General features: G+C 67.7%; 53 protein-coding genes and 1 pseudogene (2 of these 54 only partly in view). 25 read left to right on the top strand and 29 right to left on the bottom strand.

Going from position 1 to position 56,800, the window contains the following annotated elements:
• On the top strand, window positions 1-830 hold the 3' portion of the coding sequence (locus tag ACWDXS_RS14770; RefSeq protein WP_449965846.1) for a hypothetical protein. The gene continues 130 nt to the left of window position 1, outside the view; the window shows 830 of its 960 coding nt (coding positions 131-960); the start codon falls outside the window, past its left edge; the stop codon is at window positions 828-830.
• Window positions 831-854: 24 nt separating this feature from the next.
• Here the strand turns inward: ACWDXS_RS14770 and ACWDXS_RS14775 are convergent, their stop codons facing one another.
• On the bottom strand, window positions 855-1,127 hold the full coding sequence (locus ACWDXS_RS14775; protein ID WP_378995318.1) for a helix-turn-helix domain-containing protein: 273 nt from the start codon (window positions 1,125-1,127) through the stop codon (window positions 855-857).
• Window positions 1,128-1,253: 126 nt separating this feature from the next.
• Window positions 1,254-2,885 carry an ABC-F family ATP-binding cassette domain-containing protein gene (locus ACWDXS_RS14780; protein WP_449965849.1) on the bottom strand — a complete coding sequence of 544 codons (1,632 nt, stop codon included), beginning with the start codon at window positions 2,883-2,885 and terminating at the stop codon, window positions 1,254-1,256.
• 123 nt (window positions 2,886-3,008) lie between these two features.
• Here ACWDXS_RS14780 and ACWDXS_RS14785 point away from each other — a divergent pair, with 123 nt between their 5' ends.
• A complete protein-coding gene (locus ACWDXS_RS14785; RefSeq protein WP_449965852.1) occupies window positions 3,009-3,773 on the top strand; it encodes an SDR family oxidoreductase in 765 nt (254 codons plus the stop codon).
• 66 nt (window positions 3,774-3,839) lie between these two features.
• Here the strand turns inward: ACWDXS_RS14785 and ACWDXS_RS14790 are convergent, their stop codons facing one another.
• A complete protein-coding gene (locus tag ACWDXS_RS14790; RefSeq protein WP_449965855.1) occupies window positions 3,840-6,227 on the bottom strand; it encodes an MMPL family transporter in 2,388 nt (795 codons plus the stop codon).
• Window positions 6,228-6,434: 207 nt separating this feature from the next.
• The gene (locus ACWDXS_RS14795) at window positions 6,435-7,502 is read right to left on the bottom strand and encodes a lycopene cyclase family protein (protein ID WP_449965858.1); all 1,068 of its coding nucleotides are present in this window, start codon (window positions 7,500-7,502) and stop codon (window positions 6,435-6,437) included.
• Window positions 7,503-7,611: 109 nt separating this feature from the next.
• Here ACWDXS_RS14795 and ku point away from each other — a divergent pair, with 109 nt between their 5' ends.
• Window positions 7,612-8,514, top strand: coding sequence for a non-homologous end joining protein Ku (gene ku / locus ACWDXS_RS14800; protein ID WP_449965861.1), 903 nt, complete (start codon window positions 7,612-7,614; stop codon window positions 8,512-8,514).
• A gap of 15 nt (window positions 8,515-8,529) precedes the next feature.
• On the top strand, window positions 8,530-9,066 hold the full coding sequence (locus ACWDXS_RS14805) for a GNAT family N-acetyltransferase (protein ID WP_378627132.1): 537 nt from the start codon (window positions 8,530-8,532) through the stop codon (window positions 9,064-9,066).
• Between the two features lie 184 nt (window positions 9,067-9,250).
• Here ACWDXS_RS14805 and ACWDXS_RS14810 read toward each other — a convergent pair whose 3' ends face one another.
• Window positions 9,251-10,117 carry a MetQ/NlpA family ABC transporter substrate-binding protein gene (locus ACWDXS_RS14810; protein ID WP_387443010.1) on the bottom strand — a complete coding sequence of 289 codons (867 nt, stop codon included), beginning with the start codon at window positions 10,115-10,117 and terminating at the stop codon, window positions 9,251-9,253.
• Window positions 10,118-10,248: 131 nt separating this feature from the next.
• Here ACWDXS_RS14810 and ACWDXS_RS14815 point away from each other — a divergent pair, with 131 nt between their 5' ends.
• The 3 genes from ACWDXS_RS14815 to ACWDXS_RS14825 are packed head-to-tail and all read left to right on the top strand — an operon-like array spanning window position 10,249 to window position 12,793.
• Complete coding sequence (locus ACWDXS_RS14815) at window positions 10,249-11,121, top strand: MetQ/NlpA family ABC transporter substrate-binding protein (protein ID WP_379315017.1); 873 nt, start codon at window positions 10,249-10,251, stop codon at window positions 11,119-11,121.
• On the top strand, window positions 11,118-12,131 hold the full coding sequence (locus ACWDXS_RS14820; protein ID WP_379315018.1) for a methionine ABC transporter ATP-binding protein: 1,014 nt from the start codon (window positions 11,118-11,120) through the stop codon (window positions 12,129-12,131). The genes ACWDXS_RS14815 and ACWDXS_RS14820 overlap by 4 nt, the downstream gene beginning before the upstream one ends.
• Window positions 12,131-12,793, top strand: coding sequence for a methionine ABC transporter permease (locus tag ACWDXS_RS14825; protein ID WP_378995337.1), 663 nt, complete (start codon window positions 12,131-12,133; stop codon window positions 12,791-12,793). Before ACWDXS_RS14820 ends, ACWDXS_RS14825 begins: the two co-directional genes overlap by 1 nt.
• Window positions 12,794-12,847: 54 nt before the next feature.
• Here ACWDXS_RS14825 and ACWDXS_RS14830 read toward each other — a convergent pair whose 3' ends face one another.
• The 3 genes from ACWDXS_RS14830 to ACWDXS_RS14840 form a co-directional block, all read right to left on the bottom strand.
• The gene (locus ACWDXS_RS14830) at window positions 12,848-13,348 is read right to left on the bottom strand and encodes a DUF4189 domain-containing protein (RefSeq protein WP_387443006.1); all 501 of its coding nucleotides are present in this window, start codon (window positions 13,346-13,348) and stop codon (window positions 12,848-12,850) included.
• Between the two features lie 242 nt (window positions 13,349-13,590).
• Entirely contained in the window at window positions 13,591-14,145 is a 555-nt protein-coding gene (locus tag ACWDXS_RS14835; RefSeq protein WP_449965869.1) for an NADAR family protein, read from the bottom strand.
• 162 nt (window positions 14,146-14,307) lie between these two features.
• The gene (locus ACWDXS_RS14840) at window positions 14,308-15,594 is read right to left on the bottom strand and encodes a PucR family transcriptional regulator (RefSeq protein ID WP_378989115.1); all 1,287 of its coding nucleotides are present in this window, start codon (window positions 15,592-15,594) and stop codon (window positions 14,308-14,310) included.
• 159 nt (window positions 15,595-15,753) lie between these two features.
• Here ACWDXS_RS14840 and ACWDXS_RS14845 point away from each other — a divergent pair, with 159 nt between their 5' ends.
• Complete coding sequence (locus ACWDXS_RS14845) at window positions 15,754-16,377, top strand: TetR/AcrR family transcriptional regulator (protein WP_387443000.1); 624 nt, start codon at window positions 15,754-15,756, stop codon at window positions 16,375-16,377.
• Between the two features lie 61 nt (window positions 16,378-16,438).
• Here ACWDXS_RS14845 and ACWDXS_RS14850 read toward each other — a convergent pair whose 3' ends face one another.
• The 9 genes from ACWDXS_RS14850 to ACWDXS_RS14890 all read right to left on the bottom strand — a co-directional run bounded on the left by ACWDXS_RS14850 (window position 16,439) and on the right by ACWDXS_RS14890 (window position 24,035).
• A complete protein-coding gene (locus tag ACWDXS_RS14850) occupies window positions 16,439-16,867 on the bottom strand; it encodes a DUF4189 domain-containing protein (protein WP_449965873.1) in 429 nt (142 codons plus the stop codon).
• Window positions 16,868-17,082: 215 nt separating this feature from the next.
• A complete protein-coding gene (locus ACWDXS_RS14855; RefSeq protein ID WP_378989112.1) occupies window positions 17,083-17,514 on the bottom strand; it encodes a DUF4189 domain-containing protein in 432 nt (143 codons plus the stop codon).
• A 170-nt stretch (window positions 17,515-17,684) separates the two neighbouring features.
• Complete coding sequence (locus tag ACWDXS_RS14860) at window positions 17,685-18,092, bottom strand: metal-sulfur cluster assembly factor (protein ID WP_378989111.1); 408 nt, start codon at window positions 18,090-18,092, stop codon at window positions 17,685-17,687.
• Complete coding sequence (gene sufU / locus ACWDXS_RS14865) at window positions 18,089-18,571, bottom strand: Fe-S cluster assembly sulfur transfer protein SufU (protein ID WP_056810385.1); 483 nt, start codon at window positions 18,569-18,571, stop codon at window positions 18,089-18,091. Before sufU ends, ACWDXS_RS14860 begins: the two co-directional genes overlap by 4 nt.
• Window positions 18,572-18,574: 3 nt before the next feature.
• Window positions 18,575-19,828: a cysteine desulfurase gene (locus ACWDXS_RS14870; protein ID WP_378627113.1), complete on the bottom strand. Its 1,254-nt coding sequence runs from the start codon at window positions 19,826-19,828 to the stop codon at window positions 18,575-18,577.
• 1 nt (window position 19,829) lies between these two features.
• Window positions 19,830-20,597, bottom strand: a complete 768-nt coding sequence (gene sufC / locus ACWDXS_RS14875; protein ID WP_067452582.1) for a Fe-S cluster assembly ATPase SufC — start codon at window positions 20,595-20,597, stop codon at window positions 19,830-19,832.
• Between the two features lie 32 nt (window positions 20,598-20,629).
• Window positions 20,630-21,808, bottom strand: a complete 1,179-nt coding sequence (gene sufD, locus ACWDXS_RS14880) for a Fe-S cluster assembly protein SufD (RefSeq protein ID WP_378989110.1) — start codon at window positions 21,806-21,808, stop codon at window positions 20,630-20,632.
• Window positions 21,808-23,244 (bottom strand): Fe-S cluster assembly protein SufB, encoded by a 1,437-nt coding sequence (gene sufB, locus ACWDXS_RS14885; RefSeq protein ID WP_378989109.1) that lies wholly within the window; start codon window positions 23,242-23,244, stop codon window positions 21,808-21,810. Before sufB ends, sufD begins: the two co-directional genes overlap by 1 nt.
• Entirely contained in the window at window positions 23,241-24,035 is a 795-nt protein-coding gene (locus ACWDXS_RS14890; RefSeq protein WP_378989108.1) for a helix-turn-helix transcriptional regulator, read from the bottom strand. The genes sufB and ACWDXS_RS14890 overlap by 4 nt, the downstream gene beginning before the upstream one ends.
• Window positions 24,036-24,381: 346 nt before the next feature.
• On the opposite strand from ACWDXS_RS14890, the gene ACWDXS_RS14895 reads away from it, so the two are divergent.
• From ACWDXS_RS14895 to ACWDXS_RS14915, 5 genes are all read left to right on the top strand, one after another.
• Window positions 24,382-25,311 carry a rhomboid family intramembrane serine protease gene (locus tag ACWDXS_RS14895; protein WP_378989107.1) on the top strand — a complete coding sequence of 310 codons (930 nt, stop codon included), beginning with the start codon at window positions 24,382-24,384 and terminating at the stop codon, window positions 25,309-25,311.
• Between the two features lie 79 nt (window positions 25,312-25,390).
• Window positions 25,391-27,109: a polyprenol phosphomannose-dependent alpha 1,6 mannosyltransferase MptB gene (gene mptB, locus ACWDXS_RS14900; RefSeq protein WP_378989106.1), complete on the top strand. Its 1,719-nt coding sequence runs from the start codon at window positions 25,391-25,393 to the stop codon at window positions 27,107-27,109.
• 112 nt (window positions 27,110-27,221) lie between these two features.
• Window positions 27,222-28,115 carry an ABC transporter ATP-binding protein gene (locus tag ACWDXS_RS14905; RefSeq protein ID WP_449965884.1) on the top strand — a complete coding sequence of 298 codons (894 nt, stop codon included), beginning with the start codon at window positions 27,222-27,224 and terminating at the stop codon, window positions 28,113-28,115.
• Window positions 28,112-28,894 (top strand): ABC transporter permease, encoded by a 783-nt coding sequence (locus tag ACWDXS_RS14910; protein WP_379313225.1) that lies wholly within the window; start codon window positions 28,112-28,114, stop codon window positions 28,892-28,894. The genes ACWDXS_RS14905 and ACWDXS_RS14910 overlap by 4 nt, the downstream gene beginning before the upstream one ends.
• Before the next feature lie 68 nt (window positions 28,895-28,962).
• Window positions 28,963-29,934 carry a COX15/CtaA family protein gene (locus ACWDXS_RS14915; protein WP_378989103.1) on the top strand — a complete coding sequence of 324 codons (972 nt, stop codon included), beginning with the start codon at window positions 28,963-28,965 and terminating at the stop codon, window positions 29,932-29,934.
• 94 nt (window positions 29,935-30,028) lie between these two features.
• Here ACWDXS_RS14915 and ACWDXS_RS14920 read toward each other — a convergent pair whose 3' ends face one another.
• Window positions 30,029-30,394, bottom strand: a complete 366-nt coding sequence (locus ACWDXS_RS14920) for a hypothetical protein (protein ID WP_378989102.1) — start codon at window positions 30,392-30,394, stop codon at window positions 30,029-30,031.
• A 76-nt stretch (window positions 30,395-30,470) separates the two neighbouring features.
• On the opposite strand from ACWDXS_RS14920, the gene ACWDXS_RS14925 reads away from it, so the two are divergent.
• Window positions 30,471-31,436 carry a quinone oxidoreductase family protein gene (locus tag ACWDXS_RS14925; protein WP_387442979.1) on the top strand — a complete coding sequence of 322 codons (966 nt, stop codon included), beginning with the start codon at window positions 30,471-30,473 and terminating at the stop codon, window positions 31,434-31,436.
• A gap of 14 nt (window positions 31,437-31,450) precedes the next feature.
• Here the strand turns inward: ACWDXS_RS14925 and ACWDXS_RS14930 are convergent.
• A pseudogene (locus tag ACWDXS_RS14930) lies at window positions 31,451-31,837 on the bottom strand (short-chain dehydrogenase); the annotation flags it as partial.
• Between the two features lie 56 nt (window positions 31,838-31,893).
• On the opposite strand from ACWDXS_RS14930, the gene ACWDXS_RS14935 reads away from it, so the two are divergent.
• Window positions 31,894-32,343, top strand: coding sequence for a TetR/AcrR family transcriptional regulator (locus tag ACWDXS_RS14935; RefSeq protein ID WP_449965889.1), 450 nt, complete (start codon window positions 31,894-31,896; stop codon window positions 32,341-32,343).
• A gap of 9 nt (window positions 32,344-32,352) precedes the next feature.
• Complete coding sequence (locus tag ACWDXS_RS14940; protein WP_378989099.1) at window positions 32,353-33,102, top strand: hypothetical protein; 750 nt, start codon at window positions 32,353-32,355, stop codon at window positions 33,100-33,102.
• Window positions 33,103-33,215: 113 nt separating this feature from the next.
• Here ACWDXS_RS14940 and ACWDXS_RS14945 read toward each other — a convergent pair whose 3' ends face one another.
• Complete coding sequence (locus ACWDXS_RS14945) at window positions 33,216-33,818, bottom strand: TetR/AcrR family transcriptional regulator (protein WP_378656032.1); 603 nt, start codon at window positions 33,816-33,818, stop codon at window positions 33,216-33,218.
• Window positions 33,819-33,913: 95 nt separating this feature from the next.
• On the opposite strand from ACWDXS_RS14945, the gene ACWDXS_RS14950 reads away from it, so the two are divergent.
• The gene (locus tag ACWDXS_RS14950) at window positions 33,914-35,428 is read left to right on the top strand and encodes an FAD-dependent monooxygenase (RefSeq protein WP_449965894.1); all 1,515 of its coding nucleotides are present in this window, start codon (window positions 33,914-33,916) and stop codon (window positions 35,426-35,428) included.
• Window positions 35,429-35,533: 105 nt separating this feature from the next.
• Here the strand turns inward: ACWDXS_RS14950 and ACWDXS_RS14955 are convergent, their stop codons facing one another.
• A complete protein-coding gene (locus tag ACWDXS_RS14955; RefSeq protein WP_378989137.1) occupies window positions 35,534-36,469 on the bottom strand; it encodes a heme o synthase in 936 nt (311 codons plus the stop codon).
• A 502-nt stretch (window positions 36,470-36,971) separates the two neighbouring features.
• Here ACWDXS_RS14955 and tkt point away from each other — a divergent pair.
• Genes tkt through pgl form a run of 5 tightly spaced genes read left to right on the top strand, consistent with a single transcriptional unit; the run spans window position 36,972 to window position 43,510 of the window.
• Window positions 36,972-39,113: a transketolase gene (gene tkt / locus ACWDXS_RS14960; RefSeq protein ID WP_449965897.1), complete on the top strand. Its 2,142-nt coding sequence runs from the start codon at window positions 36,972-36,974 to the stop codon at window positions 39,111-39,113.
• 4 nt (window positions 39,114-39,117) lie between these two features.
• Window positions 39,118-40,251, top strand: coding sequence for a transaldolase (gene tal / locus ACWDXS_RS14965; RefSeq protein ID WP_378627090.1), 1,134 nt, complete (start codon window positions 39,118-39,120; stop codon window positions 40,249-40,251).
• Window positions 40,252-40,255: 4 nt separating this feature from the next.
• A complete protein-coding gene (gene zwf / locus ACWDXS_RS14970) occupies window positions 40,256-41,827 on the top strand; it encodes a glucose-6-phosphate dehydrogenase (protein WP_378989096.1) in 1,572 nt (523 codons plus the stop codon).
• Window positions 41,824-42,732 (top strand): glucose-6-phosphate dehydrogenase assembly protein OpcA, encoded by a 909-nt coding sequence (opcA, locus tag ACWDXS_RS14975; protein ID WP_378989136.1) that lies wholly within the window; start codon window positions 41,824-41,826, stop codon window positions 42,730-42,732. The genes zwf and opcA overlap by 4 nt, the downstream gene beginning before the upstream one ends.
• A complete protein-coding gene (gene pgl / locus ACWDXS_RS14980; protein WP_387442966.1) occupies window positions 42,725-43,510 on the top strand; it encodes a 6-phosphogluconolactonase in 786 nt (261 codons plus the stop codon). The genes opcA and pgl overlap by 8 nt, the downstream gene beginning before the upstream one ends.
• A gap of 67 nt (window positions 43,511-43,577) precedes the next feature.
• Here pgl and ACWDXS_RS14985 read toward each other — a convergent pair whose 3' ends face one another.
• The 4 genes from ACWDXS_RS14985 to ACWDXS_RS15000 form a co-directional block, all read right to left on the bottom strand.
• On the bottom strand, window positions 43,578-45,287 hold the full coding sequence (locus ACWDXS_RS14985; RefSeq protein WP_449965903.1) for an ABC transporter ATP-binding protein: 1,710 nt from the start codon (window positions 45,285-45,287) through the stop codon (window positions 43,578-43,580).
• Window positions 45,284-47,056, bottom strand: coding sequence for an ABC transporter ATP-binding protein (locus tag ACWDXS_RS14990; protein ID WP_449965906.1), 1,773 nt, complete (start codon window positions 47,054-47,056; stop codon window positions 45,284-45,286). The genes ACWDXS_RS14985 and ACWDXS_RS14990 overlap by 4 nt, the downstream gene beginning before the upstream one ends.
• A complete protein-coding gene (locus ACWDXS_RS14995; protein WP_449965909.1) occupies window positions 47,053-48,018 on the bottom strand; it encodes an alpha/beta hydrolase fold domain-containing protein in 966 nt (321 codons plus the stop codon). Before ACWDXS_RS14995 ends, ACWDXS_RS14990 begins: the two co-directional genes overlap by 4 nt.
• Before the next feature lie 171 nt (window positions 48,019-48,189).
• Complete coding sequence (locus tag ACWDXS_RS15000) at window positions 48,190-48,906, bottom strand: hypothetical protein (protein WP_449965912.1); 717 nt, start codon at window positions 48,904-48,906, stop codon at window positions 48,190-48,192.
• Window positions 48,907-49,154: 248 nt separating this feature from the next.
• Here ACWDXS_RS15000 and ACWDXS_RS15005 point away from each other — a divergent pair, with 248 nt between their 5' ends.
• A complete protein-coding gene (locus tag ACWDXS_RS15005; protein WP_449966250.1) occupies window positions 49,155-51,269 on the top strand; it encodes a thiamine pyrophosphate-dependent enzyme in 2,115 nt (704 codons plus the stop codon).
• A gap of 4 nt (window positions 51,270-51,273) precedes the next feature.
• Here ACWDXS_RS15005 and secG read toward each other — a convergent pair whose 3' ends face one another.
• A complete protein-coding gene (gene secG / locus ACWDXS_RS15010) occupies window positions 51,274-51,507 on the bottom strand; it encodes a preprotein translocase subunit SecG (RefSeq protein WP_101468684.1) in 234 nt (77 codons plus the stop codon).
• Window positions 51,508-51,541: 34 nt separating this feature from the next.
• Window positions 51,542-53,137, bottom strand: a complete 1,596-nt coding sequence (locus tag ACWDXS_RS15015) for an MFS transporter (RefSeq protein ID WP_378989090.1) — start codon at window positions 53,135-53,137, stop codon at window positions 51,542-51,544.
• 236 nt (window positions 53,138-53,373) lie between these two features.
• Between ACWDXS_RS15015 and ACWDXS_RS15020 the strand changes: the two genes are divergently transcribed.
• Together ACWDXS_RS15020 and ACWDXS_RS15025 are read left to right on the top strand one after the other, a co-directional pair.
• Window positions 53,374-53,904 carry an MmpS family transport accessory protein gene (locus ACWDXS_RS15020; protein ID WP_449965917.1) on the top strand — a complete coding sequence of 177 codons (531 nt, stop codon included), beginning with the start codon at window positions 53,374-53,376 and terminating at the stop codon, window positions 53,902-53,904.
• A gap of 71 nt (window positions 53,905-53,975) precedes the next feature.
• The gene (locus ACWDXS_RS15025) at window positions 53,976-54,761 is read left to right on the top strand and encodes an META domain-containing protein (RefSeq protein ID WP_449965920.1); all 786 of its coding nucleotides are present in this window, start codon (window positions 53,976-53,978) and stop codon (window positions 54,759-54,761) included.
• A gap of 71 nt (window positions 54,762-54,832) precedes the next feature.
• Here the strand turns inward: ACWDXS_RS15025 and tpiA are convergent, their stop codons facing one another.
• Together tpiA and ACWDXS_RS15035 are read right to left on the bottom strand one after the other, a co-directional pair.
• The gene (gene tpiA / locus ACWDXS_RS15030) at window positions 54,833-55,621 is read right to left on the bottom strand and encodes a triose-phosphate isomerase (protein ID WP_449965923.1); all 789 of its coding nucleotides are present in this window, start codon (window positions 55,619-55,621) and stop codon (window positions 54,833-54,835) included.
• 3 nt (window positions 55,622-55,624) lie between these two features.
• On the bottom strand, window positions 55,625-56,800 hold the 3' portion of the coding sequence (locus ACWDXS_RS15035) for a phosphoglycerate kinase (RefSeq protein WP_378989087.1). It continues 39 nt past the right edge of the window; 1,176 of the gene's 1,215 nt are visible here — the last part of the coding sequence; the start codon falls outside the window, past its right edge — the gene reads right to left on this strand; it ends in the stop codon at window positions 55,625-55,627.

Raw genomic sequence — 56,800 nt, forward strand, 5'->3', positions numbered from 1 at the left:
CTGAGACAGGGAGTTTCCGGCTCGACAAAGCGGGTACCAACCGCGCGATGTCCCATGTCCACGGCCTCGACGACGTCCGCGCGGTGTGGTGGCGCAGGCCGCACCCGTGCCGGGTGCCCACCGGCGTGCGCGCGGCCGACGACGCGTTCCGCCAGGCCGAGTGTGACGGATTCCTGCAGGGCATGCTGTGGTCGATCCCGGCGTACTGGGTCAACGATCCGGCCGCCGAGCGCACCGCGAGCCGCAAGATCGTCCAGCTCGAAACCGCGCAGCGGGCGGGTTTCACGATCCCGGAAACGCTGGTCACCAACGACCCGGACGAGGCGCGCAGTTTCGTCGAATCCCGGTGCGGGCCAGTGGTGTACAAACGCACCGGCACGGGCCGTGGCGAATTCTCGGAGACCAGGATCATCACCAGGCCCGAGCTGAACAAGCTCGAGTCGATCCGGTCGACGCCGACCACGTTCCAGGATTACGTGGAGGCCAGCTGCGATCTTCGGGTCGTCTGGGTCGACGGCGTCGAGTGGAGTGTGCGCATCGACTCCCAGGCGGGAGTCGGGCGCATCGATTCCCGGCTCGACACCTCGGTCGCGTTCGCACCGGATCGGCTACCGGCGTCGGTCAGCAAGTCCCTCGCGACCCTGATGGGCGCGCTCGGACTCAGCTTCGGCGTGGTCGATCTACGCCTCGGCAGCGACGGCGAGTACTACTTCCTCGAGGTGAACCCGCAGGGACAGTTCGCCTACCTCGAGATCAAGACCGGGCTGCCACTGTTCGCCAGCCTGGCCAATCTGCTGGTCCGTGGCGACGGAGCCGTCGCAGGCTGGTAGCGACACCGTCGCGTGGCGCGCGATTCAGTCGGCCGGATTCTTGCGCCGATTGGCGCCGCCGCGCCCACGCAGTTCTACATGTGACTCGACCAGCACATTGTGGATGAAGCCGTACGAGCGGCCGGTGGACCTGGCCAGGGTGCGAATGGACGCGCCCGCCTCGTACTGCTTCTTCAGCTGGGTCTGCAGCCGGTCGCGGGACTTGCCCGTCACCCGGGTGCCCTTACCCAGGGCTGACTTGCCGATCGTCGATTTACCCTTGGCCGACCTAGCGGCCTGTCTGGCACTGTCGCTCATGGCTTCCTCCGAGTCGCCGAGCACTTCTTCCAGGCTAGACACTCCGCACTCGGTGATCAACGAAAACAGTGATCAAACTCACGCGATCCCGGCGAGTTCCGCCACGACACAGCCTTTCACCACGGATCAGGCGAGGTCGATCAGCTCCGCGTACTCCGCGGACCAGTGGTCCTCGGTGCCGTCGGGCAGCAGGATGACCCGCTCCGGGTTGAGCGCCTCGGCCGCGCCAGGGTCGTGCGTCACCAGCACCACAGCACCCGCGTAGGTGCGCAGCGCCTCGAGGACCTGCTCGCGCGAGACCGGGTCGAGGTTGTTGGTCGGCTCGTCGAGCAGCAGCACGTTCGCCGCCGAGGACACCAGCCCGGCCAGGGCCAGACGCGTCTTCTCACCGCCGGACAGCGTGCCCGCCGGCTGGTCGAGCTGCGGACCGGTGAACATGAACGCACCGAGCAGGCTGCGCAGCTCCTGCTCCCCCGCGTCCGGAGAGGCGTGGCGGATGTTCTCCCACACCGAGGCCTGATCGTCGAGGGTGTCGTGCTCCTGGGCGAAGTAGCCGACCTTGAGCCCACGGCCCTGCTCGACGCCGCCCGCGGTCGGCGTCTCGACACCGGCGAGCAGTTTCAGCATGGTCGTCTTACCGGCGCCGTTGAGCCCGAGCACCACCACGCGGCTGCCCTTGTCGACAGCGAAGTTCACGCCGGTGAAGATTTCCAGGGAACCGTAGAGCTTGGTCAGGTCCTTCACCATCAGCGGCGTCTTGCTGCAGGCCGCCGGCTCGGGGAACCGGATGCGGGCGACCTTGTCGCTCACGCGCACGTCGTCGAGCTCGTTGATCAAGCGTTCGGCGCGACGCACCATCTGGTGTGCCGCAGCGGCTTTGGTGGCCTTCGCGCCGAGCTTGGCAGCCTGCTGACGCAGCGCGCCCGCCTTCTTCTCGGCGTTGGCGCGCTCGCGGACGCGGCGCTGCTCGTCGGTGGCACGGGCGTCGAGGTACTTCTTCCAGCCCATGTTGTAGACGTCGGCCTCACCGCGCACGGCGTCGAGGAACCACACCTTGTTGACCACGTCGCCGAGCAGTTCCACGTCGTGGCTGATCACGATCAGGCCGCCGTCGTGGTTCTGCAGGAAACCGCGCAGCCAGGTGATGGAGTCGGCGTCGAGGTGGTTGGTCGGTTCGTCGAGCAGCAGGATGCGGTCGGAGCGCCCGCCCGAGCCGTCGGAGGCGGAGAACAGGATGCGGGCCAGCTCGATGCGGCGGCGCTGACCACCGGAGAGGGTGCGCAGCTGCTGATCGAGGACGCGATCGGGCAGGCCTAGGCTGTTGCAGATGCGGGCCGCCTCGCTCTCGGCGACGTAGCCGCCGAGCGAGGAGAACTGGTCCTCGAGGCGCCCGTACCGGCGAATCGCCTTGTCGCGAGCGGCATCGTCGGCCACCTCGGCCATCTCGACCTGGGCCTTCTCCATGTCGCGCAGCAGCACGTCGAGCCCGCGCGCCGAGAGCACCCGGTCTTTGGCGATCACATCGAGATCGCCTTCCTTCGGGTCCTGCGGCAGATAGCCGATGTCGGTGGAGCGCGTGATCTTTCCGGCGTACGGCTCGCCCTCGCCCGCGAGGATGCGCAGGGTGGTGGTCTTACCCGCACCGTTGCGACCGACCAGTCCGATCCGGTCGCCGGACTGCACCCGCAGCGCCGGCCCAGGAGCCGAGAGCAGGGTACGGACTCCGGCCCGGACCTCCAGGTCGGTCGCCGTGATCACAGAGTTCTCCTCAGAGTAAGACAAACGGGAAGGGCATATCGGCAAGAACCACTTATTTTACCGTCGACGCTTCCGGAAGCCGAACCCGGCGCTGCCCGATGTGAGCGTGGTTACTCTCGTGCCATGACTACCGATCTCCTTGGCCGGACCGCTCTCGTCACCGGAGCCAGTCGCGGCATCGGCCTCGCGACTGCGGCCGAACTGATGCGCCGGGGCGCGAACGTGCTGATCACCGCGCGTAAACCCGAACCACTGGAGGCCGCGGCCACCGAGCTGCGCGCGCTGGGCCACAAGGGTCAGGTGAGCTATCTCGCCGGCAACGCGGGCGATGCCGACGCACGCGCGGAAGCCGTGGCCAGAGCCGTCACCGAGTACGGCTCGCTCGACATCCTGATCAACAACACCGGCATCAACCCCGTCTACGGTCCGCTGATGGACGCCGATCTGGGTGGCGTCAGCAAGATCTTCGATGTGAACGTGGTGGCGTCGCTGGGCTATGTGCAGCAGGCCTACCGCGCGTGGATGGCCGAGCACGGTGGTGCGGTGGTGAACGTGGCCAGCGTCGCGGGCATCCGGTCGTCGGGGGTGATCTCGGCCTACGGCGCGTCGAAGGCGGCGCTGATCCGGCTCACCGAGGAGCTGGCCTGGCAGCTGGGCCCGAAGATCCGCGTCAACGCCGTGGCGCCGGGCGTGGTCAAGACCAAGTTCGCCGATGCGCTGTACTCCGACGACGAGGAGCGTGCCGCGAGCGTGTATCCGCTGAAGCGACTCGGCGAGCCCGAGGACGTGGCCCGGCTGATCGCATTCCTGGTGTCCGACGAGGCAGCGTGGATCACCGGTGACTGTGTGCGGGTCGACGGCGGGTTCCTGTCCACCGGCGGCATCTGAACCCACCACCTCTGAAACTCGCAGGGGCGGGCGGCGGTTCGGCGTGCCCGCCCCTGCGACGTCTCGTCAGTCCGAGGTCTCGCGACTGCCCGTCGAGACCGAAATGCTCTCCTGCGCCCGCGAGTTCTCCCGCGTACCGTCCTCGGCCCGCGCCGGGTCGGCACGCTCGGCCTCAGCTCGGGCCGCCTGCGCCCGCGCCGCCTCCGCCCGCGCGAGTGGATCCACGACGACAACCTCCTCCGACCTGGCGGCGAGCGGATCACGCACCACCACTTCACGTTTCGACCGAGCCGAGCCGCCCTCGTCCAGGCCCCACCGATCGTGGAGTCGACGCAGGAATTCCGGTGCGTACCAGTTCGCGTCGCCCAGCACCTTCATCGCGGCGGGCAGCAGGAACCCGCGCACGAGGGTGGCGTCGACGATCACGGCCAGCGGCAGGCCGATGCCGAAGGACTTCATGAAGGTGATGTCGGAGGCGAGGAAGCCGAGGAACACCAGGGAGATGAGAATCGCCGCGGCGGTGACGATACGTCCGACCCGTTCCAGGCCGAGCGCGACCGCGGTCTCGTTCTTGCCGGTCCGGTCGTACTCCTCCCGGATCCGCGACAGCAGGAACACCTGGTAGTCCATCGCGAGCCCGAAGGCGGCGGCGAACAGCATCACCGGGACGGTTGCCGACAGGTCTCCGGTGACGGTGAAACCGAGGACCCCGGACAGATGGCCGTCCTGGAAGATCCACACCAGCGCACCGAAGGTCGCGGTCAAACTCAGCGCGCTGAGGATCACCGCCAGCACCGGCAGCACCACGCTGCCGGTGAGCGCGAACAGCACGATCAGCATCATGATCACCACGAAGCCGAGCGCCCACGGCAGTGCGTTCTCGATCGCGGCGACCGAGTCGGTATTGGCGGCGGCCACGCCACCGACCAGCAACTCGCTCGGTGTCCGCACCGCGCGCACCTGCTCGACCAGGTGCGCCAGGGCGTCGCTGTCACCGGTGGTCGGCACGATCGACAGGTAGACGGCCTTCTCGACCCGGAACCGCGCGTTGGCCGCGGTGGGTTCGAGGAGCAACCCGCCCTGGGCATAGCTGCCGGTGGCGGTGTCGACGCGGCGGACGTTGTCCAGGTCGGACATGTCACGCGCGATGGTGTCGAGTCCCGCCGCGCTGTAAGCGCTGTCGGGCAGCACGGCGACGAGGGTGTGCTGGTCGCTCTCGCCGAAGTCGCGCGCCACGATCTCGGTGACCTGACGGGAGTTCATCGATGCCGGCAGTGTTCGTTCGTCCGGGAATCCGAGTTTCACGCCGAGGAACGGCGCACCGAGCAGGAGCAGCAGCGCGGTGACGGCGAGTCCGATCGAGATCGGCTTGCGCATCACGGCCGTGGCCAGCTTGTGCCAGGCGCCTTCACCCGGGGCGGGACGCGGCGCGCGCAGGAACCACCAGCCGAGCTGCCCCTTGTCGATGCGGGTACCGATCAGCAGCAACGCGGCGGGCAGCGCGGTGAGCGACACCAGCGCGGCCAGTGCCGCGACGACGATGCCCGCGTAGCCCATCGACCGGATCGCCAGCAGCGGGAAGAACAGCAACCCGGCCAGCGCCACCGCGACGGTGAGCGCGGAGAACGCGACGGTGCGGCCCGCGGTGCGCAGGGTGGTGGCCACCGCGCCCGCCGGCGTGCGGCCCTCGGCCAGTTCGTCGCGGTAGCGGCTGACGATCAGCAGGCTGTAGTCGATGGCCAGACCGAGGCCGAGCAGCGTCGCCACATTGGTCGCGGTGACGGCCAGCGGCGTGAACAGGGTGAGCAACCACAGCGCGCCCATCGTGGTGAGCACGGTGCCGATCGCGACGAGCAGCGGCAGGCTCGCGGCGACCAGGCCGCCGAAGACGAACAGCAGCGCGATCAGGGTGAGCGGGAACGCGATGGCCTCGCCCTTGGCGATATCGGTCTTGCTCTGCTGCACCGTCTCGTGCATGAGCATGGCGAATCCGCCTGCCCTGACCTGCAACGATCCTTGTTTGCCCGTCAGCTCTTCGGAGATGGCGGTGACGCGTTGGTCGATCTCGCGTTCGCTGCCGAGCACACTGGCGACGATCAGACCCTGCTTGCCGTCGACACTGCGCAGCGCGGGCTGGTGGGAGGTCCAGTACGACATCACCTCGGTGACCCCGGCCCGTTCCTGCAGGTTGGCGACCAATGCCGTTGCCGCCGCGGTGGATTCGGGGTCCTCGACCGAGGACTCGGTTTCCACCAGCAGCAGCAGGTTCGGCGGCGCCTGCCCGAACTCGGTGCCCAACACCTCCAGCGCGCGACTGGATTCGCTCCCGGAGTCGGTGTATCCGCCGCCCTCCACCCGCTCGAACAGCGTCGCGCCCAGTGCACCGAGCACCACTGCGAGCACCGCGAAAACGCCGAGCACCCAGCGACTGCGCCGCCTGGTGAATTCGAACACCGGATTGTCCCCTAACTCGTCACACCATCGCGCGAGGCGCATATCGACGTGCGGGGGCTCGGAGTAGTTCCGGCCGTCCCGCCTCGTCGGCCCGATCCTGTTGGCGGGTCGGCGCGTTCGCGTGGCGATCGTAGCAACTTCGTGGCGGCACCGCCGGGCCTCTGGCACACCCTTGTTCGTCCGGTCGGCGACGGGTCTCGGCGTCGGCTACCGACGAGCCGCGCCGACGACCGAGGTCACGACAGTGCGGCGCAGATTCGGCGGAAGATCGGCGAACAGCGCGCGCATCGCGGCGAGAGTGCCACCGAGGTCATCGAGGCCGGACAGATAGCAACGTTGCAGGTGCGCGGGCAAACCGAAGAACGTCTCGAAGAAGACCGGGACCTCGCGCGGCGGCAGAGCCAGCACCGCGCGCAATCCCGCGCGGCGCAAGGCCGCCACGGCCCGCGCGCTGGGCGTCCACACCGTGCCACCCGCGACAACGGTGTCGGCGGCGGCGAGAGCGGCGGCGACGCTGTATCCGGTCGCGGGGTGGGTCAACCCACCGGCCGCACCGAATCTGCCGCGCCCCGGCATGCCGCCCTGGACCGGAAATCGCACCCGTTCAACGGGTTCGGCCCCGGTGAGCGCGATCCCCCGCACCCGCAACCGATGTTCGAGTCGGCGTCGCAACACGTCCGGCGCGAGCGCGGGTCGCCCGGCGAGGCAGGTCTCCTCGAACAGCACGGTGTCGGGGCTCAGCGGTATCGCGTACAGAAACGACGGTGGCTCGTCGGGATCGGCCCCGTTGTCGGCCCGCCAGTCCATGAACAGTGTCGGCTCGAGTCCCGTACGGTCCACGACCACCCCGTAGGCGGTCTGCTCGGCGCGACGCGGCGACCGGGCCAGCCCCCGCGCGTCGACCACCTGCCCGGTACGGGTCAGCCCACCCGCCGTCCGCACCGAGCGTGTGTTCACCTCCACAGCGCGGTCCGCGATCACGGTCGCGCCGTGCAGCGTCAACGACGACTGCAGCGCCGCCGTATCGAACACCTGATAGGTGCGATCGATCCGATGCTCGCGCACCGCCCACGCCGTCGGCTCGTCGATCGCCGCCGCGACCACGCCGGCATCGAGCCACCCGGGCAATTCATCGACCCACGCCGCATAGGTCGGCGTCCATCCCCGATCCGGGCGTGGATCGATCACAGTGACGTCGCGCCCGGCCGCCAGCGCACGATGGGCAACGGCCCGGCCCGCCGGCCCGATCCCGCACACGATCACCTCGATACCCACTCGGCAATTGGATCAGACGCAACGATTTCAAGCACCGCGGGATCACAGGCGGGCACCTGTTCGAGATCGCTTGCTCGCCCCGGCGCGACATTTCGACCATGATGGGTGGATGAGATCGATCTGGAAGGGCTCGATCGCTTTCGGGCTGGTCAATGTCCCGGTCAAGGTCTATACCGCGACCGAGGACCATGACATTCGGTTCCACCAGGTCCACGCCAAGGACGGGGGCCGGATCAAATATGACCGGGTCTGTCAGGTGTGTGGCAAATCTGTGCAGTACTCCGATATCGACAAGGCCTATACCTCGCCGGACGGTGAGCAGGTGGTACTGACCGACGCCGATTTCTCGAAACTGCCCGCGGCGGAGAAACACGAGATTCCCGTGCTGGAATTCGTGCCGTCCGATCAGATCGACCCGGTGCTGTTCGACAAGAGCTATTACCTCGAACCGGATTCCACGACGCCGAAGGCCTATCAGTTGCTGGCGGCGACCCTCGAACGCATCGACAAGACCGCGCTGGTCCATTTCACACTGCGCCAGAAGACCCGGCTGGCCGCCTTGCGCGTGCGTGACGGTGTGCTGGTCCTGCAGACGCTGCTGTGGCCCGACGAAGTGCGGGCGGTCGAATTCCCGTCGCTCGACGACGCACCCGCCCCGCGCCCGCAAGAACTGAAGATGGCCGAAACCCTCGTCGAATCGATGTCAGGAGATTTCGACCCGTCCGAATACACCGACGAATACCAGATCGAATTGCAGAAGCTGCTCGACGAGGCGATCGCCAGCGGCACCGGCAAGGTCGAGCCCGCCGCCGAGACAGCGCCCGCCGAACAGGCGGATGCCGAAGTCGTGGATCTGGTCGCCGCGCTGCAACGCAGTCTCGAGACCAGCGGGCGCCGCGAAGCCGCCCCGGAGAAGAAACCCGCGAAAAAGGCCGCCAAGAAAGCCGCACCGCGCAAAGCCGCCGCGAGCAAATCCACCGCGTCCAAGACCGCTGCCCGCAAAGGCGCGTAGGGCACACTGGCGGCTATGGACACCGCCATCGCTGTCGTGCCGATGGGTTTGGGACACCTGCGTCAAGTCCTCGACCTCGGCCATCAGGTTTTCGACACCACCATCAAGCCGTACACGTCGTGGTCGCTCACGGCCGTCGCCGAGCACCTCGACAGCCCCGACAACGCCTGCTGGGTGGCCCTGGATTCCGACCGGGTGGTCGGGTTCGTCCTCGGGTCGATGGAGTTCGAGCATCGCGACGACTGGGCGTATCTGGAATGGATCGCGGTAGCCCCCGATATGCAGGGCCACGGGATCGCGCGGCGGCTGGTGAACGTGTGCTCGGAGGCGTTGTTCGCCCGCGGCGCCCGCCATATCGTCACCGATGTCGAGGACCGCAACAGCGCCTCGGCCGCGCTGATGACCAGCAGCGGATTCGTGCCCGCCGCGACCGTCACCCTGCTGGTGCGGCCCAACCCCGCTGCCCCCGACGACGACGCCGCCCTGCCGCCGATCACCAAACGTGATCTCGTCCGCCGCGGCAGACTGTCGGTCGAGCACCCGCTGCGCTGACCCGCTGCCGGAGCACCTCGAGCGCATCAACCCTGGTCGGGCCTGTTCTCGGCGGGCGGCTCCTACGCCGCGAGACGAGCACGACGGCGCCGAGCTGACTGTGATGGCCGATATGTGGTCGCCCGCGTGCACCGTGATCCGCACCCCTGCACCTGGAGACCACCGTGCCGGGGGGTGTTCGCGACTACTTGCGGAACTTCGTTTCCAGCTCGCGCAGCGTGGCTTGCAGATCGGCGGCGTCGTTGGTCTTGAAGATTCCCGCGTAGCCCGTCTCCGCCTGGACCGCGGCCACCACCTCCGGATCATGGTAGAGCTGCGCGAGTTTCAGGTAGGTGGGGTTGTCCTTGTCGGCCGCCCGCGCGGCGAAGACGTTGATGTACTGCTTCAACTCCGGACGTTCCGGGTCGTCGGTGTAGATGACCTGCTGCTGGGTCAGGCCGGCGGGCCCGGCGAACGTGTCGTCGACGAACGCCGCGTCGACGCTGTCCAACGACTGCGCGGTGAGCGTCGGATCGATCGTGGTGAGCCGCACCTTCGAAGCGCCGGTGTCGACGTCGTCGATCGTGGAGTCCCAACTCGCGCCACCCTTCAGCACGATCAACCCCGCCGCCGACAGCCCGAGCAGGGGGCGGACCTGCTGCGCCGGATTGTTGCTGAGCGTGATCTGCCCACCCCGCGGGATCTCGGCGACCGAGGTGTGCTTCGTGGAGTACAGGGTGAGCGGGAAGATCTCGGTCGCGCCGATCGGCACGATCGTGTCGTTGCTGGCCACGTTGTAGTTGGCCAGGTACCGCACGTGCTGGAATTTGTTGAGGTCGACCTGTTTCTGCGCCAGCGCCGGATTGGGCTGCTTGTAGTCGGTGAAGTTCACGTACTCGACGGTGATGCCCTGCTCGGCCGCCTTGCGTTTGTACACCTCCCAGTGCGGTTGTGCGATGTCGTTCACACCGATTCGCACCACGCCGTCCGGGTGGTCTTGCCCACAGCTCACCGCCCCTGTTGCCAGCGCGACCAGGACCGGAATCGCCAGCAGACGGCGCAGGATTCGCATTGTCCGCAAGTTAGACGGGCGTCCCAGTGTTTGCGAGGATTTCGCTCATGGCAAGTCAAACCGTTGTCGGCGGGTAGTGCCGACAGCTTGGATGGCCGAGTTCATCTTCTGCTAGCAATTCGGGAGTACAAGTGAAATTCCGTCGGACACTGGCGATCCCAGTGCTGATAGCAACCGCGGCCCTCACCCTGACCGCGTGCGGTTCCGATGACGACGCGTCGGGCACGGTTGTGCGGATCGGCACCACCGACAAGGACAAGGCTTTCGAGGTCTTCGAACAGAAGGCCAAGGAGCAGGGCATCACGCTGAAGGTCACCAACTTCTCCGATTACAAGCAGCCGAATACGGCGCTGTCGCAGAAACAGATCGACCTCAATCTGTTCCAGCATCTGCAGTTCCTCGGCCAATACAACGTGGCGAGCTCGGACACGCTCACCCCGATCGGCTCGACGTATATTGTCCCGCTGGGCCTTTACTCGAAGAAGCACAAGGCTCTCGCCGATATCCCGGCCGGTGGTGAGATCGCGATCCCCAACGATCCGACCAACCAGGCGCGTGCACTATTCGTGCTCCAGGCCGCCGGCTTGCTGAAGATCACCGGTACCTCGGTCCAGCCGACGCCCGCCGACATCGACAAGGCCGCGTCCAAGGTGCGGGTGACTCCCGTCGATGCCGCCCAGACCGCGTTGTCGCTGCCCTCGGTCGACGGCTCGGTGATCAACAACACCTTCCTCGACCGGTCGGGCGTCGACCCGAAATCGGCGCTGTACAAGGATGATCCGAAGAATCCGGCCGCCGAGCCGTACATCAATGTGATCGTCAGCCGCGCCGAGGACAAGACGAATCCGACGTATCTGAAGCTGGTCGAGATCTGGAAGGACCCGGCCGTGGCCACCGCGCATGCCGAAACCACCAAGGGCACCGCGGTCGCGGTGAACCGTCCTGGCGCCGAGCTCGAGCAGATCCTGGACCGGGTGCAGCAGGGCATCCGCACGGCCAAGTGAGTGCCGGCCCAGCCGCCGTCGAATTCCGTTCCGTCACGAAGATTTTCGGCAGCGGCGACGCTCGGCACACCGCACTAGACGGTATCGACCTGCGGATCGAACCGGGTGAGATCTTCGGCGTCATCGGCTACTCCGGAGCGGGCAAGTCCACGCTGGTCCGGCTGATCAACGCGCTCGACAAGCCGACTTCGGGCACCGTCACGATTTCCGGCACCCCGATCACCGGGGTGCCGGAGTCGGCGGTGCGCAGGCTGCGTCGCGATATCGGCATGGTGTTCCAGCAGTTCAACCTGTTCCGATCCCGCACCGCCGCGGGCAATATCGAGTACCCACTAAAAGTGGCGGGCTGGAAACGGGCCGAACGCAAGGCCCGCGTGGCCGAACTGCTCGACTTCGTCGGGCTCACCGACAAGGCGCGCGCCTACCCCGATCAGCTCTCGGGCGGGCAGAAGCAGCGGGTCGGGATCGCCAGGGCATTGGCGACCTCGCCCTCGCTGTTGCTCGCCGACGAGGCCACCTCCGCGCTGGACCCGGAGACCACGGGCGAGGTGCTGCGATTGCTGAAGAAGATCAATGCCGAACTCGGGGTGACCATCGTCGTGATCACCCACGAGATGGATGTGATCCGCGCGGTCGCCGACCGGGTCGCGGTGCTCGCCGAGGGCCGGATCGTCGAATTGGCCTCCACCTTCGATGTTTTCGCCGCGCCGCAGGCCGCGCCGACACGGTCGTTCGTGGCGACCGTGCTGCACAACCGGCCCGACGCGACCGAGCTGGATCGGTTGCGCGAGCTCCACGGCGGCCGGTTGGTCACCGTCGACATCGACGACCACAGCGGTCTGGGGGCGGCGCTGGCCGCCGCTACCGCCGCCGACGTGCGCTTCGAGATCGTCTACGGCGGGGTGAGCACGTTGCAGGACAAGACATTCGGCAGTGTCACCCTGGCGCTGCACGGGCCCGATGCCGCGCTGGATCGCGTTGTCGCCGACCTGGAACGGAAGGCGGGCTGATGGAGACCAACTGGGAGAAGCTGCGGCCCACGCTGTTCGAGGCGATCGGGACCACCGTCTATCTGGTCGGCGTGACGTTCGTCGTCGCGGGGCTGATCGGGCTGGTACTCGGGACCGCGCTGTACACGACCCGCAGGGGTGGCCTGCTGGCGAACGGGCCGATCTACTTCGTGCTGAATGTGATCGTCAATGTGGTGCGCCCTATTCCGTTCATCATCCTGCTGGCCGCGCTCGGCCCGGTCACGCTGGAGGTGGTGGGCACCACGATCGGCTCCGAGGCGGCGTTGTTCGTGATGATCGTCGCGGCCTCGTTCGGGATCGCGCGGATCGTGGAACAGAACCTGGTGACGGTCGACCCGGGTGTGATCGAGGCCGCGCGTGCGGTCGGTGCGGGACCGCTGCGGATCATTCTCACGCTGATCGTTCCGGAAGCGTTGGGGCCGTTGATTCTCGGCTACACCTTCGTGGTGATCTCGATCGTCGATATCTCGGCGATGGCGGGCACCGTCGGCGGTGGCGGGCTCGGTGATTTCGCCATTGTCTACGGGTATCAGCAATTCCAGTGGCAGGTCACCATCGTGGCGGTGCTGATCATCATCGCCGGTGTACAGGGAGTGCAGTTCTTCGGCAATTGGCTGGCCAGGAAAGTACTGCGCCGCTGAATCCAGCAGGGGTACGAACCTATTCGGTCCGTGCCCCTGCTGCTTCGCGTTTCGCTACACGTTCGCCGTGCACGCGGACAGGATGACACTCGCCGCACGCGGCGACGCCGAACCCGGATCCGGGAACGGGGCCGCGCTGATGCCGAGCACGTCCACCGCGGAGCGCTCGGCCGCGTCCAGGGAGTGATCCCACGACCAGCCGAAGCGGTAGTCCGCGCCTTGGGCCACCGCGCCGCACGCATTGCGGAATTCGACGACGACCTGGCAGTCGCGCACGCCGCACTCATCGAGCGCGGCCTGGCTCGCCGCAGCCCAGCTGCCGTAGTTCACCGCCGAGGCCACCACGGCGCGACCCGACGACAACGCCAGCGCCCCGTACAGGTCACCCGACGCGGTCTCGAATCCACCGTCGCGCGATACCGCCGTGTACCCCGGAGCCTCGGCGATCGCCACACCACTCTCCCCCGCGGCCGCGGGCCCGGCGTTCACCACGGTGAACGCCGCCACCGCGGACAGCGCGGCCACACCAAGGGCATATTTGCCCACAACAGACATCAGAGATTCTCCCCGTCGAAATACCGACTCCGTGCCTCGAAGCCGAACCAATCATGAACGGCGGCCGACTTCCCCGGAAATAGCTTTCCGGCATCGCCACGACACCGTTCAGCGAACCTGTCATAGCGCCGAGATATTTCCGGCCACAACAGTTCTCGCTTGTCGAAACGCCCGATTCCTCCCGAACCGTTCGTCTGCCACAGACTAACAACGCCCACCGACAAGTAGCGATGGACCGCTATCTACCGGCGAACCAACTCGTCCCGCGCCCGCATCAACGCGAACCCGAGCAGATTGAGTCCCTTCCACCGCACGGGATCCAGCGCACCCGAATCATCGGCGGCCATCCCGATCCCCCAGATCCGGTCCACCGGGCTGGCTTCGACGAGCACCCGCGCACCGGTACCGACCAGATATTCCCGCAGCGCGTCATCCTGCCCGAACTTGGCCACGCTCCCGGCGACCACAATGTCGAATCGCGTTCGCTCCCAGATGTCTTCGTCGAAGTCACGGATCTGCCTGCCGAGTTTCTTCGCCTGGCTCGGATGGCCGACCTCGAGGATCTTCGCCGCGGTAGCCGCGTCCTCGAACAGCATCGCCTTGCGCCACATCATGTAGTGCTCGGCACTGGCGAATTCCACACCGTCGACAACGAATGTCGCCGGCCACCACTGGCTCAGGCTGCTCGAGCCGATCGTCCCGTCGCGACGTGGGCTGTGCCCCCAGAACGCCAGGTACTTCGGCGACGCGCCCTGCTCGATCGCTCGACACAACTGCTCTACCGACTCGGCGGTCATCACCCCTCCTAGTTTTGGTCTATATAACCATAGAACGAAACCAGGTTCACTGTATTTCTCGATGCGCCGTCCGGTGTTCGCTTGGCGGAGTGCGGGATCGGCGTTCGAAAGCCCCGGCATCGCGACAACTCAGGGTCGCGGCGCCGGGGACGGAGGTGGGGTTCAGGCCGAGCGGATGCCGTCCAGGTCGGAGTAGGGATGGGGAGCGGGGCGCCGGGGAATTCGGGCTTCGGTGACGGTGGAGTGGGGGGCGGGGCCGGTGTGGAAGCTGCGGGCGATCATCGAGGAACGCAGTTGCCACAGGCCCGAGGACTGGGCCGGGTCGAGGCCGGTGAGTTGAGCTACCCGGCGCAGGCGGTAGTCGACGGTGTTGGTGTGGATGTGCAGCAGCCGGGCGGTGCGCTGGCGGTTCATGTTGTTGGCGATGTGCACGCGCAGGGTTTCGTAGAGCTCAGGGTGGTTGTCGAGGGGGGCGAGGAGTTCACCGAGCCGGGCGCGACCGGGGCCGGGTCGGGTGAGCTGGTACTCCAGGGCCAGGTCGCCGAAGCGGTAGAGGCCGGGGGCGCTGTCGAGACGCTCCACCATGTCCAGGAGTTCGTGGGCGCGCTGGGCCGCATCGGGGATCTCCTCCGTGGCCGCGGGCACCAGAGCCGCGGTGATGTCGACATGCGCGGCCCGCGACAGCGCTTCGACCAGTGCGTCGAGCTGCTCGCCGACCAGCAGATCGGCGGGGATCAGCAGCGTGCCGCCGTCGACCGACAGCAGCGACAGCACCTGCTCACCGCACCGATGCGCCAACGCCGTTTGCACCCTGCGCAGCTTGCGCCGGGCCACCACCGCACCGTTCACGCGCGGGTCGCGCTCGTCGGGGTGCGCCCCGATCGAGAGAGCGAGCACCGAATACGCGTCGGAGACGGTGATGCCGACCTCGCGGGCCATGGTGACGGTCGACTGACCGGCCAGCAGTGCCGAGGTGAGGGTGTGCACCGCCGTGTGATGTTCGCCGACGGCCTCGCGGTGCTCACGGATGTAGGAGCGAGTCACCGTGGTACACAACAGGTCCGAGATCTCGACGACCCGGCGGAAGCCGTGGATCAGACTCGCGCGATCGACATCGGCCACCCCGTCGTAGACCGCGTCGAAGGAGAGCCGGAAGCCCTCGTGGAAAGCGTGCAGGATCGTGTCGATCGGCACGCCTTCGCGCGCCCAGCCCGCCGCCGCCACCGCGAGCCGGTTCAGCTTCACCTCCTCGTCGCGGCCGTCCAGCATGCCGCCGACGATTTCCAGGCACATCCGGGTGACCGAGGTGACGTCGCCGGCGATCACATCGCCGGGTAGCGTCCGGCAAGTCGCGACATTGTCGACGAAGTGACCGACCAACCGGCTGGTCATCGTCCGGACATCGCGCAGGGGCTGCCACAGGGCCGTCTCGTCCAGTGGGATCGTCATCGTCGACTCCTCCTTCTTCTACACCCCGGCGCCGCCGGTAGTGGTTGTGCTTCCGTCATGTCGGCCGATGTGCTGGCCTACACTGCGGTTTCTCTGTGATCATGACTGTAGGGTGAGCAACCGCTCACCTTCTACTCTTCTTTCTGCCGAGGTCGATAGATGCCCCCGCAAGCCGATAAGCAGCGCAAACGCCCCAAGCAGGACCGGGCGAAGGAGACGAGAGCGCGCATTCTCACGGTGGCCGCTCATCTTTTCGGCACCCGCGGTATCGGCAATACCTCGACCAACCGGATCGCGACCGAAGCGGGCATGAGCATCGGCACGCTGTACCGCTATTTCAACGACCGCGACGAGATCGTCAAAGAGCTCAACGACAGCCTGTTTCTGCAGGTGGAAGAGCGCTACAGCCAGCTGCTCACCGCCAGTTCCGGCCAGTCCCCCCGCGATGCCGTGATAGGTCTGATCCGCTCCGCCGTCGACATTCTCGTCGCGAACGGGCCGCTCGTCCGTGCCCTGGTCGCCGATCTGCAGTTCTACGGCAGCGGTATCCCCGAATTCGAACCCCGGCTGCGGATGCTCATCAAGCTCTACCTCATCCAGTTCATGGGCCCGATCAAGCACGTCGACATCGACGTGATGGCCTTCGTCGTACTCAACGCGGGCTTCGCCACCGCGTTGCGTTCGGTCGAACTCGACGACGCCGAGCTCGACGCCATCATCGCCGGGACCGCCGACATGATCAGCGCCTGGATCGACTCGGTAGCCGTTGTCGAAAATGCTTAGTACACAACAGCAGAGGGCCCGGATCCTGGGTGAGGATCCGGGCCCGTTCGCTCCGTGATGGTCAGCGCGCGTTCGCCGTGCAGATGACGTCGACGATTTCGGAGCCGCTCAGGCCCGCCGAGCCCGTGTTGGCCAGCAGCGCGGTCGGGGTCAGCTCGGAGAGGTTCTCGTACGCCTTGCGCTCGGCCTCTGCCCGCGTCGCACCGGTCGACCACGCGATGCCGTTGTCGCTCTCGACCAGCACGGCGCAGCCGTTGGCCCACGTCGTCACCACGTTGCAGTCCGCCAGGTGGCAGTCGGCGATCGCGGCGGCCTGGGCGGCCTCGGGGCTTTCCTCGTTGACGCTGGTGCCGTAGATCGCCTGGCCGTCGCTCAACGCGATCGACGCCCACTGGTCGCCTGCCGCACTCGCCGCACCGGCGCCCAGCACCGACCCGGCCGCAAGAACCGACGCCGCAACGGCGAAGACGGCCTTACCCATGAAACTCATTCGAAAGATCTCCTCTGGAACCTGTTCCGGAAGTCCGGAACCTTCAAGATCATCATTGATGACCCGGTGACAGCCAACCACACGGTGAAACATCACATCACCGCCGTCAGCACATGAATCCAGACCAGCATGCTCCGGCCGTGATCAGCGTCTGGGCCGAAGACGACTCGAGCCCGGACCGCTACGCGGTCCGGGCTCGACAATCACCGTGACGATCAGCTCGCGTTGGCGGTACAGACCGTTTCGATCACATGACCGCCGGCCAGCTGCGACGAACCAACGTTGACGAGCAGGCTCTGCGGAGTGCCCTCGGTCAGCGCGAGGTAGGCCTCCCGCTCCGCGTCGGCGCGGGTCGGGCCCTTGCCCCAGGCGATGAAGTCATCGTTCTCCACCAGGGCCGCGCAGCCGTTGACCCACACGGCCTCCACCAGGCAACCATCCGCGGCGCACTGTTCCAGCGCGGCAGCCTCGGCCTCAGCGCGCGTGGGATAGCCGACCGAACGACCGTAGTTCGCCCAGTCGCCGTCCGCGGCCATCGCGCCCCACTGGTCGGGGCCGACGGCATTCGCCGAACCGGCGCCCAGCACCGCGCCGGCCGCAAGGCCGAGCGCCGCCACGGCGAGGCCGGCCTTACTCATGAAACTCATTCGAAAGATCTCCTCTTGACACTGTTCCGGCAAGTCCAGAACCGTCAAGATCATCACTGATCGCCCGGTGACAACCAACCAGAACGGGAATCATCACACCGAGACCGGTCGACACATAACCGCAAAAAGGGCCCGGATCCAGCCAGGATCCGGGCCCGAAAAGCGCGGTGCTACACCGTGAAGCCGAGGGCGCGCAGCTGTTCGCGGCCGTCGTCGGTGATCTTGTCCGGGCCCCACGGGGGCATCCAGACCCAGTTGATCTTCAGATCCTCGACCATACCGCTGCGCACCAGGGCGTTGCGGGACTGGTCCTCGATGACGTCGGTCAGCGGACAGGCCGCCGAGGTGAGCGTCATGTCGAGGGTGCAGACGTTCTCCCCGTCGACCGACAGGCCGTAGACCAGGCCGAGGTCGACGACATTGATGCCGAGTTCGGGGTCGACGACGTCACGCATCGCCTCCTCGAGGTCCTCGAGGTGCTGAATCTGTTCGGCCGTCAACTCGACTTCGGCGGGTTTGTCGACCTCGACTGCCTGCGCGACGTCCGGGGTCTGTGCGGTATCGGTGCTCTCACTCATGTGGCAGACTCCCCATTTCCCATCGGTGCCTTGGTTTCCTCGGCCGAACTGATCTGCACGACAGCGTCTTTGAACGCCATCCACCCGAGCAGCGCGCACTTGACCCGCGCCGGGTACTTGCTCACACCGGCGAGGGCGATGCCGTCGCCGATCATGTCCTCGTCGCCTTCGACGGTGCCGCGGCTGGAGATCATCTCGCTGAACGAGTCGACCACCTTCAGCGCCTGCTGCACCGGCAGCCCGATCACCTGATCGGTGAGGATCGAGGTGGCGGCCTGGCTGATCGAGCAGCCCTGGCCGTCGTAGGAGACGTCGGCGACCTCACCGGCGTCGTCGATCTGCACGCGCATCGTCACTTCGTCACCGCACGTCGGGTTCACGTGGTGCACCTGCGCACCGAACGGTTCCCGCAGCCCGCGGTGGTGCGGGTGCTTGTAGTGGTCCAGGATCACTTCCTGGTACATCTGTTCCATACGCATGATCTAGGCAACTCCGAAGAAGGTCTTGGCCTTCCGCACGGCCGCAACCAGCGCGTCGACCTCATCGAGGGTGTTGTAGACCGCGAACGAGGCACGCGCGGTGGCGGCGACACCGAACTTGCGGTGCAGCGGCCAGGCGCAGTGGTGCCCGACCCGGATGGCCACACCCTGGTCGTCGAGGATCTGGCCCACATCGTGGGCGTGGATCCCGTCGACCACGAACGACACCGCGCCACCACGGTCCACGTTCTCGATCGGCCCGACGATGCGCACGCCCTCGATCCCGGACAGACCGTCGAGCGCGGCACCGGTGAGGGCGTGCTCGTGCGCGGCGACCGCGTCCATGCCGAGGTCCTCGAGATAGCGCACCGCGGCGGCCAATCCGACGACCTGCGAGGTCATCGGCGTGCCCGCCTCGAAGCGCTGCGGCGGCGGCGCGTAGGTGGTCTTCTCCATGGTGACGGTCTCGATCATCGACCCACCGGTGATGAACGGCGGCGTCTCCTCCAGCAGCGCCCGGCGGCCGTACAGTCCGCCGACACCCATGGGGCCGAGCATCTTGTGGCCGGAGAACGCGGCGAAATCGACCCCGAGCTCGTGGAAGTCCACCGCCATGTGCGGCACCGACTGGCAGGCGTCGAGCACGACGAGCGCGCCGACGGCCTTTGCCCGGCGGACCAATTCGTCCACCGGAGCCACCGCGCCGGTCACGTTCGACTGATGGCTGAACGCGAGAACCTTTGTCGCGGAAGACAGTTCGAGCGAATCCAGGTCGATGCGGCCGTCATCGGTGATGCCGTACCACTTCACGGTGGCACCGGTCCGACGCGCGAGCTCCTGCCACGGAACGAGATTCGCGTGGTGTTCGAGCTCGGTGATGACGATCTCGTCGCCGGGGCCCACCTTGTAGGGGAACCGGTCGTCACCGAACGCGTTGGCCACCAGGTTCAGCGACTCGGTCGCGTTCTTGGTGAACACGATCTCGCCGGTGTCGGCGCCGACGAAGCGGGCGATGTCGGCGCGCGCCTCCTCGTAGGAGTCGGTCGCCTCCTCCGCCAGCTGGTGGGCACCGCGGTGCACCGCCGAATTCCGGGTGAGCAGGAACTCGCGCTCGGCGTCCAGCACCTGCAGCGGACGCTGCGAAGTGGCACCGGAGTCCAGGTACACCAACGGTTTCCCGTCCCGCACCGTGCGGTGCAGGATGGGGAAGTCGGCCCGGATCCGGGCCACGTCGAGGGCTGGCACCGTCGCGGTCATGTCAGGCTCCAGCGGTCGCGGACGTGAAGCGCTCGTAGCCGTTCGCGTCGAGTTCCTCGGCCAGCTCGGAGCCACCTTCGGCGACGATCTTGCCGTTGACGAACACGTGCACGAAGTCGGGCTTGATGTAGCGCAGGATGCGGGTGTAGTGCGTGATCAGCAGCACGCCGCCCTCTTCGCGCTCCTTGTAGCGGTTGACGCCCTCGGAGACGATGCGCAGCGCGTCGACATCCAGACCGGAGTCGGTCTCGTCGAGGATCGCGATCTTCGGCTTGAGCAGACCCAGCTGCAGGACCTCGTGACGCTTCTTCTCGCCACCGGAGAAGCCTTCGTTCACCGAGCGGTCGGCGAAGGCCGAGTCGATGTCGAGTTCCTTCATCGACTCCTTCACCTCCTTGACCCAGGTGCGCAGCTTGGGGGCCTCGCCGCGCACGGCGGTGGCGGCGGTGCGCAGGAAGTTCGACATCGAGACGCCGGGGACCTCGACGGGGTACTGCATGGCCAGGAACAGGCCCGCGCGGGCGCGCTCGTCGACCGACATGTCGAGAACGTTCTCGCCGTCGAGGGTGATGGTGCCCTGGGTGACGGTGTACTTCGGGTGGCCCGCGATCACGTAGGACAGCGTGGACTTGCCCGAGCCGTTGGGGCCCATGATGGCGTGCGTCTCGCCGGACTTCACGGTGAGGTTCACGCCGTTGAGGATCTGCTTGGACTCACCCTCGGGGGTGGTGATCTCCGCGTGCAGGTCCTTGATTTCCAAGGTGGTCATCGAATTAGAGTCCTTCGTGGGAAGTAGGTGAGTCAGATACCGACAGTGGCGAGTTCGGCCTCGATGGCCGCCTCGAGCCGCTCCCGGACCTCGGGGACCGCGATCTTCTGGATGATCTCGAAGAAGAAGCCACGCACCACCAGGCGGCGGGCGACGTCTTCGGGAATGCCGCGAGCGCGCAGGTAGAACAGCTGCTCGTCGTCGAAACGGCCGGTGGCACTCGCGTGTCCGGCGCCGGCGATCTCGCCGGTCTCGATCTCCAGGTTCGGCACCGAGTCGGCGCGCGCGCCGTCGGTGAGCACCAGGTTGCGGTTCGCCTCGTAGGTGTCGGTGCCCTCGGCGGCCGCGCGGATCAGCACGTCGCCGATCCAGACCGTGCGAGCGTCACCCTTGGGCGAGGCCGGATCACCCTGCAGCGCACCCTTGTACAGCACATTGGACTTGCAGTTGGGCTCGGCATGATCGACCAGCAGTCGCTGCTCGAAGTGCTGACCGGCATCGGCGAAGTACAGGCCGAACAGCTCGGCCTCGCCACCGGGACCGGCGTAGCGCACGGTGCCCGACAGGCGAACAAGGTCGCCACCGAGGGTCGCCGACACGTGGCGCAGGTTCGCGTCACGACCCAGCTTCAGGTGATGCGCGGTGACGTGCACGGCGTCTTCGTCCCATTCCTGGACCGCGACGACGGTGAGCTTGGCGCTGTCACCGAGCACGAATTCGACGTTCTCGGCGTAGGTTCCGCCGCCGCGCTGGTCGATGACCACGGTGGCGACGGCGAAGTTGTCCAGGCGCACCTGCAGATGACCGTAGGCGGTCTTGCCCTCACCGGGACCGGTGATGGTGACGGTGACCGGGTCCGACACTTCGGTTTCCGGGCCGACGGTGATCACGGTCGCCTCGGAGAAACCCGAATAGGCCTGGGCGGCAACACGATCAGCGGGAGTACCGGCCTGGCCGAGACGAGAGTCGGTGCGGCCCACCGTTTCCACCGTGACACCGGCGACTTCACTCACCTCGACGGTTGCCTGACCGTCGGCGACAGCGGTGCCGTCGTGCAGGCCGCGCAGACGGCGCAGCGGGGTGAACCGCCACGCCTCGTCGCGACCCGACGGGACCTCGAATGCGTTCACGTCGAACGAGGTGAAGACCTCACCCTTGTTGACCGCGGCGCCCGCGCCAGGATTCTGGATCGGCGTCTCGAGCGTCGACATCAGCCCACGGCCCCTTCCATCTGCAGCTCGATGAGCCGGTTCAGTTCCAATGCGTACTCCATCGGCAATTCCTTGGCGATCGGCTCCACGAAGCCACGCACCACCATCGCCATCGCCTCGTCCTCGGTGAGGCCGCGGCTCATCAGGTAGAACAGCTGATCCTCGGAGACCTTGGAGACGGTCGCCTCGTGACCCATCGTTACGTCGTCCTCGCGGATGTCGACGTAGGGGTAGGTGTCGGAGCGGCTGATCGTGTCGACCAGCAGCGCGTCACACTTCACGGTCGACTTGGAACCGTTGGCGCCCTTGTTGATCTGGACCAGACCGCGGTACGACGCGCGACCGCCGCCACGCGCCACCGACTTCGACACGATGGTCGAGGAGGTGTGCGGGGCCAGGTGCAGCATCTTGGCGCCGGTGTCCTGGTGCTGGCCGGGGCCCGCGAACGCGACCGAGAGGACCTCGCCGTGCGCGTGCTCGCCGGTCATCCAGACCGCCGGGTACTTCATGGTCACCTTGGAGCCGATGTTGCCGTCGACCCACTCCATGGTGGCGCCGGCTTCGGCCTTGGCACGCTTGGTGACCAGGTTGAACACGTTGTTCGACCAGTTCTGGATGGTCGTGTAGCGGCAGCGGCCGCCCTTCTTCACGATGATCTCGACGACCGCGGAGTGCAGCGAGTCGGACTTGTAGATCGGCGCTGTACAACCCTCGACGTAGTGGACGTAGGCGTCCTCGTCGACGATGATCAGCGTCCGCTCGAACTGGCCCATGTTCTCGGTGTTGATCCGGAAGTAGGCCTGCAGCGGGATGTCGACGTGCACGCCCGGCGGCACGTAGATGAACGAGCCACCCGACCAGACGGCGGTGTTGAGCGCGGAGAACTTGTTGTCACCGGCGGGGATGACCGAACCGAAGTACTTGTGGAAGATCTCCGGGTGCTCCTTCAACGCCGTATCGGTGTCGAGGAAGATGACGCCCTGCTTCTCCAGGTCCTCGCGGATGGAGTGGTAGACGACCTCGGACTCGTACTGCGCCGCGACACCGGAGACCAGACGCTGCTTCTCCGCCTCCGGGATGCCCAGCTTGTCGTAGGTGTTCTTGATGTCCTCGGGCAGGTCTTCCCAGCTCTCGGCCTGCTTCTCGGACGAGCGCACGAAGTACTTGATGTTGTCGAAGTCGATGCCCTCGAGGTTGGAACCCCAGTTCGGCATGGGCTTGCGGTCGAAGATGCGCAGCGCCTTGAGGCGCAGGTCGAGCATCCACTCCTCTTCGCTCTTCTTGGCCGAGATGTCGCGAACGACAGCCTCCGACAGGCCACGTTGGGCGCTGGCGCCTGCCACATCGGAGTCGGACCAGCCGTAACCGTAGGTGCCCAGCGAGGCGATGGTTTCGTCCTGGGTAAGCGGTTGTACCTGGTCGGTCGAGGTCGTCATTCGGCACTCCTTCCGGAGTCGTTCGTTCGTCCCGCCGCGGGCTGTGCGGCGGTTGGGGTCTTCGGCACCGCGACCAGCGGTACGTGGGTGGTGCAGGCGCAATCGCCGTTGGCGATCGTCGCAAGGCGCTGCACGTGGGTACCGAGCAGGTCGCGGAAAGCGTCCAATTCGGCCGCGCACAACTGCGGGAACTCCTCGGCGACATGGGCCACCGGGCAGTGGTGCTGACAGATCTGCACACCGGCGCCGACCTGACGGGTGGTGGCGGCGAAACCGGCGTCGGCGAACGCTTCCGCGATCTCCTCGACCTTGGCCTCGATCACCGGTGCGGTGTGGTCGGTGACGGGTTCGATGCCGTCGACGATCACGCGAACCCGCTTGCGCGCGAATTCGGCGATCGCGGCGTCGCCACCGATCTCGCCGAGCTGGCGAATCGCCGCCCCGGCCAGATCGTCGTAGGCGTGCCCGAGGTTGCCCCGGCCCGCCGCGGTGAGCTGGTATTGCTTGGCCGGTCGACCGCGCCCTTTCTGCTGCCACGGCGCGGAGCGGCTCGCCCGAGCCTGGCCCGCGTCGATCAACGCGTCGAGGTGCCTGCGCACCCCGGCGGGCGCGAGACCGAGTTCGGTGCCGATCGCCGTCGCGGTGATCGGCCCCTGCTCGAGCAGCAACTGGACGATGGCCGCCCTGGTCTGCCCTTCGTGCGCGGTCGCCGCGGGGACAGCCGACGACCGAGCGCCGGTCGTCTTACGACCGTCACTTTCCACGTCTGTCCGCAAACCCACGGTTTTCACAACACCAGTGTGGCGGAATTGCTTCCCTAAATCTAATAAGGGTCACCTGACAAAGGGTGCCCTGACCTGCGATGAAGATCATCGGGGTGCTCCCCCGCCCGATAAAACCCCAGGTGCGGCCCCTGCGGACCGATCCCGGCCGCTCGGCCGGGTGACCCATCGCACAGGTCGGCAACCGCGACCACCCGGCGCCCGGCAACACCGCACCCGGTGCCGAACGGTCCGCCCGGCACGCTCGCACGGCGTTGCTCGCAGGAGATATTCGCACCACAACGCGGCGAGCGACGGTCCGGGTGCGCGGTGGCGAACCCGGCGGGCGCAGGGGGCGGTCTGGCACGATGGCAGGGTGTCGAACCCGCTCACACCCACGTGTGTCCGTCATCCTGATCGGCCTACCGGACTCGCGTGTACGCGATGCGGGCGGCCCGCCTGTCCGGACTGCCTGCGTCCGGCGGCGGTCGGGCAGCACTGCGTGGACTGTGTCCGGCAGGGGCAGCAGGACGTGCGACCGGTGCGGACCGTCGGCGGCGCGCGCGAGGGCGGCGCGGTTCCGTACGTGACCTACGGGTTGATCGCGGTCAATGTGCTGGTCTATGTGCTCACCGCGGCGCAGGCCGGTAGCCCGATGTACAACTACCGCGGGTCGTCGGTGTTCCGGGAGTTCGTCCTGGTGCCGCTGCTGGTGGCCGACGGCGAGTGGTGGCGGCTGCTCGGTTCGGGGTTCCTGCATTACGGCGCGATCCATCTGCTGGTCAACATGTTCGCCCTGTATGTCGTGGGGCGCGACCTCGAGCAGGTGCTGGGCAGGATCAGGTACGGCTGCGTCTATCTGGTCTCGCTGCTGGGTGGGTCGGCGGCGGTGATGGCGCTGTCGGATTCGGTGACGGCGACGGCCGGCGCCTCCGGTGCCGTGTACGGCCTGTTCGGCGCTGTCACGGTGACGCTGATCCGGCTGCGGCAGAGCCCGACCCCGATGCTGGTGGTCATCGGTGTGAACGTGCTGATCAGCTTCTCGATCCCGGGAATCTCGCTGTGGGGTCACCTCGGCGGTCTGGCCGCGGGCACGTTGAGCGCGCTCGGCATCCTGTTCGTACCCGGCTGGCTGTCGGCCCGCGATCAGCGATCCGCGCAGCGCATCGGCTGGGCCGCGCTCGGTGCGGTAGCGCTGATCTGTGTGGGCGTGATCGTCGCCGCCGCGCTCTCGTTGCGCGCGGACCCGGCCTTCGTCGGACCACCGGCCGTGACCGCGCCGACCCCCGTCGAAGCACCCAGGTAGTCCGCCGCGACCGGCGCACCCCCGGTGCGTGAACGACTGACGAACCCTGTCGGGTCCCCGCACACTAGGCTCTGACTTCGTGGCGGTACTGGAGGGCGCGGCGCGCAAGACACTGGCGGTCGGGCGGCGAGCTCTCGGGCTCGACGTGTCGGCGCCCGATCACACCGTCGCGGTGCTGCATCGCGACGAGACCGAGGTCCCCGGGCTCGACAAGAGCGAACGCGCGCAACTGGACCGGATCCGGCTGATGGGCGCGACCGGCGCGGTACTGATGGCGATCGCGGCGCTGGGCATCGGCGCCCAACCCGTGCACCAGAATCCGGTCTCGGGCGTGCGGGTGCTCGGCATCTTCGCGCGAGCGCACACCGGATCGCTGGCGATGTGCATGTTCGGCACCGCGCTGGTGATCGGTGCGTGGTTGCTGCTCGGACGCTTCGCGATCGGCGGACTCGCGGGTTCGCCACTGCACCGGCTGAGCCGCTCGCAACTGGACCGCACGCTGCTGCTGTGGATCATTCCGCTGTCCGTGGCGCCGCCGATGTTCAGCAACGACGTCTATTCCTATCTGGCACAGAGCGAGATCGCCGCCCGCGGCATCGACCCCTATTCCGAAGGCCCCGTCGCCGGGCTCGGAATCGACAATGTGCTCACCAACAATGTGCCGACGATCTGGCGCGATACGCCCGCGCCGTACGGTCCGCTGTTCCTCTGGATCGGTCGCGGTATCGCGGAGCTCACCGGGGACAACATCATCGCCGGAGTCTGGGTGCACCGGTTGCTGGCGCTGGCCGGAGTGGCGCTGATCGTGTGGGCGCTGCCGCGGTTGTCGGTGCGCTGCGGGGTGGCGCCGGTGAGTGCGTTGTGGCTCGGCGCGGCCAATCCGCTGGTGCTGTTCCACCTGGTCGGCGGCGTGCACAACGACGCGCTGATGCTCGGGCTGATGCTGGCCGGGGTGGAGCTCATGCTGCGCGCGATCTACGGCGAAGGAGGCAGACCCGACCGGCTGACGGCCATGAATCTGCCACCCTTCGACGCCCGGGCCTACGGGCTGCTGATCGGTGGCGCGGTGGTGATCACGCTCTCGTCGTCGATCAAGCTCACCTCCATCATCGCGCTCGGCTTCGTCGGCATGGCACTGGCCAGACGCTGGGGCGGCACGCTCATCGCCGTCGTCAAGGCCGCGGCTCTGCTGGGCGTCATCGCCGTGGCGACAACGCTTCTCATCGGTTTCGCCAGCGGGCTCGGCTTCGGCTGGGTCAATACCCTCAGCGTCGCCAATGCCGTCCGGAGCTGGATGTCGCTGCCGACCATCATCGGGATCGTCACCGGTTTCGGCGGTGTGCTGCTCGGGCTGGGCGACCACACCACCGCGCTGCTGTCGATCACCCGGCCCATCGCCGCGGTGGTCGCGGGCTACGTGACAGTCCGCATGCTCGTCGCCACCGGTATGGGCCGGCTCCATCCCGTCGGCGCGCTCGGCGTCTCACTCGCGGCCATTGTGCTGCTGTTCCCCGTGGTCCAGCCCTGGTACCTGCTCTGGGCGATCGTGCCGCTCGCGGCCTGGGCCACCCAGCCGGTGTTCCGCGTGCCCGCCGTCGCCTTCTCGGCGGTGGTCTCCATGCTGGTGATGCCGCGTGGTGCGGAATTCCAGGTCTTCCAGATCATCGGCGCCGCGCTCGCCGCCGTGGTGTGCTTCGCGTTGTTCTTCGCGCTCACCCGGCACACGCTGCCGTGGCGGGCGCAGCCGGGGGTGTCGGCTCCGTCACAGGAGGGCACGGCTTACCGTGTGACAACGTGAGGGAGCGCAGCGAGCGAACCAAGGGCACAGCACCTTTTGGCGCGACGGAGCCGAGCGTCAGCGAGGCGCAGTTGTGACAACACGCCTTGGATCCGCCGTTAGCGTCGACGGTGTGGTCAAGCGCTATGGCGAGACCACAGCGGTAGACGGTCTCCGGTTCGATGTAGAGCCCGCCCAGGTGTTCGCGCTGCTGGGGCCCAACGGCGCGGGCAAGACCACCACCGTCGAGATGTGCGAGGGCTTCGTGCGCCCGGACGCGGGCACGGTCCGCGTCCTCGGCCTGGACCCGATCGCCGACTCCGAGCAGTTGCGTCCGCGCATCGGCGTGATGCTGCAGGGCGGCGGCGCCTACCCCGGCGCCCGCGCGGGCGAGATGCTCGACCTGGTCGCGTCCTACTCCGCCGATCCGATCGATCCCGACTGGCTGCTGTCGACGCTGGGCCTGCGCGACAATCGCCGCACTCCCTATCGCCGCCTGTCGGGTGGTCAGCAGCAGCGTCTGGCGCTTGCGTGCGCGCTGGTCGGCAAGCCCGAGATCGTGTTCCTCGACGAACCCACCGCCGGTCTGGACGCGCAGGCTCGGCTGATCGTCTGGGAACTCATCGACGCCCTGCGCCGCGACGGCGTGAGCGTCGTGCTCACCACGCACATGATGGACGAGGCCGAGCAGCTCGCCGACCAGCTCGTCATCATCGATCACGGGCAGATCGTCGCCCAGGGCACGCCCGCCGAGGTCACCGCCCACGGCGCGGCGGGCCAGCTGAGATTCTGCGCCCCACCGAAACTCGATCTGAACCTGCTCACCTCGGCTCTCCCGGAAGGCTTTTCGCCACGCGAGACCACACCGGGCACCTACCTCGTCGAGGGCGAGATCAACCCGCAGGTGCTGGCCACCGTCACCGCCTGGTGCGCCAGGATGGACGTGCTGGCCACCGACATCCGCATCGACCAGCGTCGCCTCGAAGACGTCTTTCTCGAACTGACCGGACGGGACCTGCGCGGATGAGCGAGACCACCAGCCGTTTCCTGCCCGGCACCTTCACCCCCGATCCGCGGCCCGCCTCGCGCGCGACGATGCTCACCGCGCAGACCGGGCTCGAGCTGAAACTGTTGTTGCGCAACGGCGAACAGCTGCTGCTCACCATGTTCATCCCGATCACCCTGCTCGTCGGGCTCACCCTGCTGCCGTTCGGCGACCTGGGCGAGCACCGGGTCGACCGGATCGTGCCGATGGTGATGATGACCGCGGTGATGTCGACCGCGTTCACCGGCCAGGCCATCGCGGTCGGCTTCGACCGCCGCTACGGCGCCCTCAAACGACTCGGCGCGACACCGCTGCCCCGCTGGGGCGTGATCGCGGGCAAGTGCGCCGCCGTGCTCATCGTGGTGGTGCTGCAGGCGATGCTGCTCGGCGCGATCGGTGTGGCGCTGGGCTGGCGGCCCGGGATCGGCGGACTCGCCCTCGGCGCGTTGGTGATCGCCCTCGGCACGGCCACCTTCGCGGCGATGGGCTTGCTGCTGGGCGGGACGCTCAAGGCCGAGGTCGTGCTGGCGCTGGCCAATATCCTGTGGTTCATCATGCTCGGCATCGCCAGCCTGGTCCTCGTCGGCGACACCCTGCCCACCGCCCTGACCGTGATCGCGCGGCTCATCCCGTCCGGGGCGCTGGCTTTCGCGCTGGACACGGCGCTGACGGGGTCGATCGACTGGTTCGCAGTGGCGGTGCTCGCGGCGTGGGGCGTGGTGTGCGGATGGCTGGCGACCCGGCTGTTCCGGTTCCACTGACGTGACCAACGACGCACTGTAGTAGCCCTGGTATCAGCGTCGAAATCCTGGCCGGTACCATTCCTGACGTGCTGTATCGCGCCTTCGTTGGCCTCGTCGACCGGCTGCCGCTCCCCTCGCTGCGGGTGCAGCGGCTCATCGCCATCGCGGTGATCCTGAGCCAGGCGGGAATCTCGGTGACCGGCGCGATCGTGCGCGTCACCGCCTCCGGCCTCGGCTGCCCGACCTGGCCGCAGTGCTTCCCCGGCAGCTTCACCCCCATCGGGGTATCGGAGGTGCCCGTCCTGCACCAGACCGTGGAGTTCGGCAACCGGCTGCTCACCTTCGCGGTGACGCTGTGCGCCGGGCTGATCGTGCTGGCCGTCATCCGGGCACGGCGGCGCAGGGAAGTCCTGACCTATGCCTGGCTGATGCCCGGCGGCACGGTCGTGCAGGCGATCATCGGCGGTATCACCGTGCGCACCGGCTTGCTGTGGTGGACCGTCGCCGTGCACCTTCTGGTCTCGATGGTGATGGTCTGGCTGGCGGTGGTGCTGTACGCGAAGATCTGCGAACCCGACGACGGCATCGAGACCGTCCAGGTACCCGCTCCCCTCCGCTGGCTCACCGCGCTGTCCGGCGTGGCCCTCGCGGGTGTGCTGATCGCGGGCACGCTGGTCACCGCGGCCGGGCCCCATGCCGGCGACAAGAGCATCGAGCGGCAGGTCGAGCGACTGGAAGTCGAGATCGTCACCCTGGTGCACCTGCATTCGCAGTTGATGATCGGATATCTCGCGCTGCTCATCGGACTCACATTCGGGCTCTTCGCCGTAGGGATCACCCCGGCGATCCGCAAGCGGCTGTTCGTCCTGCTCGCGATCGTGCTCGCCCAGGGGCTGGTCGGCGTCGTGCAGTACTTCACCGATGTGCCCGCCGCGCTCGTCGCCATCCACGTCGGCGGGGCAGCGGCGTGCACCGCAGCGACCGCCGCACTGTGGGCGTCGCTGCGAACGCGGGAAAAGGTCGACGCTCCCGCGGTGGCGCAGGCTTCCGTGCACTGACCGAGCACGCCGAAACACCCGCGACACAACGAGAACGGCCCGCGATCGAGTATTCGATCGCGGGCCGTTCGATGCTCGTGGTACGGCGCGGAGATCAGGCGCCCGCGAACAACTTCCAGTTGCGCGCCTTCGGGAACTTGGTCTGATGGGCGACCCAGCCGGCCATCTTGGCCCAGTGCGATGGCGCGGGGGTGACGATCGAGCCCAGCTCACGGCTCCACTCGTCGGTCTCGGCGAGGCCGTCGACGCGCTCCACGAGCGCCTTCGCGGTCGCCATGTCGCCGACCACCCGGTCGCCGAGGATGCCGTCGGCGCCGACCAGGGTGATCCGCACGCCCTGCTTGCCGATGTACTGCAGCACGGCCGTTCCCGAACCACCGTGCTGGGCGAGGAACTTCACGATGGACTTCTCGACCTCGGCCGGCACCTTCACGGCCTCGGGGGCGGCGGTTGTACTCATGCACCGCAGTTTACCGGCTGGTAGTTTCCAGTCCAGCCTCGAGTGGCCTGGAACACGGGGTGTAGAAAGAGGACTCATGCGCGCGATTCAGGTTTCCGAGCACGGTGGTCCCGAGGTCCTGCAGTACGTCGAACTGGCAGACCCGCAGGCCGGGCCCGGTCAGCTGCTGGTCGAGACCCAGGGTGTGGGCGTCAACTACATCGACATCTACTTCCGCACGGGCCAGTATCCGCAGGCGACGCCCTACATCCCCGGCTCCGAGGGCACGGGCAGCGTGGTGGCGATCGGTTCGGATGTCACCGAGTTCGCCGTCGGTGACCGCGTCGCCTGGGCGTCGGCGCCCGGCAGCTACGCGGACCTGGTCGCCGTCGACGAGGCCGTGGCGGTGAAGGTGCCCGACGACGTCGAACCGGCCGTGGCGGCCGCCGCCCTCCTGCAGGGCATGACCGCCCATTACCTCACCGAATCGGTGTTCTCGCCCGAACCCGGCGACCCGGTTCTCATCCACGCGGGCGCGGGCGGCGTCGGTCTGCTGCTCACTCAGATGGCCGTCGCGAAGGGCGCCCGGGTCATCACCACGGTCTCCACCGATGCCAAGGAGAAGCTGTCCCGCGAAGCGGGCGCCACCGACGTCCTGCGCTACGGTGACGACCTGGCCGCCCGCGTCCGCGACCTCACCGACGGCATCGGCGTAGCCGCGGTCTACGACGGTGTCGGAGCCAGCACCTTCGAAGCGAGCCTGGCCGCCCTCCGCATCCGCGGCACCCTCGCCCTGTTCGGCGCGGCCAGCGGCGCGGTCCCGCCCTTCGACCCGCAACGCCTCAACCCCGCCGGTTCGCTCTGGCTGACCCGCCCGTCGCTGGGCGCCTATACCCGCGATCGCACCGAATTCCTGTGGCGCGCCACCGATGTCTTCGACTGGATCGCGGCGGGAACCCTGAATCTCCGCATCGGCGCCACCTACCCGCTGGCCGACGCGGCCCAGGCTCACCGCGATCTCGCGGCGCGCAAGACCACCGGCTCGATCGTGCTGCTGCCGTAGCCCCGACTGTCCACTCACCCGAGGAAGCGGACACCGGTCAGTTCCTGGGAAGCTTCCCAGAGTCGCCGAGCGCTCTCGCGGTCCGTCGAGCGAGAGCTGGAGCGCACCCGCCCCGGATAGCCGCCGATCTCGAAAAGTCCTGAGGGTCCGTAGTATTCACTCCCCTGCGCGGCCGGATCGGTCGCGGCACGCAGAGTCGGGAGCGCCCCCATGGCGGGGGTGCGCCCGAACAGGCGGGCGACGGCGAGATTCGGCAGACGGAAGACCGCCGGGGAGTACCGGAACACCTCGGTGCTCGCGCCGCCGGGATGAGCGGCCAGTGCGCAGGCCGACGTTCCCGCGAGTCGGCGATCGAGCTCATAGGTGAACAGCAGATTCGCCAATTTCGATACGGCATAAGCATTTCCAGCCGATCTCGCAGGATCGTCGAGAGCGACCGCGTCGACCTTCGCTCCGGGTGCCCGTCTCGCGATGCGCTCAGCGCGAAGGGCCGGGCATCGGCATGGACGAGATCGCTACGGCAGCGGGTGTCGCCACGGGCACGCTGTATCGGGACTTCCCGACCAAGCAGGATCTGATCGCGAGCATCGTGGCCGATCTGGCCGAGGGCGTCGACCGGTCGCTGAACTCGGCGCTCGCCAGAGCCGAGGACGGGACCAGCTCGGCCATCGACGAGGTGATCGCACTACTGCGCCACGTGATGATCGACATGCGGCAGGAACGCCTGCTCCGATTCGTCGTCGCCGGGGTGGCCGATGACTCACTCCGCGAGATCCAGGCGCGCGGGCGTGCCGCCGTCGAGCAGCTGGTCGCCGCCGCGCACCGCAACGATTCGCTCTACCCGGACGTCACCGCGGACGACGTGGTCCTCTTGCTGTCCACCGCGTCGGTCGCGATTGCTGATTAGGGTGACGGCGTGGCTTTAGATTACGTCGTTGACCTACCGTGTCGGCCGAAGCAGACGCTCGGCACCGAAAAGATCCTCGAATTGCTCATCCTGCGAGGTGCGGCGATGTTCACGCTTGACGATCACCAGCGCAACGGCGGACGGCCTTGGCGCAGACTGACTTTCAGCAATGTGGTGACGCGCCCGACGGGCGCGGTGAAAGTCAGGTCAAGCGTCACCAAAGCACTCGAGCGAGCGGCCCAGCTCGACGCCTTCGTCGACGATTGCCTAGCCTGCCCAGCCAATAACGACGGACAGAGCGGCTTTGGCTGCTACGGCCGGGTCAACTATCCCCTCGACCTCGCTGCCGAGGAAATGCTGCTGTCAATGTTGCCCGATGACCTCACCGCGGCGGGCGCGGGTACCGAATTCAAAGCTGGGTGGGACCATTTCGGCTGGGACGGTAGTCAGGCGGCCGAGGTACGGGCGGCGAGCCGGACCTTCTTCGAGTCCCCAGTGGCCCCTGTCCGGCAATGGCCGACTGGTGAAATACTCACCGGGGACCAGGTTTTCGAGATGCTGTTCATCGGCCAGGGCTTCGATTGGTCCTATGCGAAGCTGCTCGCCATCTCCTTCCGCCTCATCATCCTCGACGAGGAAGCAGGCCCCCTCTTGGACCTCGCGATCCCCGAGAGTGAGCAGGCGAGCAAGGTCATCGCCTATCTCAATTCCATCAGCTTCGCGGCCTTGAACGGACTGCCCGTCCTGCTCGACGGTTAGGGTATCGGGGCCGTTCGCGGCGGCGGGCCGATGACGATTCGGCTAGGTCATGCTTCCCATCGGATTTCCAGTTCACGATCGGTAGGCCGTCGGGTCGGGCTGGGGGACATGACCTAGTAGTCGCGGCCGGTCAGACCGCGGTAGACGAAACGGGTGATCGACTCGATCGCCTCCTCGTCGGTGAGGGTCACCGAGCCGTCTTCGACCATGCGCAACATTCCGTCGACCGCGGCGAACATCATCGCCAGGCTGGCGTCGACCGTTCCCGGCAGGCGTAGCCCCCGTTCCGGGAAGTCCGCTACGTGGTCGGCGATGTCGGTGCGTTGTTCGGCGCCGAAGCCCGCGATGATCCGGGCGAAATCCGGGCTGACCTGCGCTGCCTGGCCCATCGCGCGCAGGACCGAGGCGTGTTCGCGGGCGAAGGTCCAGTAGCCGCGCACGTGGTAGCGGACCGCCGCCGGGTCGGTGAAGTCGCCGTTGTGCTCCGGGTCGGCCGCTCGCTCGTCGCTTGCCACCGCCATATCGCGCAGAAGTGCTTGCAGCAGTTCCTCTTTGCTCGCGAAGTGGTTGTAGAACGAGCCGGCCGCGCGGCCCGCGGCGGTGGTGATGTCGGTGATCTTCGCGTTCAGGTAGCCGTGTTCGGCGAAGACCTGCCGGGCGGCGTCCTTGAGCGCCTGCTCGGTCTCCGCGGATTTCTCGCGCCTGCTGCCCACCACCGGACATCACCTCCTTGACAAGCACGGTACCAACACTGAAACTGAATTCATATTCACTGAATATTAGTTCAGTTCTTGTCGCAGGAGGCATTTCCATGTCAGAACAGGTACTCATCGCGGGCGCGGGCCCGACCGGTCTCACCCTCGCCCTCGACCTCGCACGGCGCGGCGTGGACGTCCGGCTCGTCGACCGGGCCGATTCGCCGTTCCAGGGGTCGCGCGGCGACGGCATCCAACCGCGCACCCTGGAGGTGTTCGACGACCTCGGCGTCATCGACGCGGTACTGGCCGCCGGGCGCGAGGTCCCGGTGATGCGCGCCTACTTCGCGGGGACCTTCGTCGGCGAGCGCCGCATGGCCGAGCCGGTCGAGCCGAGCCCGGATGTGCCGTATCCGAACACCTGGGTGCTCGGTCAGTCCGACACCGAGGCGATCCTGCGGGCGCGGCTCGCCGAGCTCGGGGTAACAGTCGAATTCGCCACGGCGCTGGTCGAATTCACCCAGGACGACGCAGGCGTCACCGCGATGCTGCAACGCGGCGGCACATCGGAGACGGTGCGCGCGAGCTATCTGGTCGGCGCCGACGGTGGCGCGAGCACGGTGCGCAAGCGCCTCGGGATCGCGTTCGAGGGCAGCACCGACGAGTCGATCAAGATGCTGCTCGGCGATGTCCGCGCCGACTCCCTCGACCACGAGTACGGCTATTGGTTCGCCGCCGCGGCCGACCAGCCGATGACCGGGTTCGCCCTGTCCCCGCTACCGGGCGCGCAACGCTTCCAGTTCGCCGCCCCGCTGACCGACGACCGCTTCCCCGATCTGGCCACCCTGCAGGATCTCGCCGACCGCCACGGTCCCGAGACAGGCCTGGTGCTGCACGATCTGTCCTGGATCACGGTGTGGCGCCCCAATATTCGACTCGCCGAACGCTTCCGCGACGGCCGGGTGTTCCTCGCGGGCGATGCCGCCCACGTCCATCCGCCCACCGGCGGCCAAGGCCTGAACACCGGCGTTCAGGATGCCTACAACCTGGGCTGGAAACTGGCCGCTGCCCTCGGTGGCGTCCCGGCCCCGCTCGACACCTACGAACCCGAACGTCGCACGGTCGCGGCCCGGATTCTCGGCCTGAGCACCGAACTCCTCGACAAACTCGTCGACGGCGACGAGGACGCGATGCACCGCGGCCCCGAAACCCGCCAGCTCGCCATCACCTATCGCTGCCCCGACGACGACGGCCCCCTCGTCGCGGGCGACCGCGCGCCGGACGCCACACTGCACGACGAAACCGGCCGCCCGATCCGCCTGTTCGACGTCTTCCGAGGCCCCCACGCGACCCTGCTCCGCTTCGCCCCGACCAACGACTCAGTCGACATCGAGCTCCCCGCCTTCGCGGCAGGCGCGAACTCCACATCCGACTCTCCAGCGACACCGATCGACGGATCCGGCGTTCTCACGGTCGACATTCGCCGCGTCGACGCCCCGTCCGAGTCATCCGCCCGACCGGCGTCTGTGACACTTGTCGACACCGACGGACACGCCTTCACCGCCTTTTCGGCGACCGCGGGCACCGCCATCCTGATCCGACCCGACGGCCACCTCGCCCATCGCTGGTGAGCTTCGAGGTCGTCCACTCCCCCTGATCCGGCGAGGCCGCTACCAGACCAGGTCCGGACATAACAGTGGCCGGGCATCGCTGCCCGGCCACTGTTCGAGGATGCCTCACAGCCCGACGAGGCTACCGATCGTGTCCCACCCGAGCACCGAGTCGACGGCCAGACCACAGAACACCACCGCGAGGTAGTTGTTCGACTGAAGGAACAGCTTCAGCGGCTTCACCGACTCGCCACGGCGCACCCCGGCGTAGAGCTGATGCGCCATCAGCAGGAACCAGGCACCGGCCACCAGGGCGACCGCCGCGTAGATGACACCCGTCGCGGGCACCAACGCCATCGTCGCGAGCACCGTCAACCAGGTGTAGATGACGATCTGCTTGGTCACCACCTGCTCGGTCGCGACCACCGGCAGCATCGGCACGCCGGCCGCGCGGTAGTCCTCCTTGTAGCGCATGGCCAGTGCCCAGGTGTGCGGCGGCGTCCAGAAGAAGATCACCGCGAACAGCACCACCGCGGGCCAGCCGATATCGCCGGTCACCGCCGACCAGCCCACCAGCGCGGGCATGCAGCCGGCCGCGCCGCCCCACACCACGTTCTGCGAGGTCCGGCGCTTGAGGCCCTTGGTGTAGACGAAAACGTAGAACAGGATCGTCGCGACGACCAGCAACCCGCTGAGCAGGTTGGCCTGCCACCACAGCCAGGCGAAGGAGATCGCGCCGAGCGCGACACCGAAGACGAACGCGTGCGAGGTGGGCACCGCCTCGCGGGCCAGCGGGCGGCGCGCGGTCCGCTTCATCACCTTGTCGATATCGGCGTCGGCCACACAGTTGAGAGTGTTGGCGCTGGCGGCGCCCATCCAGCCACCGAACAGGGTGACCAGGATCAGCCGGATGTCCACTGTGCCGCGGTCGGCCAGCAACATCGTCGGAATGGTGGCAACGAGCAGCAGCTCGATGACGCGTGGTTTGGTGAGCGCGATGTAGGCAAGGGGCTTACGCACAATCCGCGCGGCGAGACTGTCGCCCGCGAGGCGGTCGGCCAGCGCCGTCGACGAAGTTCCGTGCGCACCGCTACTACCCGGCTCGTGACCGATCCGCACTGTTTCTCCTCGCACGCTGTGCTTCGCTTCGCTTCCGGTAATGGAACGAGCAGCGCGCGGCTGCGGCGCGGCCACTACTACAGAGGATGGTAGACCCACTCACCTGCCGCTCCGCGCCAGACCCCCGCCACCGTGGGCGCGGTCACTCCGCCCCACGAGCCCGCATCCCGGGCCCACGCGGCGGTGAACCCGCATCGACGCGCAGGTGAACGGCATCGCGACGGGCTCGGCCCACGCGGCGGCGATGGTCTACACCGCACACCGCCGACTCAGTGCGATCCGAACTAGACTCAACGCCAGGGTTCGCGCCAACCGCTGTAGCAGCACCACTAGGGTATTCCTGTACATCGGTACGCATCCCGGCCGCGTGCGACCCGCTGTCGAACATCATCGCCGCTGCCAAGCTATCGCCGTCGACGAAACCTAGGTCAGGAGAACCACGGTCGTGCCAGTCACAGACGACATTCGCGCCCTCACTCAGCGGAACTACCCCAGCGACTGGACGGACCTCGACACCTTGGCCGTCGACACCGCCCGGGTACTCGCTGCCGACGCCGTGCAGAAGGCGGGCAACGGGCACCCCGGTACCGCGATGAGCCTCGCGCCGGTGGCCTACACCCTGTTCCAGCGCACGATGCGCCACAACCCCGCGGACCCGCGCTGGGTCGGTCGCGACCGGTTCGTGCTGTCCTGTGGGCATTCCAGCCTCACCCTCTACATCGAGCTCTACCTGGCCGGTTTCGGCCTGGAGCTGACCGACCTCGAGCAGCTGCGCCAGTGGGGCTCGCTCACCCCGGGCCACCCCGAGTTCCGCCACACCGACGGCGTCGAGATCACCACCGGCCCGCTGGGTCAGGGTCTGGCTTCCGCGGTCGGCATGGCGATGGCAGCGCGACGCGAGCGCGGCCTGTTCGACCCGAACGCCGCCGAGGGCACCAGCCCGTTCGACCACTTCATCTACACCATCGCCTCCGACGGCGACCTGCAGGAGGGCGTCACCGCCGAGGCCTCCTCGATCGCGGGCACCCAGCAGCTGGGCAACCTCGTGGTGATCTACGACGACAACGAGATCTCCATCGAGGACGACACCGACATCGCCTTCACCGAAGACGTGGCCAAGCGGTACGAGGCCTACGGCTGGCAAGTGCAGATCGTCGAGGGCGGCGAAGATGTGGTCGCCATCGAGAAGGCCCTGGACGCGGCCAGGGCCGAGACGTCCAAGCCCTCGATCATCATCCTGCGCACCATCATCGGCTTCCCGGCCCCGAACAAGATGAACACCGGTGGCGCGCACGGCGCCGCGCTGGGCCCCGACGAGGTCGCCGCGGTGAAGAAGGCGCTGGGCTTCGACCCGGAGAAGTCCTTCGACGTCGACCCGGCCGTCATCGAGCACACCCGCAAGGCACTGGCCCGCGGCGCCGAGGCACAGGCGGAGTGGCAGCAGGGCTTCGACCAGTGGGCCGAGGCCAACCCGGCGAACAAGGAACTCTTCGATCGCCTGCAGACCCGCTCGCTGCCCAAGGGCTGGACCGAGGCGCTGCCGAGCTTCGAGGTCGACCCCAAGGGCATGGCCACCCGCAAGGCGTCGGGCAAGTTCCTCGCCGCGGTCGCCGACGAGCTGCCCGAGCTGTGGGGCGGTTCGGCCGACCTGGCCGAGTCCAACAACACCACGATGCCCGGCCAGCCGAGCTTCGGCCCCGAGTCGATCTCCACCGGCGCGTGGAAGGCCAACCCGTACGGGCGCACCCTGCACTTCGGTATCCGTGAGCACGCGATGGGCTCGATCCTCAACGGCATCGCGCTGCACGGCCCGACCCGCCCCTACGGCGGCACCTTCCTCGTGTTCAGCGACTACATGCGCCCGGCTGTCCGCCTGGCCGCACTGATGCGGGTGCCCGCCATCTACGTGTGGACCCACGACTCCATCGGCCTCGGCGAGGACGGCCCGACCCACCAGCCGGTCGAGCACCTGGCCGCGCTGCGCGCCATCCCCGGCCTCAACGTCGTTCGCCCCGCGGACGCCAACGAGACCGTCCACGCCTGGCGCACCGTGCTCGAGCGTGACTCCGACGAGCACACCTCGCACTTCCCGGTGTACGAGTCGCCGCAGCAGGACGGCCCGTCCGCGCTGGCACTCACCCGTCAGGACGTGCCGACCCTGGAGGGCACCAGCTACGAGGGTGTCAAGAAGGGCGGCTACGTGCTGGTCGAGGCGTCCACCGGCACACCGGAAGTGATCCTCATCGGCACCGGCTCCGAGGTCCACCTCGCGGTCGCCGCGCGCACTACGCTGGAAGAGCAGGGCATCCCGACCCGCGTGGTCTCGATGCCGTGTGTGGAGTGGTTCGACGTGCAGGATCAGGGATACCGCGACGAGGTGCTGCCCCCGTCGGTGCGGGCCAGGGTCGCGGTCGAGGCCGGTATCGCGATGCCGTGGCACCGATTCGTCGGTGACGCGGGTGAGGTCGTCGGCATCGACCACTTCGGCGCGTCGGCCGATTACAAGACTCTGTACCGCGAATTCGGTATCACCCCCGATGCCGTCGTCCGCGCGGCACTGCGTTCCACCGACAAGGTGAAGGGGTAAGACCATGGCACAGAACGAGAATCTCGCCGCGCTCTCGGCCGCGGGCGTCTCGGTGTGGCTCGACGATCTCTCGCGCGAACGCATCCAGTCCGGCAATCTCGCCGACCTGGTCGCGACCCGCAGCGTCGTCGGCGTCACCACCAACCCGAGCATCTTCCAGGCCGCGATGAGCGTGGGCCACGCCTACGACGCGCAGCTGAAAGACCTTGCGGCCCAAGGCGCCGACGCCGACGCGGCGATCCGCACGATGACCACCGACGATGTGCGCGCCGCCTGCGACGTGCTCGCGCCGGTGTTCGAGGCGACCGGCGGCGTGGACGGGCGGGTGTCGATCGAGGTCGATCCCCGGTTCGCCTTCGACGCCGACAAGACCGTCGCCCAGGCGATCGAGCTGTGGAAGATCGTCGACCGCAAGAACCTGTTCATCAAGATCCCGGCCACCGAGGCCGGTCTGCCCGCCATCACCTCGGTGATCACCGAGGGCATCAGCGTGAACGTGACGCTGATCTTCTCGGTGCCGCGCTACCGCGCGGTGATGGGCGCCTACCTCGACGGTCTGCGCAACGCCAAGATCGGTGGCCACGACCTGGCCAAGATCCACTCGGTGGCGTCGTTCTTCGTCTCCCGCGTGGACACCGAGATCGACAAGCGCCTCGAGGCGATCGGCACCCCGGAGGCCCTCGCCCTGCGTGGCAAGGCCGGTGTGGCCAACGCGCGTCTGGCGTACGCCGAGTACCAGGACGTGTTCGACGGTGGCGCGCACACCTCCACCTACAACCACCTGGCCGCACAGGGCGGCAACCGGCAGCGGCCGCTGTGGGCGTCGACCGGGGTGAAGAACCCGGATTACCCCGACACCCTCTACGTCACCGAGCTCGTCGGCCCGAACACGGTCAACACCCTGCCGGAGAAGACGCTGCAGGCGTTCGCCGATCACGGTGAGGTGCTGGGCGACACGCTCAGCGGCCGTGGCGCCGAGGGCGCTCAGGTCTTCGCCGATCTGGCAGCGGTGGGTATCGATCTCGACGATGTGTTCGCGCTGCTCGAGCGCGAAGGCGTCGAGAAGTTCGAGAGCGCGTGGGGTGAGCTGATCGAGGCCACCACCGGCCAGCTCGACATCGCGGCGGAGGGCAACTAGCACGATGGCCGGCACAGCATCGACGGATCAGGCGGCGGGGCTGTGGCACAACCCGCTGCGCGACGAACGCGACAAACGGGTCCCCTTCATCGCGGGCCCGTGCAGCATGGTGATTTTCGGTGTCACCGGAGATCTGTCCCGCAAGAAGCTGATGCCGGCCATCTATGACCTGGCGAACCAGGGGCTGTTGCCCCCTGGTTTCGCCCTGGTCGGCTTCGCCCGGCGCAACTACGCCGACGAAGATTTCGCCTCGGTGGTACTCGAGGCCGTGAAGAAGCACGCGCGCACCCCTTTCCGCCAGGAGGTCTGGGACCACTTGGCGGAGGGACTGCGCTTCGTGCAGGGCAGCTTCGACGACGACGCGGCCTTCGCGACGCTCGCCGACACGTTGCGCGATCTCGACGAAACCCGCGGCACCGGCGGCAATTACGCTTTCTACCTGTCGATTCCGCCGAACATGTTCCCCGTGGTCCTCGATCAGCTCTCCGAGCACCACCTGGCTCAGGCCAAGCCGGACCCCGACGGGTACACCCCGTGGCGGCGCGTGGTGATCGAGAAGCCGTTCGGCCACGACCTGACCAGCGCCAAGGAACTCAACGCCCTGGTCAACCGGGTTTTCCCGGAAGAGCAGGTCTTCCGCATCGACCACTACCTCGGCAAGGAAACGGTCCAGAACATCTTGGCGCTGCGTTTCGCCAACGAGTTGTTCGAGCCGATCTGGAACGCCAACTATGTCGACAGCGTGCAGATCACCATGGCCGAGGACATCGGATTGGGTGGTCGCGCAGGCTATTACGACGGGATCGGCGCCGCGCGTGACGTCATCCAGAACCACCTGTTGCAGTTGCTCGCGCTGACCGCGATGGAGGAGCCGACCTCCTTCGAGCCGATGCAGCTCACCACCGAGAAGATCAAGGCCCTCTCGGCCACCAAACTCGTTGCGCCGCTGGACGAGACGACCGCGCGCGGGCAGTACACCGAAGGCTGGCAGGGCAGCGAACACGTCGTCGGCCTGCATCAGGAGGAGGGCTTCGATCCGCAGTCACGGACCGAGACCTACGCCGCGCTCACCCTGCACGTGGAGAACCGGCGCTGGGCGGGTGTGCCGTTCTATCTGCGCACCGGAAAACGCCTGGGCCGCAGGGTGACCGAGATCGCGGTGGTGTTCAAGCGCGCGCCGCACTTGCCCTTCGACCAGACCATGACCGAGGAGCTCGGTCAGAACGCCCTGGTCATCCGGGTGCAGCCGGACGAGGGCATCACCTTGCGCTTCGGCTCCAAAGTCCCCGGCTCGGGCATGGAAGTACGCGATGTGAACATGGACTTCAGCTACGGCGAGGCGTTCACCGAGTCCTCCCCCGAAGCCTACGAACGGCTCATCCTCGACGTGCTGCTCGGCGTGCCGTCGCTGTTCCCGGTCAACGCGGAGGTCGAATTGTCCTGGCGCATCCTCGATCCCGTGCTCGCGCACTGGGCCGCGGGCGGCAAACCCGAACCCTACGAGGCCGGGACCTGGGGTCCCAGCTCGGCCGATGAGATGCTCGCGCGCAGCGGGCGGGAATGGCGGCGTCCGTGATCGTCGACATGCCCGACACCAACACCGTCGATGTCGGCAAACGGATGGTCCAGTTGCGCGAGACCAACGGCGTGATCACCCAGGGCCGGGTGCTCACCCTGGTGGTATGCACCCTGGACTCCTCGGAGGCCGAGGACGCTATCGACGCCGCCAACGACGCCAGCCGCGAACATCCGTGCCGGGTCATCGTATTGGCGCGTGGCGACCGCGACGCTGACACCCGACTCGACGCCCAGATCCGCGTCGGTGGCGACGCCGGTGCGGCCGAGGTGATCGTGCTGCGCCTGCAGGGCGCGCTGGTGAACCACGAGAGCAGCGTCGTCACCCCGTTCCTGCTGCCCGACACCCCCGTGGTGGCGTGGTGGCCGCGTGGCGCGCCGGAGTACCCGTCGATGGACTCGGTGGGCAAGCTGGCCAAACGCCGCATCACCGACGCCACCTACGCCCGCGATCCACAGGCCGCGATCAAGAAGCGCCGCTTCTCCTACGCCACCGGTGATACCGATCTGGCGTGGAGCCGCATCACCTACTGGCGGGCGCTGCTGGCCGCGGCGCTGGACGAGCCGCCGTTCGAACCGGTCACCTCGGTAACCGTGTCGGGCCTGGCCTCCGAACCCGCGCTCGACACCCTGGCCGGTTGGCTGGCCTCGCGTCTGCACTGCCCGGTGATCCGCAAGACCGGGGAGCTGAAGGTGGAAATCCAGCGCGCCACCGATTCGATCGCCATCGAACGCCCGCAACTAGGAAGGACGGCCACGCTGACCCGCACCGGCGAACCCGACCAGCGGATCGCGCTGGCACGCCGGGAAACTCGCGATTGCCTCGCCGAAGAACTGCGCCGGCTCGACGCCGACGAGATCTACGCCGAGGCGCTCGCCGGAATCGAGAAGGTGACCTATGAGTGACCACATAGACGTGCACGACGACCTCGGTGCCGAATTCCCCGCCAACACGATCGAGATCCACGACGACGCCGAGTTGCTCGCCGACGCGGCCGCCGAACGCTTCGTCGACGTGATCGTCTCCGCCCAGGCCGAACGCGGCCACGCCTCGGTCTCGCTCACCGGCGGCAGCGACGGCATCCGCCTGCTCCAACGCGTCCGCCAAGCCCCCGGCGACATCGACTGGTCCGCCCTCTATGTCTACTGGGGCGACGAGCGTTTCGTCCCCGCGGGCGACAAGGACCGCAATGAACTCCAGGCCCGCGAGGCGCTGCTGGACTTCGTCGCGCTGAACCCGGCCCATGTGTTCCCGATCGGCCCCTCCGACGGTCCCTACAGCACCCCGGAGGAAGCCGCGGCCGCCTACGCCCAGGTCGTGCACACCGAACTCGACGAACGCGGCGAGTTCGACCTCACGGTCCTCGGCATGGGGCCCGAAGGCCACATCGACTCCCTGTTCCCGCACTCACCCGCAGTGCAGGAAACCACGGATTACGTTGTCGCCGTGCACAACTGCCCGAAGCCCCCGCCGACCAGAGTCACCATGACCCTGCCCGCGATCCACCGCTCCCGCCACGTGATGCTCGTGGTCAGCGGCGAAGGCAAGGCCGCCGCAGTAGCCGCCGCCGTCAACGGCGCCTCCCCCGACGACATCCCGTCGGCCGGCGCGGTCGGCATCGAATCGACCACCTGGGTGATCGACGAGGCCGCCGCAACAGGCTTGCTGCTCGACGACGAATAAGCCACTGACGAAGCCCGGGCCCGATGATCGGGCCCGGGCTTCGTCGTGTCGGGTGATGCTCGCCGAGTCAGATGACCGGGGTCAGGGAGCTTGTCCAGAAGTCGGCGTAGCGGCCTGCTCGGTGCAGGAGTTCGTCGTGGGTGCCGTCTTCCGCGATGTGGGCGTGGTCGAGGAAGATGATGCGGTCGGCGCGGCGGACGGTGCGCAGGCGATGGGCCACCATGACCACGGTTCGGCCTGCCATCAGGCGTTCGATGCCCTCGTGGACCGCGGCCTCGTTCAAGGGGTCGAGGGCGGAGGTCACCTCGTCGAGCAAGACGATCGGGGCGTCTTTCAGGAGGGCTCGGGCGATCGAAACACGTTGACGCTCACCGCCGGACAGGAGGGTGCCCCCTTCGCCGACGTTCGTCGCCCAGCCGCCGGGGAGTCGGTCGATCACCTCGTCGAGGCGGGCCGCGGTGGCGGCGGTTCGCACCTCGTCGTCGGTGGCGCCGGGGCGGCCGAGGCGGATGTTGTCCTCGATCGTCCCGTCGAACAGGTAGACGTCCTGGAAGACGATGGCGAACTGGGCCATCAGTGTTTCGGTGCTGATGGAGCGCACGTCGACGCCGCCGATGCGGACGGTGCCCGCGTCGACATCGTAGAAGCGGGCGATCAGTTGCAGGAGAGTGGTTTTGCCCGCGCCGGACGGTCCGACCACGGCCAGCCGTTGTCCGCGGGGAATCGTCAGCGAGACCTCGTCGAGCACCGTGCGGGTGCCGTGCCGGAAGGTGACGGCGTCGAAGGTCAGGTCATGAGCCTGCGGTTCCAGGGGCGTACCGGGTTCCGGCAAGGTTTCGGTCCGCAGCAGTGCCTCGAGGCGCACCAGTTCGGATCGGGCACCGCGCAGCTGGCCGCCGAGATCAGCGAGGGACAGCAGCGGGTCGGCGCACCGAGCGGCCAGGATCAGCACCGCCAGGAACTCCGCCGCACCGATGTCTCCACCGAGAGCCAGATACGTGCCGAGGGCGAGCAAACCGGTGAACACCGCTTGTACCGCGAGCGAGAGACCGAGGATTCCGGGCAGCGCCGTGAAGGCTCGGCGGCGCGAGGTGCGCGCGACTTCCCGGAGCGAATCGTCGAGCAGGTCGAACCGTTCCGCGGTCCGCCCTCCGGCTCGCAGAACAGGCTGGGCCTGCAGATATTCGATCACCCGCTGCGCGGCGTCGTGGTCGCGTTCGTGTCGCTGCGCGTCACCGACCTGCATCGCCCGCGCCGACCAGACCTGGATCGCCGCCACGATCGGCACCGTGGCGGCCGCGGCCAACCCCAGCTGCCAAGTGAACGCGAACATCACGACGATGATCGTCAGCGGCGTCACGGCCGCCGAGATGAGCGGTGCCAGCAGGTGTGCGAGCACGCTCAACGCCTGCAGCACACCGCGACTGGCGAGCACCGACACCTCACCCACCCGACCGGCCGTGTACCAACCGATGGGCAGTCGGGCCAGGTGGTCGCCGAGTCGGTGGTACACCCCGCGCAGCAGCGTGGTGCCGACGCGGAATCCGGACAGGTCACTGCGGTAGCGCAGGACGGCATAGAGGGCGACGGCACCACCCAGTGCGATCAGCCAGGGTCGGGCAGCGGCGGGGTCGTCACCGAACAGCGCCCGCAGTACCTGAACCAGCAGCGCATAGGACAGGCCCTCGGCGACCGCGGTGACCGTCATCAGCGCGATCGTGCGCCGAACCGGACCTGCGTAGTCGGCTCCGAGCACGCGCAACAGCAGGCGAATCATCGTGGGTCTCCCTGTAGTTCCGCGGTCACCGTGCGGTGCGCGTGCCAGAAGTCGGCGAATTTTCCCGGTCGGGCGAGCAGATCCGCGGGTCTGCCCTGTTCGACGATCGTGCCGTTGTCGAGCATCACAACGGTGTCGGCGTCGGCGATCGTTTCCAGCCGGTGGGCGATGACCAGGATGGTCCGGTCACGTCCCAGCGATGCCAGCGCCCGCCGGACGGCCTGCTCGGTCTGCGGGTCGGCGAAGGCGGTCGCTTCATCGAGGACCAGGACCGGAGTATCGGCGAGCAGGGCACGAGCCAGCGAAATCCGCTGTGCCTCACCGCCGGACAAGACCGCATCGTCGCCGATCACCGTGTCGTAGCCGTGCGGCAGTTCGAGGACGCGGTCGTGGATGTTCGCCAGGCGGGCCGCGCGCACCACGGCGTTACGGTCGGCACGGGGAACGGCGAGGGCGATATTGTCCGCGACCGAGGCCCGCAGCAGCCGCACGTCCTGGAAGACGAACGAGACCGTCCGATAGAGCTCGCGGCTACCGAGTTCGCGCAGGTCGACGCCGCCGAGGGAGACCGTGCCGTGGGTCGGGTCGAAGAACCGCGGCAGTAGCTGGACCAGGGTGGATTTGCCGCTGCCCGACGGTCCGACGAGTGCGGTGACAGTGCCGGGCTCCAGTACCAGGTCGATCCCGCGCAGCACTTCGTGTTCGGCGTCGTAGCCGAAACGGACGTCCGCCCACCGCACGCGATGCCCCTGCGGCGTCCTCGGTCGGGTCGGCTCGGGCAGCGGCGCCTCGTCGAGTACGTCGCGTATCCGGCCTACCGCGCGCCGCGCGGCCTGGAGGTCGTCGAAACCGTGTCCGAGCGCCGCCACGGGGGCGGTGAGCCCGATGCCGAGCAGCAGGAACGGCAACAGATCAGCTGGGGCCATTCCACCGTTCGTGATCAGCACCGTGCCGCCGAGCAGCACCACCAGCAGCACGAACGGCGGCGACAGCGCCACCTGCATGCCCGCCGCGATGCCCGCCAGGCCACGCACCATCCGCAGGAAGATGTCGGCGAAATCCTCCGTGGCGGTGCGGAATCGGCGATGGGCGCGTTCGGACCCGCCGAAGGCCTTCACCACCGCGATGCCCTGCACGAACTCGACGACCGAGCCGGCGATACCACCCATGGCCGTGTCGAAATCCTGCTGTTCGCGCAGCCGGGTGGGGGTCATCATCAAGGGGACGAGCGCGATCGCCAGCACCACCGGAATCAGGGTGATGAGAGTGAGCCGCCAGTCGACGGTGAACAGGTAGATCAGCGAGACCGACGGAACCACGAACGCCGACACCAGTTCGCCGGGCGCGTGCGCGATGAACGGGTGCACCGCGCTCACGTCGTCGCCGACGATCTTCGCCAGCTCACCGGTGCGTCGCCGCGCGAACCAGCCGATCGGCACCCGCCCCAGCTGATCGGCCAGTTGCCGCCGCAACGACAGCTGGACGCGATCGTCGAGGAGGTGCCCGACCGCCGAAGAGGCTGCGGTACACAGCAATCGGACGAGCAGACCCACCGCACCGGCCAGCACGACGAGCCACGCATGATCGTGGTCGACCTCGCCGGGTGACAACAGGATTCGGCCCAGTTCGACTACGGCCAGCAACGGAGCCAGCCCCGCCACGGCCCCGACGACCTGCAGGATCGCCACCGCGCCGAAACTGCCGAGATACGGGCGAAGCAAGCTGATGAGACTCGTTGCCCGGGTGGACTGTTCACTGACGGTGGTCATCGACGCGCTCCAGAACGCACAGCCAGGTGACTTCGCAGATGGTCGAGGATCTCCGCGCGGGCGGGTTCGGCGGCGGGGATCAGCCCCCGCATGCTCAGGAAACCGTGTGTCGCTTCGGGATAGCGGGTCAGCGTTACCTCGACCCCCGCCTGCCGCAGACGATCGGCGTAGGCGGGCGATTGATCTTCCAGTGGATCGAGACCGGCGGACTGGATGAGGGTGGGGGCGCACCCGGCGAGGTCGTCGCGGAACATCGGCGATATCTGCCGCGCGTCGAATCCCTCGGGGAGCGCGATGCGTTGCACCGCACGGCAGTTCGCGGGGGTCGCGGTAGGGCTGTCCGCATTCTCGGTGAACGAGGGATAGTCGAAGACCCCGTCGGTCCAATCGAGTTGGGGATTGATCAGTACCTGCGTCCGCAGGTCAGGAGTATCGAAGGCGGTCAGCGCCGCGAGAGTGGCACCCGCGCTACTACCGAGCAGCGCGAGCCGAGCACCGTCCGCACCCCACTCCCCCGCCCGCGCGACAAGAAGCGGTACCGCGTCGCGGGCGTCCTCGACAGCGGCGGGAATCGGATGCTCGGGCGCCAGCCGGTAGTCCACCGAGGCGACCACCGCCGGACACTCGGCAGCCAGGTGACTCAGCAGCCAATCGTCCTGCTCAGGAACCCCCGTGATGAACCCGCCACCGTGAAACGCGACGATCAACGGCAACCCCGAACCCCCGTGCACCGGCCGGTGCACGCGAACACGCAGCGTGCGACCGGCCAGTTCGAGCGTGTGATCGGTGCCGAGCGCGCCCCGATCCGACCGCCCGGTGACGAACGTCCCGACAGCCGACCGACGCAACTTCTCCTGCGCCCCACGCCCCTCGACGACCTCCGCCGGGGTGATCGAATCCCAATCCGGCTCACCCTTCAGTGCGGCCAACACCCGCATCCGAACAGGAACTCTGCCTCGCATGATCTGCCTCCTGGCGCTCACTCACCGCCGCCTCCCGGCGGCGTAGAGCTACCCTGACAGCCGCGACCACCACTGCGCTTTCGGAAACATGCGGTCACCCTCCCGAACAGGTGCCGCCGCAGCCTTTGCGCATTCGCGCGATCACCGATGTGCGGGGCCCATCGCCGGCTGTCAGCCCAAGACCGCGCGTGGATCCGGAAGGTACATACCGGCTTTGCCGCGCACGGTACTCCACATCGCGAATCCCATCACCGGAGTGTTCTGGGCGATCATCATCTGCCGGTTACTGAGATCGATAACAGCGGGTACCACGACGGTGCCGAAGCTCATCGCCTTGTTGGTGACGGCGCCGAAGCTGGCCGGGTGTACACGATCGGATATCAGCGCGGCGACCGCGCATGCGCCACCCTTCACCGCGAAGGCGCTCGGGCGCCGAATCGAACGGGCGAATTCATCGACCTGCCTGGTGAATCCGGCGACGGTGGCGGGTGAGATCTCGCCCGCGTGGCCGACGCACACGGCCAGTTCGATCGGATTCAGCGAGCTCTTGATGACCGCACCGACACCGATCAGCGACAGCACCGGGCCGACCCAATTCCGGCTCACCTGGAGCCCGCCCATCGTCATATGGTGAGCGACCGCCGCCAGATATGCCTGCACCGCCGCGCTCTCCTGCGGTCCACCCTGCGGCGGAGCTTGCTGTGGCGCAGCATAATTCGCCTGCGGCGCACCGTATTGGGCAGGCGGTTGCTGATATTGCGGTTGCTGCGGCGGAAAACTCGGCTGCCCGTACGGCTGCTGCGGATACGGCTGCTGCGGCGGCGCCCCGAAAGGCCCCGGCTGCTGCGGATACCCCCACGGACCGCCCGGCCCACCTGACGTCGTCATAGCCCCTCCTTCACCGTCCCACCTGAACACCGGACACTACCGGCTGCCCGAACCACCCCAGCACTCCAGCTACGACCATCCCGGTTGCGGGATTCTTCCCCTGTCGGGTTCTCCCTGGATCCGGCCGGGCAGGCGCTAGCATCGGGTTCTTGGCATGCCGACGGTTCGGACGTCGACTCGACTGCGGGCGAGGAGTTGTTGCGGTGGCGCTGGGTTCGCTTGACCTGGATGGGGCGTTTCGGGCCGCGATGGATGGTCTCGTCGTGTCCGATCGGATCGACGCGGTCGGGAGCATCGATGCCGCGTTCGGGGCGGAGTTGTTCGAATCCCAGGCTGCCAGTAGGCATCTCGATCTGGCGGCTCGGCGGTTGGGGGCCGCTCGGCAGGGTTTCTACAGCATCGGGTCTTCGGGACATGAGGGAAACGCGGCGGTGGCGGCCGCGCTGCGCGTCGATGATCCGGCGTTGTTGCACTATCGGTCGGCCGCGTTCTTCGTGCAGCGATGCCGCCAGATTCCGGGGCTGGATCCGATTCGGGATGTGCTGCTGGGGGTTGTCGCGGCGGCCGCCGATCCGATTTCCGGTGGTCGGCACAAGGTGATCGGCAGCGCGGCGGCATCGATCATTCCGCAGACCTCGACCATCGCCTCACATCTGCCGCGAGCCGTGGGGCTGGCATTCGCGGTGGATCGTGCTGCGAAGCAAGGGATTTCGTGCCGATGGCCTGCCGATGCGGTGGTGGTGTGCAGTTTCGGGGACGCGTCGGCCAATCATTCGACGGCGGTCGGGGCGGTCAACGCCGCCCTGCATGCCGCCCATCAGGGCGTGCCGATGCCGCTCGTGTTCGTCTGCGAGGACAACGGGCTCGGTATCAGTGTGCCCACCGCGCCGGACTGGATCGAGCGAGCCTACGGTCCACGGCCGGGTCTCACCTACTTCGCCGCCGACGGCTGCGATCTACCCGATGTTCTCGGTGCCGCCGAAGACGCGGTGAATCTGGCACGAACCTGGCGGGTGCCGGTCTTCCTGCACCTGCGCACCGTCCGGCTCGGTGGACATGCCGGGTCCGATGTCGAAGCCGCCTACCGTGGTCCGGCCGATATCGCCGCTGACCTGGCCCGAGATCCCCTCCTCGGCACCGCCCGCTATCTGATCGCGGCGGGTGCCGCTGACGCCGGCGACCTGCTCGAGCGCTACGAGCGGATCGGTACCCGCGTGCGGGAGACCGCCGACGAGGTGGTTCACGAGGCTCGGCTCGATTCCGCGGCGGCCGTGATCGCGCCCCTCGCGCCGATTCACCCCACCGCTATCCGCGAGGACGTCACCCGCCCTGGTCCGTCGACTCCTGCGCCCGACTCCCGGATGACGTTGGCGCAAGCGATCAACCACACACTCGGCGAACTCCTCACCAGAGACTCCGATGTGCTGGTGTTCGGCGAGGACGTCGGCCGCAAAGGCGGCGTCTACGGGGTCACGAAGGGCCTCAGAAAGCGCTTCGGAGCACGCCGGGTCTTCGACACCCTCCTCGACGAACAGTCCGTCCTCGGCACCGCGCTCGGTACCGGGTTGGCCGGCTTCATCCCGATCCCCGAGGTCCAGTATCTGGCCTACGTCCACAATGCGGCCGATCAGATCCGCGGCGAAGCGGCCACCCTCCAATTCTTCTCGAACGGGCAGTACCGAAATCCGATGGTGGTACGCATCGCCGGCCTCGCCTACCAAAAGGGTTTCGGCGGCCACTTCCACAACGACAATTCCCTGGCGGCACTGCGCGATATCCCCGGCGTTGTCGTCGCGGTGCCCGCACGCGCCGACGACGCGGCAAACATGCTGCGCACCTGCGTCTCAGCGGCCCGAGTCGACGGCCGGGTCTGTGTGTTCGTCGAACCGATTGCGCTGTACCACACGAAAGATCTCCAGCCAGGCGACGAGGCCTGGCTGGCCTCCCCTGCCACCGACCACATCCCGATCGGCACAGCACGCACCTACGGCGACGGCACCGACCTCACCATCGTCACCTTCGGCAACGGCGTCCCGATGAGCCTGCGCACCGCGAATCGCCTTGCCGCCCAGGGAATCCACACGCGAGTACTCGACCTCCGCTGGCTCGATCCCCTTCCGGCCGCCGACCTGCTCCACCACGCCGAAGCCACCGGCCGTGTGCTGGTCGCCGACGAGACCCGGCGCAGCGGAGGAGTCTCCGAGTCAGTTTTCGCGACGCTTGTCGACGCCGGTTACCAGGGCGCGCTCGCGCGGGTCACCAGTGCGGACAGCTTCATCCCGCTGGGACCGGCCGCGGACACAGTCCTGCTCGGTGAATCAGCGATCGAAGCAGCGGCCCGACGAATCGTGTCGTCGAGCTGACGCGTCAGGCGAACTTGATCTCGAGGCCGATGCCGAGGATCGCGATGAACCAGACGATGCCGACGAAGATGGTGATGCGGTCGAGGTTCTTCTCGACGACGGTGGAGCCGGACAGGCTCGACTGGACGCCGCCACCGAAGAGGCTGGACAAGCCGCCACCCTTGGCGCGGTGCAGCAGCACCAGCAGCACCAACAGCAAGCTGGTGATCACAAGGAGGATATCGAGGAACAGCGACATGGGGTTCATCCTAGGTGGTGTGGGGTCGACTGGTCTAACCAGGCTCGACTGCGACCAGGTGTGAGACCGTGTGGGGGCCTGCGGAGTACTGGGCGACGGTCTCTTCGATTTCCCGGTCACGGGCGGTCAGGCGCACCTGATGCTGGTGCATGTGCTCGGCCCAGGACCGCACGACGAAGGCTTCGACGAACCGGTCGACGGTGCCGACGTCGCGGTAGAGCCGCCATTCCATCGCGCCCGTGCGCTGCCTCGATCGCCCGACCAGCGCCATCGAGTCGGTGAAGGCGGCGACGTCGGCGGGCGGCACGTCGTAGCCGCGCATCACCAGGACGGGGCCGTCCTCGGGTTCGGGCTCGACGACGAGTTGCGGTTCGGGCCAGAACGCCGCCGGGGAGAGGTCGATCTCCTCGACGTTGTGCCGGATCGGCCACCACAGGGTGCTCACGGCACAGCACGCCAGCAGCGCGGCCGCGATCAACAGTGCCGTCACGGCACCGTAGGCACCGGCGACCAGGCCCCAGAGCAGGGAACCGATGGCCTGCCCACCCATGAACACCAGCATGTACACCGACAGCCCACGGGCGCGCACCCAGGCGGGCAGCAGCAACTGCATGGTCGAGTTCAGCGTCGCCATCGCCAGCAACCACGCGAGACCGGATCCCACCAGCAACACGAGCACCACCACCACGTGGTGCACCAGTGCGGTCGCGATCGCACCCATACCGAACAGGACCGCCGCGAGCGCGAGCCGCTGGGTGGGGGTGAACAGGACCCGCAGGCGTGACAATCCGAGTGCGCCACACACCGCGCCGAGCCCGAGCGCGCCGAGCAGCAGACCGTAGCCGGAGGACGACAGGCCGAGTCGGTCGTGGGCGATCACCGGCAGCAGCGACCACACCGCGCTGGCGGGAGCGATGAACAGGATCGCGCGGAACAGCACCCGTCGGATCGCGGGCGCGGCTCGGATGAATCGCGTGCCCGCCTGTAAGGCCGCGAGGGGCCGTTCGCTGGGCAGCGGACTCGTTCGCGTCGGCCACTTCGACACCAGCAGCACCGCGACGATGCCGACGAACGACACCGTGTTGAACCCGAACACCACGGTCGGCCCGGCGATCGAGACGATCACGCCCGCCACCGCGGGCCCGACGGCTCGGCCGATATTGACGCTCATGCTGCCCAGCGCCGCCGCCGAGGTGATCTGGTCGCGGGGCACCAGCTCGGGCTGTACCGCCTGCCAGGCGGGCGCGGTGAGCGCCTGCCCACAGCCGAGCAGGAACAGCAGGCTGAGCAGGACCGCGGGGGTGGTGTGGCCGGTGGCGGTGAAGACGGTGAGGGTGAGCGAGGCGACCGCCATCCCGGTCTGTGCGCCGATCAGCAGCCTGCGCCGGTCGACCAGGTCGGCCAGTACGCCGGACGGGATCGACAGCAACATCACCGGCAGGGCGAGCGCGGTCTGCACGAACGACACCAGTGCCGCGGCGTTCGGTTGATCCACGAGGATCCACTGCGCGCCGACCGTCTGCATCCACGTGCCCAGATTCGACACGAGCTGGGCGATCCACAGCGCCCGGAACACCGGTGAACGCAACGGAGCCCAGGTCGAGATCCGCTCCGCCGCCACTGTGCCCACCGGTCGAGCATATCCCTGGCGACCGCCGATCCCCGGCCAGCACTCCGTGCCGCACAGCGGGACGACGGCGGCGACGGCTTCCGCGACAGATCCCCGTGATCGGTCAGAAATACTGTGGTGCAAGACAATAGAAGAGCGAATCTTCGCTGCGGTGTTATCTTCTGGTCGCTTTCGAGCGATCAGTACAGAGCTCCCGTTTCGTTCGGCGGGCCTGCACGACACGGAGGAAAATTCGCATGACTGTCCCACCCGGCCATCCGCAGCAGCCTTATGGCCAGCAACCGCCGCCTTACGGTCAGCAGCCCTCGGGTGGCTACCCGCAGCACGGTGGCTACCCGCCCCAGGGTGGTTACCCGCAGCCGCCGCGCAAGAAGAAGGTGTGGCCATGGGTGCTCGGCGGGGTGCTGGTGGTCCTGCTGCTGGTCGTCGGCGGATGCGTCGCGCTCGTCGGCACGGTCGCCAACGAGATCGAGAACGAGGTGAGCCGGGAGGTCACCGTCTCCTATCAGGCCGGCGGAACCGGTACCTCCACGGTCATCTACACCGATGGCAGCCTGGACGTGGTCACCGAATCCGATACCGCGCTGCCGTGGTCCAAGGACGTGACGATCACCGGGCTGGTGAAGTTCGTGTCGCTGAGCGTCATGTCGGGCATCGACGGCGGAACGGTGTCCTGCAAGATCACGGTCGGCGGCAAGGTGATCGCCGAGGATCAGGCCACCGGTCAGCTCGCCAGCGCCAGCTGCACGGGCGACGCGGGCAAGTAGTTCCGCGCCGGATCGCGACCCGCCCCGAGCATCGACGAGCGATGCCCGGGGCGGTCCGTACCATCGGCTCCATGCGGATATCACCTCGTCCTCTGGCCGCCTTGCTCGCCCTGGTCGGCCTGGTGGCGGCCGGGTGCGGTTCGACCGGAACGGAACCGGTGGACGACACTGCCACGCCGATGGGCCACACCTATGTCTCCACCGAGGTCGTCGGCGACGAGATCCCGGGCGGCGGTCCGATGACGCTCGGCTTCACCGACGGACGGATCTCGGCGAACTCGGGCTGCAACTCCGCGGGCGGCACCGTCGACCTGAGCAACCACATCCTGCACACCTCGCCACTGGCAAGCACCCTGATGGCCTGTCCCGGCGACCGCGAACGCGCCGACGCCTGGCAGAGCGACTTCCTCGAATCCGACCCCACCTGGCGCCTCGACGGTGATCGGCTGACGCTGACGGGCAAGTCCGTCACCATCCATCTCACCGACAAGAAGGTCGTCACTCCCGACAAGCCGCTGACCGGCACCGCGTGGGTGGTCACCACCATGCTCACCCCGGACGGGCAGATCCGCTCGACCACGCTCGACGAGGTGAGCCCGAATCTCACCATCGGTGACGGCGGCACCGTCAACGGCTCGGCGGGCTGCAACCGGATCACCGGCACCGCGGGCGTCGGCCCCGGCGACGCGGTGAATTTCGCCGTCGCCACCACCAAGATGATGTGTGCGCCGGAGGTGATGGAGGTCGAGCAGAACGTGCTGCGCGCGCTGGACGGCCGAACCAGCGCCACCATCGACGCCGACACCCTCACCCTGCGCAACGACAACGGCTACGGCCTCATCCTGCACGCGCGGTAGCCGCCCGCGTTCACGAGAAGCGAAGGGCCGGAAACCACTCGGTTTCCGGCCCTTCGGTGTTCAGTGCCCGATCAGGGCAGCGGACCGCCCGCGGCGATCGCCGACAGGGTGGCGAACTCGTCACCCTTGAGCGAAGCACCGCCGACCAGCGCGCCGTCGATATCGGTCTGCCGGATCAGCTCGCCGATGTTCTTGGCGTTCACCGAGCCGCCGTAGAGCACGCGCACGCCCGCGGCGACCTCCGGGGAAGCCAGCTTCTCCAGCTCGCCGCGGATCGCGCCGCAGACTTCCTGCGCGTCGGCCGCCGAGGCGACCTTGCCGGTGCCGATGGCCCAGACCGGCTCGTAGGCGATGACGACCTGCGAAATCTGTTCCGCCGTCAAACCTTTGAGCGAACCACGCAGCTGCTCGAGGTTGTAGTCGACGTGCGTGCCCGCCTCGCGGACGCCGAGACCCTCACCGATGCAGACGATCGGGGTGATCTCGTTCTTCAGCGCCTGCTTGGCCTTGGCCAGCACGGTCGCGTCGTCCTCGAGGTGGTACTGACGACGCTCCGAGTGCCCGACGACCACGAAGGTGCAGCCGAGCTTGGCCAGCATGGACCCGCTGATCTCGCCGGTGTAGGCACCGGAGTCGTGCGCCGAGACATCCTGGGCGCCGTAGGTGATCAGGAGCTTGTCGCCGTCGACGATCGACTGCACACTGCGCAGATCGGTGAAGGGCGGGATCACCGTCACGTCGACCTTCGCGAAGTACTTCTCGGGCAGCGCGAACGCCACCTTCTGCACCAGCGAAATGGCCTCGAGGTGGTTGAGGTTCATCTTCCAGTTGCCCGCGATGAGCGGTTTACGTGCTGCCATCGCTCAGCCCTCCAACACCGAAATACCGGGCAGCTCTTTGCCTTCCAGGTATTCCAGGGAAGCGCCGCCACCGGTGGAGATGTGGGAGAAGCCGTCATCGGGCAGACCGAGCGCACGCACGGCGGCCGCCGAGTCGCCGCCACCGACGACCGTGAACGCACCCTTGGAGGTAGCGGTGACGATGGCTTCGGCGACACCACGGGTACCCGCGGCGAACTTCTCGAACTCGAACACGCCCATCGGGCCGTTCCAGAACACCGTCTCGGCCTCGGTCAGCAGCGCTGCGAATCGCGACACCGACTCGGGGCCGATGTCCAGGCCGAGCCAGCCGTCGGGGATCTCGGTCGACGCGACGGTCTCGGTGTCGGCGTCGGCCGCGAACTTGTCGGCCACCACGATGTCGACCGGCAGGTGCAGCACGTCGCCGAAGCGCTCGAGCAGATCCTTGCAGGTGTCGATCATCTCGGCCTGCAGCAGCGAGCCGCCGACCGGAAGACCTTGCGCGGCAAGGAAGGTGAAGCACATACCGCCGCCGATCACCAGGGTGTCGACCTTGGGGGCCAGCGCCTCGATCACCGCGAGCTTGTCGGAGACCTTGGAGCCACCGAGCACCACCGCGTACGGGCGGGCCGGGTCCTGGGTGAGCTTCTGCAGCACCTCGACCTCGGCCGCGACCAGCGTGCCCGCGTAGTGCGGGAGCTGCTGGGCCACGTCGTAGACCGACGCCTGCTTGCGGTGCACCACGCCGAAACCGTCGGAGACGAACGCACCGTCGTCGCCGACCAGCTCGACGAACGCCGCGGCGAGCTTGGCCCGCTCCGACTCGTCCTTGCTGGTCTCGCGCGGATCGAAGCGCACGTTCTCCAGCAGCAGCACGTCGCCGTCGGTGAGGCCCTCCGAGCGCGAGAGCGCGTCGTAGCCCACCACGTCACCGGCCAGCTGGACATTGCGACCCAGCAGCTCAGCCAGTTTCGCCGCCACCGGGGCGAGCGAGAACTTGGCATCGGGCTCACCCTTGGGGCGGCCCAGGTGTGCCATCACGACCACCTTGGCGCCGGCCTCGACCAGCGCCTGAATCGTGGGCACCGAGGCGATGATGCGGCCCGGGTCGGTGATCTGACCGTTGTCGTCGAGGGGAACGTTCAGGTCGGAGCGCACGAGCACGCCCCGACCCTCGAC

The organism is Nocardia sp. NPDC003183, from assembly GCF_053590715.1.

Excerpts from the sequence above, each read along its gene's own strand:
- ACWDXS_RS14775 (WP_378995318.1), bottom strand. The coding sequence starts at position 1,127 with ATGAGCGACAGTGCCAGACAGGCCGCTAGGTCGGCCAAGGGTAAATCG.
- ACWDXS_RS14785 (WP_449965852.1), top strand. The coding sequence starts at position 3,009 with ATGACTACCGATCTCCTTGGCCGGACCGCTCTCGTCACCGGAGCCAGT.
- ku (WP_449965861.1), top strand. The coding sequence starts at position 7,612 with ATGAGATCGATCTGGAAGGGCTCGATCGCTTTCGGGCTGGTCAATGTC.
- ACWDXS_RS14805 (WP_378627132.1), top strand. The coding sequence starts at position 8,530 with ATGGACACCGCCATCGCTGTCGTGCCGATGGGTTTGGGACACCTGCGT.
- ACWDXS_RS14810 (WP_387443010.1), bottom strand. The coding sequence starts at position 10,117 with ATGCGAATCCTGCGCCGTCTGCTGGCGATTCCGGTCCTGGTCGCGCTG.
- ACWDXS_RS14825 (WP_378995337.1), top strand. The coding sequence starts at position 12,131 with ATGGAGACCAACTGGGAGAAGCTGCGGCCCACGCTGTTCGAGGCGATC.
- ACWDXS_RS14830 (WP_387443006.1), bottom strand. The coding sequence starts at position 13,348 with ATGTCTGTTGTGGGCAAATATGCCCTTGGTGTGGCCGCGCTGTCCGCG.
- ACWDXS_RS14835 (WP_449965869.1), bottom strand. The coding sequence starts at position 14,145 with ATGACCGCCGAGTCGGTAGAGCAGTTGTGTCGAGCGATCGAGCAGGGC.
- ACWDXS_RS14840 (WP_378989115.1), bottom strand. The coding sequence starts at position 15,594 with ATGACGATCCCACTGGACGAGACGGCCCTGTGGCAGCCCCTGCGCGAT.
- ACWDXS_RS14845 (WP_387443000.1), top strand. The coding sequence starts at position 15,754 with ATGCCCCCGCAAGCCGATAAGCAGCGCAAACGCCCCAAGCAGGACCGG.
- ACWDXS_RS14850 (WP_449965873.1), bottom strand. The coding sequence starts at position 16,867 with ATGAGTTTCATGGGTAAGGCCGTCTTCGCCGTTGCGGCGTCGGTTCTT.
- ACWDXS_RS14855 (WP_378989112.1), bottom strand. The coding sequence starts at position 17,514 with ATGAGTTTCATGAGTAAGGCCGGCCTCGCCGTGGCGGCGCTCGGCCTT.
- ACWDXS_RS14860 (WP_378989111.1), bottom strand. The coding sequence starts at position 18,092 with ATGAGTGAGAGCACCGATACCGCACAGACCCCGGACGTCGCGCAGGCA.
- sufU (WP_056810385.1), bottom strand. The coding sequence starts at position 18,571 with ATGCGTATGGAACAGATGTACCAGGAAGTGATCCTGGACCACTACAAG.
- ACWDXS_RS14870 (WP_378627113.1), bottom strand. The coding sequence starts at position 19,828 with ATGACCGCGACGGTGCCAGCCCTCGACGTGGCCCGGATCCGGGCCGAC.
- sufC (WP_067452582.1), bottom strand. The coding sequence starts at position 20,597 with ATGACCACCTTGGAAATCAAGGACCTGCACGCGGAGATCACCACCCCC.
- sufD (WP_378989110.1), bottom strand. The coding sequence starts at position 21,808 with ATGTCGACGCTCGAGACGCCGATCCAGAATCCTGGCGCGGGCGCCGCG.
- sufB (WP_378989109.1), bottom strand. The coding sequence starts at position 23,244 with ATGACGACCTCGACCGACCAGGTACAACCGCTTACCCAGGACGAAACC.
- ACWDXS_RS14910 (WP_379313225.1), top strand. The coding sequence starts at position 28,112 with ATGAGCGAGACCACCAGCCGTTTCCTGCCCGGCACCTTCACCCCCGAT.
- ACWDXS_RS14920 (WP_378989102.1), bottom strand. The coding sequence starts at position 30,394 with ATGAGTACAACCGCCGCCCCCGAGGCCGTGAAGGTGCCGGCCGAGGTC.
- ACWDXS_RS14925 (WP_387442979.1), top strand. The coding sequence starts at position 30,471 with ATGCGCGCGATTCAGGTTTCCGAGCACGGTGGTCCCGAGGTCCTGCAG.
- ACWDXS_RS14950 (WP_449965894.1), top strand. The coding sequence starts at position 33,914 with ATGTCAGAACAGGTACTCATCGCGGGCGCGGGCCCGACCGGTCTCACC.
- tal (WP_378627090.1), top strand. The coding sequence starts at position 39,118 with ATGGCACAGAACGAGAATCTCGCCGCGCTCTCGGCCGCGGGCGTCTCG.
- zwf (WP_378989096.1), top strand. The coding sequence starts at position 40,256 with ATGGCCGGCACAGCATCGACGGATCAGGCGGCGGGGCTGTGGCACAAC.
- pgl (WP_387442966.1), top strand. The coding sequence starts at position 42,725 with ATGAGTGACCACATAGACGTGCACGACGACCTCGGTGCCGAATTCCCC.
- ACWDXS_RS14985 (WP_449965903.1), bottom strand. The coding sequence starts at position 45,287 with ATGATTCGCCTGCTGTTGCGCGTGCTCGGAGCCGACTACGCAGGTCCG.
- ACWDXS_RS14990 (WP_449965906.1), bottom strand. The coding sequence starts at position 47,056 with ATGACCACCGTCAGTGAACAGTCCACCCGGGCAACGAGTCTCATCAGC.
- ACWDXS_RS14995 (WP_449965909.1), bottom strand. The coding sequence starts at position 48,018 with ATGCGAGGCAGAGTTCCTGTTCGGATGCGGGTGTTGGCCGCACTGAAG.
- ACWDXS_RS15000 (WP_449965912.1), bottom strand. The coding sequence starts at position 48,906 with ATGACGACGTCAGGTGGGCCGGGCGGTCCGTGGGGGTATCCGCAGCAG.
- ACWDXS_RS15005 (WP_449966250.1), top strand. The coding sequence starts at position 49,155 with ATGGATGGTCTCGTCGTGTCCGATCGGATCGACGCGGTCGGGAGCATC.
- secG (WP_101468684.1), bottom strand. The coding sequence starts at position 51,507 with ATGTCGCTGTTCCTCGATATCCTCCTTGTGATCACCAGCTTGCTGTTG.
- ACWDXS_RS15020 (WP_449965917.1), top strand. The coding sequence starts at position 53,374 with ATGACTGTCCCACCCGGCCATCCGCAGCAGCCTTATGGCCAGCAACCG.
- ACWDXS_RS15025 (WP_449965920.1), top strand. The coding sequence starts at position 53,976 with ATGCGGATATCACCTCGTCCTCTGGCCGCCTTGCTCGCCCTGGTCGGC.
- tpiA (WP_449965923.1), bottom strand. The coding sequence starts at position 55,621 with ATGGCAGCACGTAAACCGCTCATCGCGGGCAACTGGAAGATGAACCTC.